At 64.8% G+C, this 55,544-nt stretch carries 56 protein-coding genes, 1 tRNA gene and 2 pseudogenes (1 of these 59 running past the window's edge); 30 read left to right on the forward strand and 29 right to left on the reverse strand.

Going from position 1 to position 55,544, the window contains the following annotated elements:
* Positions 1–122: 122 nt before the first annotated feature.
* Together recG and LU493_RS08430 are read right to left on the reverse strand one after the other, a co-directional pair.
* A complete protein-coding gene (gene recG, locus LU493_RS08425) occupies positions 123–2,204 on the reverse strand; it encodes an ATP-dependent DNA helicase RecG (protein WP_275287342.1) in 2,082 nt (693 codons plus the stop codon).
* The gene (locus LU493_RS08430; protein WP_275287343.1) at positions 2,201–3,118 is read right to left on the reverse strand and encodes a hydrogen peroxide-inducible genes activator; all 918 of its coding nucleotides are present in this window, start codon (positions 3,116–3,118) and stop codon (positions 2,201–2,203) included. Before LU493_RS08430 ends, recG begins: the two co-directional genes overlap by 4 nt.
* A 93-nt stretch (positions 3,119–3,211) precedes the next feature.
* Between LU493_RS08430 and LU493_RS08435 the strand changes: the two genes are divergently transcribed.
* Positions 3,212–4,090 carry an SDR family oxidoreductase gene (locus LU493_RS08435; protein WP_275287344.1) on the forward strand — a complete coding sequence of 293 codons (879 nt, stop codon included), beginning with the start codon at positions 3,212–3,214 and terminating at the stop codon, positions 4,088–4,090.
* 34 nt (positions 4,091–4,124) lie between these two features.
* Here the strand turns inward: LU493_RS08435 and thpR are convergent, their stop codons facing one another.
* The 16 genes and pseudogenes from thpR to LU493_RS08510 all read right to left on the reverse strand — a co-directional run bounded on the left by thpR (position 4,125) and on the right by LU493_RS08510 (position 17,754).
* Positions 4,125–4,634 (reverse strand): RNA 2',3'-cyclic phosphodiesterase, encoded by a 510-nt coding sequence (gene thpR, locus LU493_RS08440; protein WP_275287345.1) that lies wholly within the window; start codon positions 4,632–4,634, stop codon positions 4,125–4,127.
* A gap of 155 nt (positions 4,635–4,789) precedes the next feature.
* On the reverse strand, positions 4,790–5,179 hold the full coding sequence (locus LU493_RS08445) for a RidA family protein (RefSeq protein ID WP_064699970.1): 390 nt from the start codon (positions 5,177–5,179) through the stop codon (positions 4,790–4,792).
* Positions 5,180–5,289: 110 nt separating this feature from the next.
* Positions 5,290–7,422, reverse strand: a complete 2,133-nt coding sequence (locus LU493_RS08450; protein ID WP_275287346.1) for a RelA/SpoT family protein — start codon at positions 7,420–7,422, stop codon at positions 5,290–5,292.
* A gap of 66 nt (positions 7,423–7,488) precedes the next feature.
* The gene (gene rpoZ, locus LU493_RS08455) at positions 7,489–7,755 is read right to left on the reverse strand and encodes a DNA-directed RNA polymerase subunit omega (RefSeq protein WP_275287347.1); all 267 of its coding nucleotides are present in this window, start codon (positions 7,753–7,755) and stop codon (positions 7,489–7,491) included.
* Positions 7,756–7,837: 82 nt separating this feature from the next.
* Positions 7,838–8,470, reverse strand: a complete 633-nt coding sequence (gmk, locus tag LU493_RS08460; RefSeq protein WP_275287348.1) for a guanylate kinase — start codon at positions 8,468–8,470, stop codon at positions 7,838–7,840.
* Positions 8,471–8,647: 177 nt separating this feature from the next.
* Positions 8,648–9,421, reverse strand: coding sequence for an SDR family oxidoreductase (locus tag LU493_RS08465; RefSeq protein WP_275287349.1), 774 nt, complete (start codon positions 9,419–9,421; stop codon positions 8,648–8,650).
* 2 nt (positions 9,422–9,423) lie between these two features.
* A complete protein-coding gene (locus LU493_RS08470; protein ID WP_275287350.1) occupies positions 9,424–9,999 on the reverse strand; it encodes a hypothetical protein in 576 nt (191 codons plus the stop codon).
* A gap of 60 nt (positions 10,000–10,059) precedes the next feature.
* The gene (locus LU493_RS08475) at positions 10,060–10,665 is read right to left on the reverse strand and encodes a Crp/Fnr family transcriptional regulator (RefSeq protein ID WP_275287351.1); all 606 of its coding nucleotides are present in this window, start codon (positions 10,663–10,665) and stop codon (positions 10,060–10,062) included.
* Between the two features lie 33 nt (positions 10,666–10,698).
* A pseudogene (locus tag LU493_RS20045) lies at positions 10,699–10,841 on the reverse strand (endoribonuclease YicC domain-containing protein); the annotation flags it as partial.
* Positions 10,842–10,945: 104 nt separating this feature from the next.
* Entirely contained in the window at positions 10,946–12,136 is a 1,191-nt protein-coding gene (locus LU493_RS08480) for an MFS transporter (RefSeq protein WP_275287352.1), read from the reverse strand.
* A gap of 168 nt (positions 12,137–12,304) precedes the next feature.
* Positions 12,305–13,624 carry an arsenic transporter gene (locus LU493_RS08485; RefSeq protein ID WP_275287353.1) on the reverse strand — a complete coding sequence of 440 codons (1,320 nt, stop codon included), beginning with the start codon at positions 13,622–13,624 and terminating at the stop codon, positions 12,305–12,307.
* Between the two features lie 27 nt (positions 13,625–13,651).
* Positions 13,652–14,368 (reverse strand): arsenical resistance protein ArsH, encoded by a 717-nt coding sequence (arsH, locus tag LU493_RS08490; protein ID WP_275287354.1) that lies wholly within the window; start codon positions 14,366–14,368, stop codon positions 13,652–13,654.
* Positions 14,365–14,757, reverse strand: coding sequence for an ArsR/SmtB family transcription factor (locus LU493_RS08495; RefSeq protein ID WP_275287355.1), 393 nt, complete (start codon positions 14,755–14,757; stop codon positions 14,365–14,367). Before LU493_RS08495 ends, arsH begins: the two co-directional genes overlap by 4 nt.
* A gap of 214 nt (positions 14,758–14,971) precedes the next feature.
* On the reverse strand, positions 14,972–15,808 hold the full coding sequence (locus LU493_RS08500; RefSeq protein WP_275287356.1) for a DUF3883 domain-containing protein: 837 nt from the start codon (positions 15,806–15,808) through the stop codon (positions 14,972–14,974).
* Between the two features lie 5 nt (positions 15,809–15,813).
* Positions 15,814–16,677, reverse strand: coding sequence for a YicC/YloC family endoribonuclease (locus LU493_RS08505; protein ID WP_275287357.1), 864 nt, complete (start codon positions 16,675–16,677; stop codon positions 15,814–15,816).
* 63 nt (positions 16,678–16,740) lie between these two features.
* Positions 16,741–17,754: a substrate-binding domain-containing protein gene (locus LU493_RS08510; RefSeq protein ID WP_275287358.1), complete on the reverse strand. Its 1,014-nt coding sequence runs from the start codon at positions 17,752–17,754 to the stop codon at positions 16,741–16,743.
* Positions 17,755–17,960: 206 nt separating this feature from the next.
* On the opposite strand from LU493_RS08510, the gene LU493_RS08515 reads away from it, so the two are divergent.
* The 6 genes from LU493_RS08515 to rph all read left to right on the forward strand — a co-directional run bounded on the left by LU493_RS08515 (position 17,961) and on the right by rph (position 24,875).
* Positions 17,961–18,944: a substrate-binding domain-containing protein gene (locus LU493_RS08515; RefSeq protein WP_275287359.1), complete on the forward strand. Its 984-nt coding sequence runs from the start codon at positions 17,961–17,963 to the stop codon at positions 18,942–18,944.
* 93 nt (positions 18,945–19,037) lie between these two features.
* Positions 19,038–20,525, forward strand: coding sequence for a sugar ABC transporter ATP-binding protein (locus tag LU493_RS08520; protein WP_275287360.1), 1,488 nt, complete (start codon positions 19,038–19,040; stop codon positions 20,523–20,525).
* A complete protein-coding gene (locus LU493_RS08525) occupies positions 20,518–21,516 on the forward strand; it encodes an ABC transporter permease (protein WP_275287361.1) in 999 nt (332 codons plus the stop codon). Before LU493_RS08520 ends, LU493_RS08525 begins: the two co-directional genes overlap by 8 nt.
* Entirely contained in the window at positions 21,513–22,505 is a 993-nt protein-coding gene (locus LU493_RS08530) for an ABC transporter permease (protein WP_275287362.1), read from the forward strand. Before LU493_RS08525 ends, LU493_RS08530 begins: the two co-directional genes overlap by 4 nt.
* 6 nt (positions 22,506–22,511) lie before the next feature.
* Positions 22,512–24,068 (forward strand): FGGY-family carbohydrate kinase, encoded by a 1,557-nt coding sequence (locus tag LU493_RS08535; protein WP_275287363.1) that lies wholly within the window; start codon positions 22,512–22,514, stop codon positions 24,066–24,068.
* A gap of 69 nt (positions 24,069–24,137) precedes the next feature.
* Positions 24,138–24,875 carry a ribonuclease PH gene (gene rph / locus LU493_RS08540; protein WP_275287364.1) on the forward strand — a complete coding sequence of 246 codons (738 nt, stop codon included), beginning with the start codon at positions 24,138–24,140 and terminating at the stop codon, positions 24,873–24,875.
* A gap of 246 nt (positions 24,876–25,121) precedes the next feature.
* Here rph and LU493_RS08545 read toward each other — a convergent pair whose 3' ends face one another.
* Positions 25,122–25,889, reverse strand: coding sequence for an exodeoxyribonuclease III (locus LU493_RS08545; protein ID WP_275287365.1), 768 nt, complete (start codon positions 25,887–25,889; stop codon positions 25,122–25,124).
* Between the two features lie 70 nt (positions 25,890–25,959).
* On the opposite strand from LU493_RS08545, the gene pyrE reads away from it, so the two are divergent.
* The 3 genes from pyrE to rep are packed head-to-tail and all read left to right on the forward strand — an operon-like array spanning position 25,960 to position 29,261.
* Positions 25,960–26,673: an orotate phosphoribosyltransferase gene (pyrE, locus tag LU493_RS08550; RefSeq protein WP_275287366.1), complete on the forward strand. Its 714-nt coding sequence runs from the start codon at positions 25,960–25,962 to the stop codon at positions 26,671–26,673.
* 45 nt (positions 26,674–26,718) lie between these two features.
* Positions 26,719–27,207, forward strand: a complete 489-nt coding sequence (gene trmL / locus LU493_RS08555; protein WP_275287367.1) for a tRNA (uridine(34)/cytosine(34)/5-carboxymethylaminomethyluridine(34)-2'-O)-methyltransferase TrmL — start codon at positions 26,719–26,721, stop codon at positions 27,205–27,207.
* Complete coding sequence (gene rep, locus LU493_RS08560; RefSeq protein WP_275287368.1) at positions 27,204–29,261, forward strand: DNA helicase Rep; 2,058 nt, start codon at positions 27,204–27,206, stop codon at positions 29,259–29,261. Before trmL ends, rep begins: the two co-directional genes overlap by 4 nt.
* Positions 29,262–29,355: 94 nt before the next feature.
* Here the strand turns inward: rep and LU493_RS08565 are convergent, their stop codons facing one another.
* Positions 29,356–29,799: a c-type cytochrome gene (locus tag LU493_RS08565; RefSeq protein WP_275287369.1), complete on the reverse strand. Its 444-nt coding sequence runs from the start codon at positions 29,797–29,799 to the stop codon at positions 29,356–29,358.
* Between the two features lie 257 nt (positions 29,800–30,056).
* Between LU493_RS08565 and LU493_RS08570 the strand changes: the two genes are divergently transcribed.
* Positions 30,057–30,133, forward strand: a tRNA-Arg gene (locus tag LU493_RS08570).
* Positions 30,134–30,185: 52 nt separating this feature from the next.
* Here the strand turns inward: LU493_RS08570 and LU493_RS08575 are convergent.
* The 3 genes from LU493_RS08575 to LU493_RS08585 form a co-directional block, all read right to left on the reverse strand.
* Positions 30,186–31,625, reverse strand: coding sequence for a mannose-1-phosphate guanylyltransferase/mannose-6-phosphate isomerase (locus tag LU493_RS08575; RefSeq protein WP_275287370.1), 1,440 nt, complete (start codon positions 31,623–31,625; stop codon positions 30,186–30,188).
* Positions 31,626–31,749: 124 nt separating this feature from the next.
* The gene (locus LU493_RS08580) at positions 31,750–32,391 is read right to left on the reverse strand and encodes a YceI family protein (RefSeq protein ID WP_275287371.1); all 642 of its coding nucleotides are present in this window, start codon (positions 32,389–32,391) and stop codon (positions 31,750–31,752) included.
* Between the two features lie 22 nt (positions 32,392–32,413).
* A complete protein-coding gene (locus LU493_RS08585; RefSeq protein WP_275287472.1) occupies positions 32,414–33,205 on the reverse strand; it encodes a CDP-alcohol phosphatidyltransferase family protein in 792 nt (263 codons plus the stop codon).
* 181 nt (positions 33,206–33,386) lie between these two features.
* On the opposite strand from LU493_RS08585, the gene LU493_RS08590 reads away from it, so the two are divergent.
* The 5 genes and pseudogenes from LU493_RS08590 to LU493_RS20050 form a co-directional block, all read left to right on the forward strand.
* Entirely contained in the window at positions 33,387–34,403 is a 1,017-nt protein-coding gene (locus LU493_RS08590; RefSeq protein WP_275287372.1) for a zinc-dependent alcohol dehydrogenase, read from the forward strand.
* Positions 34,403–34,813 (forward strand): 6-pyruvoyl trahydropterin synthase family protein, encoded by a 411-nt coding sequence (locus tag LU493_RS08595; RefSeq protein ID WP_275287373.1) that lies wholly within the window; start codon positions 34,403–34,405, stop codon positions 34,811–34,813. Before LU493_RS08590 ends, LU493_RS08595 begins: the two co-directional genes overlap by 1 nt.
* Positions 34,810–35,910 (forward strand): glycosyltransferase family 4 protein, encoded by a 1,101-nt coding sequence (locus tag LU493_RS08600; protein WP_275287374.1) that lies wholly within the window; start codon positions 34,810–34,812, stop codon positions 35,908–35,910. The genes LU493_RS08595 and LU493_RS08600 overlap by 4 nt, the downstream gene beginning before the upstream one ends.
* Complete coding sequence (locus LU493_RS08605; RefSeq protein ID WP_275287375.1) at positions 35,900–36,787, forward strand: hypothetical protein; 888 nt, start codon at positions 35,900–35,902, stop codon at positions 36,785–36,787. Before LU493_RS08600 ends, LU493_RS08605 begins: the two co-directional genes overlap by 11 nt.
* Positions 36,784–37,695, forward strand: a pseudogene (locus LU493_RS20050) (lysylphosphatidylglycerol synthase transmembrane domain-containing protein); the annotation flags it as partial. The gene LU493_RS08605 and the pseudogene LU493_RS20050, both read left to right, overlap by 4 nt.
* A 90-nt stretch (positions 37,696–37,785) precedes the next feature.
* On the opposite strand, the gene LU493_RS20055 reads toward LU493_RS20050, so the two are convergent.
* Positions 37,786–38,721 (reverse strand): RibD family protein, encoded by a 936-nt coding sequence (locus LU493_RS20055; protein ID WP_428994550.1) that lies wholly within the window; start codon positions 38,719–38,721, stop codon positions 37,786–37,788.
* On the opposite strand from LU493_RS20055, the gene ribA reads away from it, so the two are divergent.
* Positions 38,720–39,808, forward strand: a complete 1,089-nt coding sequence (ribA, locus tag LU493_RS08615; RefSeq protein ID WP_275287377.1) for a GTP cyclohydrolase II RibA — start codon at positions 38,720–38,722, stop codon at positions 39,806–39,808. The two genes, LU493_RS20055 and ribA, sit on opposite strands and share 2 nt — an antisense overlap.
* Here ribA and LU493_RS08620 read toward each other — a convergent pair.
* The gene (locus tag LU493_RS08620; RefSeq protein WP_275287378.1) at positions 39,790–40,590 is read right to left on the reverse strand and encodes a creatininase family protein; all 801 of its coding nucleotides are present in this window, start codon (positions 40,588–40,590) and stop codon (positions 39,790–39,792) included. The two genes, ribA and LU493_RS08620, sit on opposite strands and share 19 nt — an antisense overlap.
* An 80-nt stretch (positions 40,591–40,670) precedes the next feature.
* Between LU493_RS08620 and LU493_RS08625 the strand changes: the two genes are divergently transcribed.
* On the forward strand, positions 40,671–42,338 hold the full coding sequence (locus LU493_RS08625) for an alkaline phosphatase (RefSeq protein ID WP_275287379.1): 1,668 nt from the start codon (positions 40,671–40,673) through the stop codon (positions 42,336–42,338).
* 442 nt (positions 42,339–42,780) lie between these two features.
* Here LU493_RS08625 and LU493_RS08630 read toward each other — a convergent pair whose 3' ends face one another.
* On the reverse strand, positions 42,781–43,890 hold the full coding sequence (locus LU493_RS08630; RefSeq protein ID WP_275287380.1) for a cobalamin-independent methionine synthase II family protein: 1,110 nt from the start codon (positions 43,888–43,890) through the stop codon (positions 42,781–42,783).
* Positions 43,891–44,130: 240 nt separating this feature from the next.
* Here LU493_RS08630 and LU493_RS08635 point away from each other — a divergent pair, with 240 nt between their 5' ends.
* The 6 genes from LU493_RS08635 (at position 44,131) to LU493_RS08660 (ending at position 49,096) form a co-directional block, all read left to right on the forward strand.
* Positions 44,131–44,820: a type 1 glutamine amidotransferase domain-containing protein gene (locus LU493_RS08635; protein WP_275287381.1), complete on the forward strand. Its 690-nt coding sequence runs from the start codon at positions 44,131–44,133 to the stop codon at positions 44,818–44,820.
* A gap of 123 nt (positions 44,821–44,943) precedes the next feature.
* On the forward strand, positions 44,944–45,087 hold the full coding sequence (locus LU493_RS08640; RefSeq protein WP_275287382.1) for a hypothetical protein: 144 nt from the start codon (positions 44,944–44,946) through the stop codon (positions 45,085–45,087).
* Positions 45,088–45,351: 264 nt separating this feature from the next.
* A complete protein-coding gene (locus LU493_RS08645; protein ID WP_275287383.1) occupies positions 45,352–45,951 on the forward strand; it encodes a sigma-70 family RNA polymerase sigma factor in 600 nt (199 codons plus the stop codon).
* Positions 45,948–46,679, forward strand: coding sequence for an anti-sigma factor (locus LU493_RS08650; RefSeq protein WP_275287384.1), 732 nt, complete (start codon positions 45,948–45,950; stop codon positions 46,677–46,679). Before LU493_RS08645 ends, LU493_RS08650 begins: the two co-directional genes overlap by 4 nt.
* A gap of 135 nt (positions 46,680–46,814) precedes the next feature.
* A complete protein-coding gene (locus LU493_RS08655; RefSeq protein WP_275287385.1) occupies positions 46,815–47,246 on the forward strand; it encodes a DUF7282 domain-containing protein in 432 nt (143 codons plus the stop codon).
* A gap of 110 nt (positions 47,247–47,356) precedes the next feature.
* Entirely contained in the window at positions 47,357–49,096 is a 1,740-nt protein-coding gene (locus tag LU493_RS08660) for a sensor domain-containing phosphodiesterase (protein WP_275287386.1), read from the forward strand.
* On the opposite strand, the gene LU493_RS08665 is transcribed toward LU493_RS08660, so the two are convergent.
* The 3 genes from LU493_RS08665 to flgA form a co-directional block, all read right to left on the reverse strand.
* Complete coding sequence (locus tag LU493_RS08665) at positions 49,097–49,546, reverse strand: flagella synthesis protein FlgN (RefSeq protein ID WP_275287387.1); 450 nt, start codon at positions 49,544–49,546, stop codon at positions 49,097–49,099.
* Positions 49,543–49,833, reverse strand: a complete 291-nt coding sequence (gene flgM / locus LU493_RS08670) for a flagellar biosynthesis anti-sigma factor FlgM (protein WP_275287388.1) — start codon at positions 49,831–49,833, stop codon at positions 49,543–49,545. Before flgM ends, LU493_RS08665 begins: the two co-directional genes overlap by 4 nt.
* A gap of 289 nt (positions 49,834–50,122) precedes the next feature.
* Positions 50,123–50,830: a flagellar basal body P-ring formation chaperone FlgA gene (flgA, locus tag LU493_RS08675; RefSeq protein WP_275287389.1), complete on the reverse strand. Its 708-nt coding sequence runs from the start codon at positions 50,828–50,830 to the stop codon at positions 50,123–50,125.
* Between the two features lie 163 nt (positions 50,831–50,993).
* Here flgA and flgB point away from each other — a divergent pair, with 163 nt between their 5' ends.
* The 6 genes from flgB to flgG all read left to right on the forward strand — a co-directional run.
* The gene (flgB, locus tag LU493_RS08680) at positions 50,994–51,407 is read left to right on the forward strand and encodes a flagellar basal body rod protein FlgB (RefSeq protein ID WP_275287391.1); all 414 of its coding nucleotides are present in this window, start codon (positions 50,994–50,996) and stop codon (positions 51,405–51,407) included.
* Between the two features lie 15 nt (positions 51,408–51,422).
* Positions 51,423–51,830 carry a flagellar basal body rod protein FlgC gene (gene flgC / locus LU493_RS08685; protein ID WP_275287392.1) on the forward strand — a complete coding sequence of 136 codons (408 nt, stop codon included), beginning with the start codon at positions 51,423–51,425 and terminating at the stop codon, positions 51,828–51,830.
* A gap of 4 nt (positions 51,831–51,834) precedes the next feature.
* Entirely contained in the window at positions 51,835–52,533 is a 699-nt protein-coding gene (gene flgD / locus LU493_RS08690; protein ID WP_275287393.1) for a flagellar hook assembly protein FlgD, read from the forward strand.
* A gap of 240 nt (positions 52,534–52,773) precedes the next feature.
* Positions 52,774–54,321 (forward strand): flagellar hook protein FlgE, encoded by a 1,548-nt coding sequence (locus LU493_RS08695; protein WP_275287394.1) that lies wholly within the window; start codon positions 52,774–52,776, stop codon positions 54,319–54,321.
* Between the two features lie 17 nt (positions 54,322–54,338).
* The gene (locus LU493_RS08700; RefSeq protein WP_275287395.1) at positions 54,339–55,100 is read left to right on the forward strand and encodes a flagellar basal body rod protein FlgF; all 762 of its coding nucleotides are present in this window, start codon (positions 54,339–54,341) and stop codon (positions 55,098–55,100) included.
* 26 nt (positions 55,101–55,126) lie between these two features.
* Positions 55,127–55,544, forward strand: partial view of a flagellar basal-body rod protein FlgG gene (flgG, locus tag LU493_RS08705; RefSeq protein ID WP_275287396.1) — the 5' portion only. Its footprint extends 365 nt past the window's final position; 418 of the gene's 783 nt are visible here — the first part of the coding sequence; it begins with the start codon at positions 55,127–55,129; the stop codon falls past the right edge of the window.

Consider the following 55,544-nt stretch of genomic DNA (forward strand, 5'->3'; position numbering starts at 1 on the left):
CGAGCTTCGAGCTTCGAGCTTCGAGCTTCGAGCTTCGAGCTTCGAGCTTCGAGCTTCGAGCTTCGAGCTTCGAGCTTCGAGCTTCGAGCCTTCCAGTCCGGGATGGGGTTCCTGGCGTGCTTCTACACCTGCCCGTAACGGTCTGCCGTCTCGCCGAGCCAGCGCCGGATCAGTGGCTGGCTGGCTTCCGGGTGGGTGGCCAGCAGGGCTTCTGCCAGGGGCGAGACGTGCGGCAGCAGGTCGGCGTCGCGTTCCAGGTCGGCGATCTTCATCTGTGCCAGGCCGGTCTGCCGGGTGCCGAGCACTTCGCCGGGCCCGCGAATCTCCAGGTCCCGCTCGGCGATGCGGAAGCCGTCGGTGGTCTCGCGCATCACCGTCAGGCGCTGTCGCGAGGTGTCGGAGAGCGGCGGATGATAGAGCAGCAGACAGTAGCTTTCGGTGGAACCGCGGCCGACCCGGCCGCGCAACTGGTGAAGCTGTGACAGGCCCAGTCGCTCGGGATTCTCGATGATCATCAGGCTGGCATTGGGCACGTCGACACCGACCTCGATCACGGTGGTGGCCACCAGCAGGTCCAGTTCGCCTTCCTTGAAGGCTTCCATTACCTCGGCCTTTTCGCCGGCCTTCATGCGGCCATGAACCAGGCCGATGTTCAGGCCCGGCAGTGCTTCCACCAGCTCGTCCCGGGTGGCCTCGGCGGCCTGGCATTGCAGTGCCTCGGATTCCTCGATCAGGGTGCAGACCCAGTAGGCCTGACGCCCTTCGGCGCAGGCGTGGCGAATGCGCTCGACCACGTCCGGGCGGCGTTCGTCCGGCACTACGGCGGTCTTCACCGGGGTGCGTCCAGGAGGCAGTTCGTCGATCACCGAGACATCCAGGTCGGCGTAGGCGCTCATCGCCAGGGTGCGCGGGATGGGGGTGGCGGTCATCACCAGCTGGTGCGGCGTGAGCCCGCCGGCCTCGCCCTTTTCGCGCAGCGCCAGGCGTTGGTGGACCCCGAAGCGGTGCTGTTCGTCGATGATCGCCAGCCCCAGGCGCTGAAAGTGCACATCGCCCTGGAAGAGCGCATGGGTACCGACCACCATCCGCGCCCGGCCGTCGTGAATCGCCGCCTTGGTGTCGAGTCGCGCCTTGCCCTTGAGCTTGCCGGACAGCCAGGCCACGTCGATGCCGAGGGGCTCGAACCAGGCCCGGAAGGCGCGGTAATGCTGTTCGGCGAGGAGCTCGGTCGGCGCCATGATGGCCGCCTGGCAGTCGCCGGCGATGGCCGACAGCGCCGCCATGGCAGCCACCACCGTCTTGCCCGACCCCACGTCACCCTGCACCAGGCGCAGCATGGGCATCTCGCCGGCCAGATCGGCCCGGATCTCGTCGAGGACGCGGCGCTGGGCGCCGGTCAGCGAGAAGGGCAGCTGGGTGAGGAAGCGTGCCTGGAGCCCGCGTCCATCGGGCAACGGCGGTGCGCCGTCGCGCTGGATCCGCAGGCGCACCTCGCGCAGGCTCAACTGATGGGCGAGCAGCTCTTCCAGGGCCAGGCGCCGGGAGGCGGGGTGCTGGCCCTCGGCCAATGCCTGGGGATCGGTGTCCGGCGCCGGGCGATGCAGAGTCCACAGGCATTCGTGCAGTGCAGGAAGCGCGAAACGCTGGCGCAGGGCATCCGGCAGCCATTCCGGCAGTTCGTCGGGCGCCGCCTCGAGGCGAGACAGTGCCTGGCCGATCAGGGCGCGCAGACGGGTCTGGTGGAGTCCTTCGGTGGTGGGGTAGATGGGCGTCAGGTGATCCTCCACCGGGGCGGTGGCATCGCTGAGCAGTCGATATTCCGGGTGATAGATCTCGAGGCCCGTGGCGCCGGCGCGAGCCTCGCCGAAGGCGCGCACCCGGGTGCCGGCACGGAATTGCTGCTGCTGGGCCGGCGAAAAGTGGAAGAAGCGCAGACTGAGAATGCCGGAGCCATCGCGCAGGCGGACCAGCAGGCTACGGCGACGGCCGCGAACGACCTCGGCGGCCGCCACTTCGCCTTCCACCACCGCCTCACTGCCGCCGCGCAGGGTGGCGATGGGGGTCACCCGGGTACGATCCTGATAGCGCAACGGCAAGTGAAACAGCAGGTCGGCCACGGAATCGATCCGCAAGCGGGCCAGTTTCAGTGCCAGCGCCTCGCCGACGCCCTTGAGATGCGTGACGGGGGCGTCGAGCTCGCTCATGGCAGCGCCGGTTCCTGCGCTCGACAGTGCGCGATGGCGTTGGTCACTGCGTCGATGGCCTGGGGCCTCGGGAAGCTGGCGCGCCAGGCGATGGCCACGGTGCGTCCGGGGGCCGGCGGCGTGAAGGGCCGGCTGGTCAGCAGGCCCCGCTCATAGTGGCTGCCGATGGCCGAGTTGGGCAGTACCGTGACACCGAGCCGCGAGGCGACCATATGGCGAATGGTCTCCAGGGAGCCCCCCTCGGCGGTGAGGGTGTTGTTGGGACTGTTGAGCTTGTGGCTGATGGCCGGGCAGGCCTCGAGGATCTGGTCGCGGAAGCAGTGGCCCTCGCCGAGCAGCAACAGGCGTTCCTGAAGCAGGTCTTCCTTGGCGATGCTGTCGCGGCTTGCCCAGGCATGATCGGCAGGCATCAGCACCTCGAAGGCTTCCTCGTAGAGCGGCTTGGTCACCACATCGGTCTCGGTGAAGGGCAGGGCCACGATGATGGCGTCCAGCTCACCGCTGCGCAGCTTGCGGCGCAGGTCACCCGTGAAGCCTTCTTCGATGTACAGTGGCATCTGCGGCGCTTGCTGGCTCAATTCCGGTACCAGGTGCGGGAACAGATAGGGGCCGATGGTATAGATGGCGCCGATGCGCAGCGGGCTGGCCAGTTGATCGCGACCGGCGGTCGCCAGCTCCTTGATCACGCTGCTCTGCTCGAGCACGCGCTGGGCCTGTTCGACGATACGCTCGCCCAGCGGCGTCACCTGGACGGTGGATTTCGAGCGCTCGAAAAGCGCTACACCGAGCTCTTCCTCGAGCTTCTTCACCGCGACCGACAGGGTCGGCTGGGAAACGAAGCAATGCTCGGCGGCGCGTCCGAAGTGGCGCTCCTGGGCCAAGGTTACGATGTAGCGGAGTTCTGTTAGAGTCATTGTGGTGCCGGGCATCCTCTCATATACGTCGTGGGCCCCGCCGTCAGGGTAGGCTCATATGATAGGGACTTTTTATCAGGGGGCGAAGCAAAGGTGAAGAAGACAACGCTTATTCTTGGTTGCGGTGATATCGGCACGGTCCTGGGAAAGGAGCTTCACGGGGTCGGTCATCGGGTTGTCGGCGTGCGTCGGGATGCTCGGGAACTGGCCGATACCGTCATCGAGGGAATCTCGGCGGATCTCGGGGATGCCGAGGCGCTGGCCGCGCTGCCGGATGCCGATATCCTGGTCTATGTGGTCAGCGCCGACCGCTTCGAGGAAGCGGCCTATCGTGCCGCTTACCCGGATGGCCTGAAGGCGGTACTCGCCGAGTTCGCCGAGCGTCGACGGGTACCTCGTCACATCTTCTTCGTCTCCTCCACCAGTGTCTATGCCCAGCAGGATGGCGAGGTCGTCGATGAAGGAAGTCCGACCGAGCCCAGGGGCTTTTCCGGCATGCTGATGCGCGAGGCCGAGCAGGCCCTGATCGACCATCGGCTGCCCGGCAGCGTGGTGCGCTTCTCGGGCATCTATGGGCCGGGGCGCGACCGCTTGATCCGGCAGGTCGGAGAGGGTCGCATCGCCGCCGCCACGCCGACCATGTATTCCAATCGCATCCACCGGGATGACTGCGCCGGCGTACTGGTGCACCTGATCGACCGCGCCCTGGCCGGCGAGACGCTGCACGAGCTGTATCTCGGCAGCGACTGCGAACCCGCGCCCATCCATGAGGTAATGACCTGGCTGGCCAGGCAGCTCAAGGTCGAATCCAGCGAAACCATCCAGTCGCCGCTGCGCCGGCGTGCCAGCAAGCGCTGTGACAATACCCGCCTGCTCGAGAGCGGCTATCGCTTCCGTTATCCCAGCTATCGGGAAGGCTATGCCCAGGTGCTGCGGGCGGGGGGCCACTTGCCTGATCCGGCCATGGGCTGATATCCGATCTGTCGCCGGGGTTGGTGCTCGGGGCTTATGCCCGGGACCAGGCGAGGGGGGTATAGCGACTTCCCTGGTGGGTGGGTTCCGAGAGAATCAGTGCTGCTCGTGAATACGACCAGTCCAGGGCGACCTCGGGCAATGATGCGCCGGACGGATGTTCGGCACGTCTCAGCAGGGTGATGTGCGGCGTGAAACGCCTGGGGCGGGCATCGATACCGAGACCCTCCAGGTCCTCCCGCAGCGAGTGCTGAAGGCGTGTCAGGCCGCTTTCCGGTGCGCCGCCGATCCAGACGATGCCCGGTTCGGCGAAGTGCCCCCAGCGATCAAGCCGCCATTGCCCCGGGGCAAGGCGCATGCCGCCCAGCCAGTCGGCGAGCTCCTCGGCCCGATGCTTGGGCTGCTCGCCGAGAAAGGCCAGGGTGAGGTGCAGGTTGTCATCGGCAACACGCCGCCCACCGCAATGGGAGTGAGCGGTGTCGGCGAGCTCGCCGAAACGCCGCCGAAGTTCCGGCGGTGGGATCAGGGCTAGAAAGAGTCGCATGGTGCTAGTGAGCGGGAGCCATCCAGGCTCGTTGCCATGTGCGCGAGGCGGCAAGCGTGAGCGAGGGTCCTTTGCCCATGGATGGCAAAGGTAGCGCCCAAGGAAGGGTTCACAGCGCCCTCGCGAATGCTTGCCGCCGCCCGGTCGAGCATCGCTCAGTCACCGATGACCAACACCGCTTCGGCCTCCACCTGGCTGCCCTTGGGCAGTGCCTTGACGCCGACGGCGGCACGCGCCGGATAAGGCGTGTCGAAGACCTCTTCCATGATCCGGTTGACGATGGCGAAGTTGTCCAGGTCCACCAGGTAGAGGTTGAGCTTGACCACATCCTTGAGGCCGCCGGCGGCTTCCTCGCAGACGGCCTTGAGGTTGGCGAAGACTTGGCGCGCCTGGGCCTCGAAGTCGTCGGAGACGATCTCCATGGTTGCCGGGTCCAGGGGAATCTGACCCGACAGATAGACAGTGTTGCCGGCCTTGATGGCCTGGGAATAGGGCCCGATGGCGGCGGGCGCCTGGTCGGTATTGATGACAGCCTTGTTGCTCATGGTGTTCTCCGTGTGGTGGCTGTGATGAAACGCGGCGAAGTGCGATGAACCAATAAAATAAAAAGGACTACCACGCCCGCCGCGGCCGCGACGGGCGTGGGCGAAACGGATCAATTGCTGAGTCGGGTGATCTTGCCGACGTGCGAGAGGTTGCGCAGTCGTTTGATGATACGCGCCAGGTGCACGCGGTTGCGCACGGCCAGGGTCAGGCTGACGATCGACAGGCGGGCATCGCGCTCTTCGATGTCGATACGCTCGATATTGGCATCCGCGTCGGTGATCAGGCCGGCGAGTTCCGCTACCAGGCCGCGTCGACTCTCCACCTCGAGGCGCAACGGGACCGGGAAGTCTTCATCGGTCTGGTCGGACCAGTTCAATGGAAAGAGCTTGTCCGGGTCGCTGCGGAGTTCGGCGAGATTGCGACACTCCACCCGGTGGACGACGATGCCCTTGCCCGCCGAGAGGTGGCCGATCACCGGGTCGCCGGGCAGCGGATGGCAGCAGCGCGCGAACTTGATGACCATGCCTTCGGCGCCGCTGATCATGATGGGCCCCTGGGCCTGACCCTCGACCTCGGGTGCCGCATGGTCGCCGTGCTGGAAATCGACGAGGCGACGCGCCACCACATGGGCGACCCGGGTGCCCAGCCCGATGGACGTCAGCAACGCCTCCTCGTTCGCCAGGTCATTCTCTGCCAACAGAGCCTCCAGGGGCCCGGGAGGCAGCTCCTCGAGGCTGGTCTCGAAGGTGGCCAGTGCCTTGTTGAGCAGGCGCCGCCCGAGCTGGACGGCCTCGGTGTGCTGCTGATGCTTGAGGGCGTGGCGAATCGCCGAGCGGGCCTTGGCGGTGACCACCACGTTGAGCCACGCCAGGTTGGGACGGGCACCCGGTGCGGTGATGATCTCCAGGGTCTGGCCGCTCTCCAGGCGCGTTGAAAGCGGTGCCAGGTGGCGATCGATGCGGCAGGCGATGCAGCTGTTGCCGATATCGGTATGCACGCTATAGGCGAAATCGATCACCGTGGCGCCCTGGGGCAGCTCCATGATGTCGCCCTTGGGGGTGAACACGTAGATGTCGTCGGGAAAGAGGTCGTTCTTGACGTGCTCGATGAATTCCAGTGAATCCCCGGCATGACGCTGCATCTCGAGCAGCCCCTTGACCCAGGCCCGGGCTCGGGCGTGGCTGCCCTCGGCGATGGGATGTTCGGTCTGGCCGGCCTTGTAGAGCCAGTGGGCGGCGATGCCGTTGTTGGCCATGGCCTCCATCTCGCGGGTGCGGATCTGCACCTCGATGGGCATGCCACCAGCCCCGAACAGGGTGGTATGCAGGCTCTGGTAGCCATTGGCCTTGGGAATGGCGATATAGTCCTTGAAGCGCCCCGGTACCGGCTTGTAGAGATTGTGCACCACACCGAGGATGCGATAGCAGGTATCCACATCCTGAGTGATGATGCGAAAGCCGAAGACATCCATGATCTCGGCGAACGATTTCCGCTGGTCGCGCATCTTGCGGTAGATCGACAGCAGGTGCTTCTGACGGCCGATCACCGAGCCCTTCAGGCCCTCGTCGTCGAGACTCTTCTGCAGACTGTTCTGTATCTGGCGAATCGAGGCGCGGCGCTGGCCCCGGGCGCTCGCCACGGCACGCTTGATGCGCTCGGAACGCATCGGGTGAAGGGCCTGGAAGGAGAGATCCTCGAGCTCGACACGGATGGTGTTGATGCCCAGCCGGCTGGCGACACGGGCGTAGATCTCCAGCGTCTCGCGGGCGATGCGACGCTTCTTCTCGGGGCGCAGCGCACCGAGGGTGCGCATGTTGTGCAGCCGGTCGGCGAGCTTGACGATGATCACCCGGATATCCCGGGACATCGCCAACACCATCTTCTGGAAATTCTCGGCCTGGGCGACCGCCTTGTCCTCGAAGGTGATCTGGGTCAGCTTCGAGACGCCATCGACGAGCTCGGCAACCGGTTTACCGAATTGCTCGCCGAGGGCCTCCTTGTCGACCCCGGTGTCTTCGATCACATCATGCAGCATGGCGGCCATCAGGCTTTGATGGTCCATGTGCATGTTGGCGAGGATGTTGGCTACCGCCAGGGGGTGGGTCACATAGGGCTCGCCGGAGCGGCGGCGCTGACCATCGTGTGCCTGCTCGGCATAGTAGAAGGCACGCTTGACCTGCTGGATCTCGTCCTGAGGTAGGTAGCCGCCGAGACGGTCGGCCAGGTCATCAATGGTGAACATGCGGCGCGCCCTGAATGCTTCGTGATGGCCCCGAGGAGGCGTCGGCGGAAAACCGAGGGACCGGGATTATTCCTCGATGGGGGCGCCCTGTTCGGTATTGTCGGGTCGCACCGGCGGTGTCGTGGCCTCCAGGGGTTCGTCCAGAACGCTGGCGTCCACCAGGCCCTCGGCGATCTCGCGCAGCGCCATCACGGTGGGCTTGTCGTTCTCCCACGGCAGCAGGGCGTCACGGGAGCCGCGGGACAGCTGACGCGCCCGTTGGGTGGAAATCATGACCAGCTTGAAGCGGTTTTCGACGTTTTCCAGACAATCTTCGACAGTGACTCGCGCCATGGATGCCTTCCTGAGAGCTGACGGGAAAAGCCCCGGCCGGCGTCTTGGCGCCCCGGGGATTCCAGTGGATAGACGGGATAGATTACTCGACCCCCGGCTCCTCTGACAAGAGTGTCTCCAGCAGAGGCGCCAGGCGTTCGCCGGCCCGTGCCTGACTCAGGCGGTGGGCGGTCACCAGCGACTGCAGTTCACGCAGGGCGGTGGTGAAGTCGTCGTTGATCACCAGATAATCGTATTCATGATGATGCGACATCTCGCTGATCGCCTCGTGCATGCGCGAGGCGATCACCGCGTGCTGGTCGGTGCCGCGGCCGGCCAGGCGGCGTTCCAGCTCCTCCCGAGAGGGGGGCAGGATGAACACCGAGACGGCATCGGGAAAGAGGGCTCGTACCTGACGAGCGCCCTGCCAGTCGATCTCGAGGATCACATCCTGCCCGGCGTTCAGCAAGTGCGCCACGGCGGCGCGGGAGGTGCCGTACAGGTTGTCGAAGACCCGAGCATACTCGAAGAATTCGCCACGCTCGATCATCGACTCGAAAGTCGCATGGTCGACGAAGTGATAGTTCACGCCATCGACCTCGCCCTCGCGGCGCGGACGCGTCGTATGCGAGACCGATACCTTGAGGCCGTCGAGGCTCTCGATCAGCTCACGCACCAGGCTGGTCTTGCCGGCGCCGGAGGGAGCGGAAACGATGAACAGCGTACCTTGGGGCATGGGCGGAGATCCTAAGCAATGGGCGGCTCGTGGAAAGGGGCGCAGTATCGCACATTCGCCCCTGCCGCCCTACCCCGTGATCAGGTCGCGTTGGGCGTGCCGGCTCAACGGGGCGCCGTGCGGTTGCCGCTACCGGGAGCCCGAGGCCCCAGACAGGTGGAACGCCCGGGTGGCGCGTCAGATGTGGCGGAACATTCGTCCTGTCCAGCCCGGTGCCAAGCGGTTCAGACATCGTAGCAGTCGCGCCTTGCCGACGAAGATGGACGATTGGCCGCGCTCCAAGCCACGGACAATGCTCGCGGCGGCGGTCTCGGGACGGAGCTTGCCGGTGCCACGCCCCTCGGTCATCGGCGTGTCCACCAGTGGCAGGACGACATCGACCGCCCGGACATCCGCCCCGCCTCGTTTGCGTTCGCTCTCGGCCTGGAAGCGGAATGCTTGGGTGAAGGTGCGCAGGCCGGCCTTGGCGGCGCAATAGACGGCGGCGCTCTGCTTGGGCGCTAGCGCCAGGCCGGTGCTGAGATTGACCACTGCACTGGGCATGCCACTGCGAGTCGATTGCTGACTCAGCAATGGCAGCAGGCTGGCGCACAGCTGGATGGGCGCAATCAAGTCGATTTGGGTCTCGAAGGCGATGTCTTGCAGCAGGCGGTCGCTATCCTCGGCTCCGGCGAAGCGGCCGTTCAGCTGGACGCCGGCATTGTTAATCAGTACCGAGACTTCGGGATGGTCCTGTGCTACCCGCCGACATAGTGTGGCGACCGCGTCTGGTCGTGCCAGATCAGTGACAATGGCGTTGCCGGACACAGCCTCGGCGACCGTCGCCAGTCGCTGCTCGTGACGTCCCACCAGAATCAAGCGACACCCGCGCTTGGCGAGCAGCAGGGCCAGTTGTCGGCCGATGCCTGACGAGGCTCCGGTGATCAGCACGGTACGGTTGCGCAATTGCATCGCTAGTCGTCCTCCATCAGGTGAGTCTGGGAGCGGAAGGGTCGGCACCGCTGCAGCCAGGAACCCAGCCATGGCGCCCGAACGACCAGCCTGGGCGTCGTCACCATCAGCCAGGCCAGGCCGGGGTAGGCGACCAGGCGCCCCGCCAGGACGATCATCGCGATCGACAGGGCTCCGTAGCCGGATGCTGCCAGGATGGCGACCACCAGTCGCACCGGCGCCGGCGTCACGGCCAGTATCGCCAGTACCCCCAGGCCATACCGGGTGACCAGTACATCAAACCGGGCCCAGAGTTCGGCTGCCTCGGTGCGCAGCACCCAGGCAGTGAAGGTCGACTCGTACCAGCCGATCAAGGCGGCGAGACCGAAGGCTCCGGCGGCGCAGCCGAGGGCGAAGAGGACACTCAACCTGCGCCACTGGCGCGGACGGGGCACAAGTGAGGCGACGAAAATAGCATTGGTCGGGGCGCCGGGCAGGAAGTAGTCCACGGCGCCCACCGCGGAGACGATGGCCGGATAGTAGGGGCGATCGGCGAATCGAAGGCAGCGGCTTTTCACTTGGGAGGCGATCTTGGGCATGACAGGGCGGCTCCGGTGGTGATTACTGGCCACCCTAGCCCGAAGCTGGCCCCGTCTTCCTTAACCTTTGTTAATTGCGCGCAGCTTGCGTCGGATCCGGGACAGGGACACGTCGGTCACCCCCAGGTAGGAGGCGATGTGATAATTTGCCAACTGGTCCTCCAGTAACGGGTGGGCCCGCACGAAGGCTTGGTAGCGGCCGGTCGCGTCCAGCTCCAGGAAGGCGCGCTCCCTCTCCAGTTTCCTGGCCAGCAGCCATTCAGCGAAGCGGCGCCCCAGGCGTTCCAGGCTGGGGTGGCGATCATAGGCGACTTCTAGGTCACGCCAGTGCGCGACCAGCACACGACTCGGCTGCAATGCCTGGACATTGAAGGGCGATGGCAGGTTGGCGGCGTAGGCTGACATTGCCCCGGCGAAGCCACCGGTCTCGGTGAAGGCCTTGTTATGCTCGCGGCCCTCCCGGTCGAGATAGTACAGGCGCAACAGCCCCTCGGTGACGAAGAAGAAGCGACCCGTGCACTCCCCGGAGGTCACCAACTGCTCGGTGGCCTCGACTGCCCGGGCTGAGAACAGGGCGGCCAGGTCCGTCCAGGCGGTATCCGGCAGCGGCTGCCAGCGCTCCAGTGCCTGGCGCAAGGCGTGCAGTTGTGACGGCTCCGGGGACATCTCGCTGGCTCCTTTCGGGACGCGATCCGGCCCTCACCCGATGTTCTGGATCTGGTCACGCATCTGCTCGATCAGTACCTTGAGCCCCACGCCGCAACAAATGGGGTCGGGGACCACCGCTTCGGGTGACAGGATGCTGGCCTCGTAATTGAGTCCTGCATCAGGAAACCCAGACGCTAGGGAGAGCGGAAACGATGAACAGCGTACCCTCTTGCACAATGGGCGGCTCGTGGAAAGGGGCGCAGTATCGCACATTCGCCCCTGCCGCCCTACCCCGTGATCAGGTCGCGTTGGGCGTGCCGTATCGGCGGCGCTCCTGCCAGAGCCCGATGGCGAAGACCACCAGGCCGCCGCAGGCGAGACCGGCGCCCACCAGGCCGGAGGACGACCAGGTGGCGCCGGCCTTGATGACCACGGCGGCCAGCCAGGCGCCCAGAGCGTTGGCGCAGTTGAAGGCCGCATGATTCATCGAGGCCGCCATGGTCTGGGCATCGCCGGCGACATCCATCAGGCGGGTCTGCAGCGCCGGCCCCAGCGCCATGCTGGTGCCCACCAGGCCGACGAAGATCAGCCCGGTGACGAGATGGTTGGCGGCGAAGAAGAAGCCGCCCTGCACCAGCAGACACCAGACCAGGATGCAGGGAATCGCCTTGATCAGGTTCTTGTCGGCCGCGCGGGCACCGACCAGGTTGCCGATGATGGTCCCGACGCCAAAGACCGTCAGCACCCAGGGGCCCACCGTCTCGGACATGCCGGCCTGATTCGACAGGGTGGGCACCACATAGCTGAATACCGAGAACATGCCGCCGAAGCCGATGCTGGCCACGCCCAGGGTGAACAGCACGCGTTGCTTGACCAGCGCCGAGAGCTCGCGCCTGGGGCTGGCGTTGGGGTCGTGCGGCTGGCTCGGCACCCAGAGGCGAATCATCACGGCGGTGGCTAGAGCGATGATGCCTACCCCCAGGAAGGCGCTGTGCCAGCCGAGCCACTGACCGGTCCAGGTCGCCAGGGGAGCACCGATCACGATGGCCGTGGTCAGGCCCAGCATGACACGACTGACCGCTCGAGCGCGCTGTTCGACGGGGACGGCGGCGGCCGCCACCAGCGCGGCAACGCCGAAATAGGCGCCATGCGGCAGGCCGGCCAGGAAACGCAGGCCGACGAAGGGCCAGAAGGACGTGGCCAGGGCACTGGCGATGTTGCCGACGGCGAACACCAGCATCAGGGCGATCAATAGCAGGCGACGCGGAACGCGAGCCGCCAGCGCCGAGATCAGCGGGGCGCCGACCACCACGCCCAGGGCGTAGCTGGAGATGGCATAGCCCACCTCGGCGGTGGCGACCTGCAGGTCGACGGCGACCCGCTCGAGCAAGCCCATGATCACGAACTCGCTGGTGCCGATACCGAAACCGCCCAGGGCCAGCGCAAGCTCGGCCAGGCGGGGGTTGTGCGCCTTGGTGTCGGTCGACATGGCGATCCTCCGAAAAAACGAAAGCGATCCTGCCCGAAGGCCAGAATCGCGGAAAATTACTACGAAAGTATAAAGGGAGGTGGCCCGGGATGCGAGTGTGATCGGTTACATGGGGAGCTTTCCGACGCAGCCCCCGCCAATAATGGTGTTTTTCCGAGGTTGCCGTGTTCATCCGCTCCCGGGCGTCGGCAGCATGGGCAGCCAGAAGGCCAGGGCGAGCAGCGTGGCCAGCAGCACCGGCGGGGTGATGATCAGCCCGACCTTCATGTACTGCCCCCAGCCGATGCGATATCCCTTCCCGGCCAGCACATGCAGCCAGAGCAACGTGGCGAGGCTGCCGATGGGCGTGAACTTGGGCCCCAGGTCGTTGCCGATGACGTTGGCGTAGACCATCAGTTGCTGGGTCGTCGCCGATACCTGGGCCTGGTCGATGGCCAGCGCGCCCACCAGGGTCGAGGGCATGTTGTTCATCAGCGAGGCCAGGATCGCCGAGGCGAATCCGGTTCCCACGGTGGCCACGAAGGCGCCCTGACCGCCGAGCCACTCCAGCACCCGGGAGGCCTCGGCGGTGAGCCAGGCATTGCCCAGGCCATAGACCACCAGGTACATGCCCAGCGAGAACAGCACGATCTGCCAGGGAGCATTGCCGATGACCTTCTTGAGCGAGACGACATGCACGTGCCCGGGCGTCAGCCATCGGCCGGCGATAGCCATCAGCATCAGGGCCGCCGTGCCCATGATGGCGGCGAACGGGATCGGCCAGCGGGTCGTCAGGAACAGGGCGATCAGCAGTACGAGCAGCAGGGGAAAGGCAGCGCGGAAGACCTGGTGATCGCGGATCGCCGAGGCCGGCGTCTCGAGTCGTTCGACGTCGTAGCGAGCGGGGATGTCGCGGCGAAAGTACAGGCCGAGTACCGCCAGTGTGGCCACCAGCGATACCAGATCGACCGGCACCATGACCTGGGCATAGCGCGTGAAGCCGATCTCGAAGTAGTTGGCACTGACGATATTGACCAGGTTCGAGATGATCAGCGGCAAGCTGGTCGAATCGGCGACGAAGCCGGTGGCGATGATGAAAGCCAGGGCCGCTCCCGGGCTGAACTCGAGCCGTGCCAGGATGGCGACGACGATGGGCGTCAGCAGCAGGGCCGCCCCGTCGTTGGCGAACACCGCCGCGATCATCGCCCCGAGCATCACGATCAGCGGGAACAGCAGTCGCCCCCGCCCGTTGCCCCAACGGGCGATATGCAGGGCGGCCCAGGCGAAGAAGCCCGCCTCGTCGAGAATCAGCGAGATGATGATCAGGGCCACGAAGGTGAAAGTGGCATCCCAGACGATGTGCCAGACGGTGCCCACATCGGCCCAATCGACGACACCGGTGGCCAGCGCCACCGCCGCGCCGCCCAGGGCGCTCCAGCCGATACCCAACCCTTTCGGCTGCCAGATGACCAGCACCAGCGTGGCCACGAAGATGGCGAAAGCCAGCATGAAGGACTCCTTTCCCGGTGGTTCGGCTCAGTGCGTCGCCTGATTGACCCGGCGTGACACAGCCTCGGCGCTTTCGATCCGCTCCGAGTAGCGATCGGTCAAGTAGGCGGAACGTCCTCGGGTCATCCAGGTGAACTTCGCCAGCTCCTCGCAGACATCGACCACACGCAGGTAGAGCGGCGACAGGCGCATCCGCCCGGCATCGTCGAATTCGTTGAAGGCCTTGGGCACGGACGACTGGTTGGGGAGGGTCAGCATGCGCATCCAGCGCCCCAGAATGCGCAGCTGGTTGACGGCATTGAAGCTCTGGCTACCGCCGGAGACTTCCATCACGGCCAGCGTCTTGCCCTGTGTGGGCCGCACCCCGCCCAGCGCCAGGGGAATCCAGTCGATCTGCGCCTTCATGATCCCGGTCATGGCGCCGTGGCGCTCGGGGCTGACCCACAGCATGCCCTCGCTCCACTCGGCCAGCTCGCGCAGTTCCTGCACCTTGGGGTGATCGGCGTCGGCATCGTCGGGCAACGGCAGGCCGGAGGGGTTGAAGGTTCGCACCTCGCAGCCGTACCAGCGCAGCAGGCGTCCGGCTTCTTCGGACAACAGTCGCGAATACGAACGTTCACGGAGCGAGCCGTACAGCACCAGCAGGCGTGGCGGATGGCGAGGCTGATCCGGGCCCACCAGGGCGTCGATGTCGATGGGGTGCAAGTACTCGGGGTCGATATTGGGGAGCGGATCAAGGCTCATGAGGCGTCCTCATCGTTGCGTAGGGTCTTGCCAGCCCTCTGGCTGCATGCGGCCCCGGTCTCGGGATACTGCAACTCCTGAAGGAGCGGATCACACAGTTCGGGCCGGCTCGCGCAGCAGTCGCGCACCAGGAAGCTGAGCGCTTTTCGCATGTGGTCCAGGTCGGCGCGATAGATGATCGACCGGCTCTGTCGGCGCGAACTCACCAGGCCTGCCCGCGCCAGTACGCCCAGGTGGGTCGACATGGTGTTGTGCGGTACGCCCAGCAACCGCGAGATCTCACCGGCCGGCAGCCCCTCCGGCTCATGGCGCACCAGGAGCCGGAAGGTATCCAGGCGGGTCGATTGGGCGAGGGCACCGAAGGCGTCGATAATGTCTGAGTTGTCCATATGTCGAGATTTACAGACATAATATAAAAAAGCAAGCAGTCCATGCCGGTCGACCTCGGGATCGCGTGTCGAGACCTGGGAGATGTCGTCACTTCCGGAGCCCGTCGAGACTCATTGCCTGGCGAGCAGGTACCGGCCTGACAGGTGGTGAATATCAGCAATGCCTAGTGTTTGATGGGCCCGTGTTAGTGCTCGCTGGAAAAGGCCTGAGACTTCAGCGCACGCTGGCACGATAGTTATCCGGCTCGAGCCAGAGATGGTCGCGGAGGTTCCCTTGAAGGCAGAACATTTGCGGCCGTTTCCGGAAGTCAAACAGTCGGTACAGGTGGTAATTCGCTGCGTTGTCGCGCGAACAATTGAGCTCGTTGGGCGAAATGAAAAAGGCGCACTCCTTGGCGAAGGCGGTGGTTTTGACCTCTATTAGCCGCTCACTGCCATCGGCGGAAAACGACCGAATATCGAAACCGGCGCCGTCGCCCTGGGTCTCGGCTACATGTTCCACTAACGCGGCGAGCTGGCGCTCTCCTTCAGCGATTAGGCGTTGGCGTTCGTAGGCGAGCACGAAGCTCTCCCCAGCATGGTCCAAGTCACGGTTGCGGGCCTCACGAGCGAGATAGTCCCGCTTGACGACGTAGTTGCCGGGCACTTCTTGAACCTGAGGTGATGTCGAGGGCGGCTCGACGATTATGTCGTCTAGCGTTTCGGGCGAGGTGTCGATGACGGGCCTTTCTGTCGCCAATAGGGCGGCACGATCGAAAATCTCGCTGCACAGTAGGCGTTGTTCGACGCTCTTGACCAATGTCGACTGATAGTTACTGCGTGGTTTGTAGCCCGCCACATAAGGGCAGTCGGCATCGCGCAGTACCGCGCTAATATTGCAGTGCTTGAATTCGATAGAACCAGGCGTGCGTTTGGGTAGGCGTTCCGCCAACTGACGGTTGAGCGCCGCCTTGTTGTAGTGTTGTTGGCTCAATTCGGCGATCAGCATCTTGTGATACGTATCGACGATGGCCTCGATCTCTTCGACGGACCACGAATCCTCTCGGGGCATGGCATTCACTCGATATTCTGGATCTGCTCACGCATCTGTTCGATCAACACCTTGAGTTCCACGGCGCAGCGGGAGGTGTCGGCGACGACGGATTTGGACGACAGGGTGTTGGCCTCGCGGTTGAGTTCCTGCATCAGGAAGTCCAGGCGGCGGCCAACGGGACCCTGGCTGGCCAGTTGGCGCCTGACCTCGGCGACATGGGTGTCCAGGCGGTCGAGTTCTTCGGCGACGTCGGCCTTCTGGGCCACGAGGACCATCTCGGCCTCGAGTCGCTGCGGGTCGAGCTCGGTTCTGGCGCTTTCCAGCCGTTCGAGGAGCTGGTCGCGTTGACGCGCCAGGATGTCGGGCAGCAGGCGGCGGACTTCGACGATCTGTTCGAGGATGCCGTCGAGGCGCGCGTCGATCAAGGCGGCGAGCTTGTCGCCTTCGCGGGCTCGGCCGGCCTCCAGGTCGTCCAGGGCGGTCCGAAAGAGGGTACGCGCTTCCGCCTTGACGAGGTCCATGTCGGGGCCGGGGATGTCCAGCACGCCGGGGTGGTTGAGCAGCGCCAGGGCGTCGGGCATGGCGGCCTGGGGCACGCTGTCGCGCACGTCGCCCAGGGCATTGGCCAGCGTCTCGAGGCGTGTGCGGTTGACGCTCAGCCGAGCGTCGGCGTCGGCGGGCGTGAAGCGCAGATGACACTCGACCTTGCCGCGAGCCAGGCGACCGCGCAGGGCCTCTCGAAAGTCGGGCTCGAGGTCGCGCAACGTCTCGGGCAGTCGGAAATGCGGTTCGAGATAGCGCTGGTTGACCGAGCGCAGCTCGACCTGCAGGGTGCCAAAAGTGTCGGTCTGTTCGGTGCGAGCGAAGGCGGTCATGCTGTGTGGCATGGGGTAGACTCTTGGACGGTAAGCGTCGGACAAGTGTAGCGCAGCGTATGGGCCGTCGGGTGCCTAGACGCCAATGATCTCTGGTGATACCTCGATGCACCGGTTCGTCTCGACCGTTGGCGCGTCGATGATTTCGAAGACCCGCTCGATCATAACCTCGACGTCCTGGCGCACCATCAACAGGCTCGGATGGAAAGCGGCGGCCAGCGGATCCCAGTCGAAGCAGCCCATCACCATGTCGTCTAGCTGGTAGCCACCCAGCTGCAGCCAGCGTACAACGCCCTCCAGCGAGATAGTTGAGTTGACGAACATCGCGCTGGGCAGGCGAGTGCGTTGGTACATGTACGCTTCCAGGGCGTTCTGGGTCCTGTTGGCGGCATAGTCACAGGTAATGATATCTGCCTTCGAAGTGGCTAGTCCTCGCTGGGTACGGGCCTGGGTGAACCCGGCGATACGTTCGCGGGTGTTGTGATCCTCGCGGCGCCCGCCGATGAATAGAATATCGTTTTCGCTCGTGTCCTGCCCGGCCAGACGATCCAGGATGGCGTCGGTGAGTCGTCGCGCGCCTTCGCGGTTATCGGAAATCACTGACGGTGCCTTATAGCCGGGAAGGTCCATGTGGATGCTGGTTGCGCCGCGTTCATCGCACATCTCGGAAATGGTATCTGGATCGGTAGCACCGGTACTGACCAAGCACTCGACCCGGTAGGCGAGCATCATGCGCGCGGCTTCTCGCTCCTGTTCAGGGTTGCGGTTGGTACAGGCGACGGTGGCGAACAGACCGCGTTGCCTAGCCTGGGCTTCGAAGTGTTGGGCGATGGAGCTGAAGTAGCGATTATCGTAAAGCGGCAAGATCATGCCGATGATACCGGAGCGTTCGCGGCGCAGCGCGCGGGCCTGCAAGTTCGCGGAGTAGCCCTCGGCCTTGGCGAGGGAGAGGATCTTGTCGGCCAGCTTCTGGCTGATGCGCCGACGCTGCCACGAGCCGTTGAGCACGGCGCTGACGGTGCTCGGTGAGGTGTCGGCGAGTCTTGCCAGATCGTAGATGGTCAGCCGTTTAGGGGGCTCGCTTAGCACGTGACCGCTCCTTGTAGTAGATAAAAGTCGCATTGACGTGAAGGCGCCATCGAACAATGCTGCACTTTGCACAACCGATTGTGCAGTCGAATATTAGGTGCCGTCATCATGGCCTGCACGTTTTTGCACGCACGTCCGCACCGATCACCATCGACTCACATGCTTCATATCACTGGCTCTGTTCGTCACAAGCAAAGGATAAGACAATGAAATATAAAGAACTTCTTACCGCCGCAACGCTTACTGGCGCGCTGGCCAGCACCAGCGTCATGGCACAGGAGTCTCCCACCATTGCCGTCGTGGCGAAAGTGGGTGGTATCCCCTGGTTCAATGCTATGGAAATGGGCATTGAGGAGATGGGCAACGAGTTGGGCGCCGAGGCCTACATGGTTGGCCCGACCAGCGCCGATCCAGCCCTCCAGGTGCGCGCTGTCGAGGACCTGATCAGCCGCGGCGTCGACGTCATCGGGGTGGTGCCCAACGACCGCGAAGTGCTGGAGCCGGTGCTCGAACGCGCTCGTGAACAGGGCATCATCGTGCTCACTCACGAGAGCCCCGAGTCGGTCAACATCGATTATGACTTCGAGATGATTTCCTCGCAGGCGCTCGGTGAAGAGCATGCCAAGCTAATGGCCGACACCACCGGTTGCGAAGGCTCCTATGCCGTTTACGTCGGGGGCTTGAGTGTCCCGGCACATAACGCCTGGGCGGACGCCGCGGTGCGTTGGTTGGAGGAAAACTGTGCGGGGTTGAGCCCTGCGGCGGAACGCTTTGGTGTGGCGGAAAGCGTCGATGACAGCCGTAGCACCACCTTGGACCTGCTACGCGCCCACGAAGACTTGGCTGGGATCATGTCGTTTGGAAGCCAGGGCACCATTGGTGCTGCCCGTGCGGTGAAAGAGCGCGGACTTGCCGGCGATGTTGCCGTGATGGGGCTGTTCTCGCCGGGGCAAGGTCGGCGCCTGGTGCACGAAGGGGTGATTACTGGCGGCTTTCAGTGGAGCCCGCTGGAGGCGGGCAAGGCGTTCGTCGCCTTGGGCAACATGCTCTACAACGGCGAAGAGATCAACGCGGGTGACGAGCTGCCTGTACTCGGTGACGTCACACTGGATGGCCATACCATCTATGCTTCGAAGCCCCTGGAACTGAGCGAAGAGACCGTGGACGAGCTCGCCGAGCTCGGCCTTTGAGGCCACTCCTTAGCCCATCGTGTCAACGCTGCCGCGCTAGATGAGCGCGGCAGTCATGTTCAGAGAGGCGTCATGTCTAGAGAGGAGCCGCCGATGAGCGACATTGCGATTCGTGCGCGCCATGTCAGCAAGGTGTTCGGGCAAAGCCGGGTTCTCGACAGTGTCGAGTTCGAGCTTCTCCGCGGAGAGGTTATGTGCCTGGCGGGCGAGAATGGTTGCGGTAAAAGCACGCTCATCAAGATCATTAACGGGGTTTACAAGCCTGAGCCTGGAGTCCAGTTCACATTGGGCGACGAGTCCCTCACGTCGATCAGCCCCCTGGAGGCGCGCAATCGAGGAATCCATGTGATCTGGCAGGATCTGGCGCTCTTCCCGCACCTGACCGTGGCGGAAAACATTGTCTTCGATGACTATGTGGCCAAGCCTTGGAAGCCTATCGCCTATCGGGAGGCGCTCCGCCAGTCCTTCGAGATTATCCAGCAGTTCGGCTTCAACCTGGACCCTGCTGCCCGCGTGGAGGAGCTCACCGTTGCCCACCGTCAGTTGGTGGCAATCTGCCGGGTGCTGCGTGCCGGTGCCAACATCATCTTCATGGACGAGCCTACCGCCTCACTCACCTATAAGGAGGTGCAGTCTCTACTGGCGATCACTCGAACCCTGGCCGACCAGGGCATATCCATCGTGCTGGTTAGCCACCGTCTTGCAGAGGTGTTGGAGGTCTGCCAGCGAGTCACCGTACTGCGCAACGGCCAGTTGGTGGGCACATATCCCACTGAGGGTATGACCCAGGCACGACTCTCCACGCTGATGACCGGCCTGGAGCTTGAGCACACCCCGCGAGTGAATGCCCGGAAAGGAGCGCCAGTGCTGGAGCTTGACGGTTTAAGTCGCGATGGCGAATTCGAGGATATCTCCTTCACCCTGAATCGCGGCGAGATCCTGGGCCTGACTGGGCTGCTGGGCGCTGGGCGGACCGAGATCGCTCATACTCTCTTCGGCATGACCCGCCCTACCTCGGGCGTGATGCGCAAGGATGGCAGACCGCTCAAGCTGCGCTCCAACCGTGACGCAGTGCGCCACAAGATTGCCTACCTTTCGGAAGACCGATTTCACCTGGGGCTGGTGCAGAATCAGTCGATCAACATGAACAGTGCCGTGACCGTGTTGCCTTTTCTGGAGAAACCGCGCGGCTTTCTCTCTCCCGGGCGCATCAAGGCGCTGACCGCGCGCTGGGTCGAACAGTTGAAGATCAAGGTGAGCGATGCCGAATTGGCGGTGTCGTCGCTCTCCGGCGGTAATCAGCAGCGCGTGGCGCTAGCCAAATGGCTGGCAACCGAGCCCGACGTGCTGATCCTTGACTGCCCTACTATCGGTGTGGACGTCGGCGCGAAGGCCGGCATTTTCGACATCATCCGTGGGCTGGCGGATCAGGGTATGGCGATCATCCTGATCTCCGACGAGGCCGGCGAGATCTGGATGAATACCGACCGCGCGTTGGTGCTGCGCGAAGGGCGCATCGCCACCGAAGTCACCCCCGCAGACACCACCGAAGAAGCGCTGGAGGCAGTGATCAATGCGTAAGCTTTTACGACGCAAAAAGCTCGGTACCGAGGGTGTGCTGCTTGGCATCATCGTCGCACTCTGCGTGGTGTTGACACTGAGTACAGATAGCTTCCTGAGTGTGCAGAACCTGTTTGATCTCCTGAACAATCAGTCGGTCAATATCATCTTCGCCGTGGGACTGGTGGTAGTGCTGATCGCCGGTGGCATCGATATCTCCTTCGCGGTGGCCGCCTCGGTGGTGCAGTACGTGGCGATGACCTTGCTGATGGAATACCTGGGCGGCGGAGGCTGGGTCGTGGGGATCTTGCTGTCCGCTGTGGTGGGCACGGTGCTGGGGCTGTTCAACGCTCTGCTGATCCATCGTTTCCACATCGTGTCGATCATCGTCACCATCGGCACCTTCAACCTCTTTTTCGGGCTGCTGATGTACTTCACTGGCGGGGTATCGATCTATGACATCCCGGACTGGCTCTATTACTCGATTCCTCTGCTGGACCTGCCTGCTGAACGAGGTTCGGCCACGCTCTACTTCCCCGCTGCCGTCATGGCGGTCATGGTGTTGTTCACCTGGTTTATTCTTGCCCGCACGGGCTTTGGACGGGCGATCTACGGCTATGGCTCCAGTCCCGAGGCGGCGCGCCGCTCCGGCGTCAGCGTGTGGAAGATCCACGCCTTCGCCTACGGGTGGCTGGGGCTCTGCGCCGGTGTGGCGGGACTGATGCAGGCGCATATCGTGCAGGAGGTGGTGCCCAACGCTCTGATCGGCCAGGAGCTCCCCATTCTGGCCGCGGTGGTGCTGGGTGGCGCTACCCTTGGCGGCGGGCGCGGCACGGTGCTTGGCGCGGTGCTCGGTGTGCTGTTGCTTGCCGTGGTGCAAAACGGCTTGAACCTGCTGGGCGTCACGCCCTACGCCTTTCGCATGATCGTGGGGCTGATCATCTTAACCGCCATCACGACCAGTAACCTGGGCAACTTGTTGCCCCATTCCTTTAGGGCGAAAACCGTATGAACAAGTCACCGAACGCGCCCGCCAAGGCCAGTATTCGACTGGGCGCCGATACCCTCGAGGTGCTGGTGATGACGGCGTTTCTGGTCATCAGTATCGCGTTCTTCTCGCTGCTGGCCCCTGGCTTTCTTAGCACGACCAACTTCGGTTCGATGTCGATGCAGCTGCCGGAGCTCGGTCTACTCTCGTTGGCGATGTTGGTGCCGATCATCTCCGGCGGGCTTAACCTGTCAGTCACCTTCACTGCTAATCTCGCCGGGCTCACCACGGCATGGTTTGTGCAGGGTGCCTTGGCGGACATGGGCGGCATTGGTGTGCCTCTCGCCATTGTGACTGGATTGGCCGTGGGCGCGGCGTCGGGCTGTCTGATCGGCGTCATTGTCGCCTACGTCGGAGCACATCCAATTCTGGTATCGCTGGGGGCGATGATCTTTTTCCAGGGGATGGGCGAGTTCCTGACCCGTGGCGGCGGTATCTCGGGAATGCCCGAGACGTTCCAGACCCTCGGTAGCGGCCATTGGCTAGGCGTGCCAATTCCGATGTGGATCTTCCTCGCCGCCGCCGCCGGGCTGATGTACATCATGCACTTCACCCGGATTGGCTTCTCGACCCATATGCTCGGCTCCAACCCCCGCGCGACGGAATATTCGGGCATTGACGTCAAGCGCGTGTTGATCATTGTCTACACCCTGTCCGGCCTGCTGGCGGGGCTGGCCGGTATGGTCATGCTGGCTCGCTTCAACTCGGTGCGTGTTGGCCACGGCGAGAGCTACCTACTGATTACCGTCTTGGCGTGTTTTCTGGCTGGCGCCAACCCCTTTGGCGGCTTTGGCCGTGTGCTGCCGCTGATGCTGGGGCTGATGAGCCTGCAGGTGATCGCTTCGGGCATGAATCTGATGGGTGCCAGTCAGCACCTGGCTACTGCCGTCTGGGGCGGATTCCTGATCATCGTGATGGCACTGCGGATGCCGTTCATCAAAAGTCGTGAGTAAGCCTCTATGAGTTATCAAGAGCACGTTCTGGGCATCGACATCGGTACCGGCAGTGCACGCGCGGGTATTTTCAACCAGGACGGTGTGATGCTGGCTGAGGCGAAGGCGCCCATCGGCATGCACCGCCCCGCCGAGCACCATGTGGAGCAGAGCTCCACCAACATCTGGCGCGCGGTATGCCGCGCCACCCACCAGGCAAGAGAAGCCGCCGGTGTGGCCTCCAGGAGCGTGACGCGCATGTCGGTCAGCGCGACCTGTTCGCTGGTGTTGCTGGATAAAGCCTACCGGCCCCTGGCGCTCTCGCCGGGTGATGAGCCCTGGGACATCATCGTGTGGATGGACCACCGTGCCACACGTGAGGCCGCGGAGTGCTCGGCTACCGGGTCGGCGGTGCTTGCCAGTCTTGGCGGGTCGATGTCGCCGGAAATGCAGGTGCCCAAGCTCAAGTGGCTCAAGCGCCATCGTCCCGAGCTTTACGCGCAGATCGGTTATGCAGGCGATCTTGGTGACTGGCTGGGCTTTCATTGTACGGGCTCTTTCGAGCGCTCGGTATGCATGCTCGCCTGCAAGTGGACCTTCGACCCGCGCCCCGGCCAAGGCTGGGATTACGACTTCCTTGCTCAGATCGACATGCAGGACGTGATCGAGCGCGCGAAGCTTCCCGACAATGCCCTGCCGGTGGGCGAGGATCTTGGTCCACTCACTGAGGCCGCGGCGCGGGATCTTGGCCTGACCACCGAGTGCCGCTTCTCGGTCGGTATGATCGACGCCTATGCTGGCGCCCTGGGAACCTTAGGCCGCAGCCTGACGCAGGACCCCGAGACGCGGCTGGCGGTGATCGGCGGAACCTCGACCTGCCACATCGGCGCTCAACCCAAGCGCTGTGAAGTGCCCGGCATCTGGGGGCCCTATCCTAGCGCGCTGTGTGACGGGTTCGTCGCTAACGAAGGCGGCCAAAGCATTACCGGCGCGCTACTCGACCACCTGGTGGCGATGTTCTCCGCCGGCAGCGAGTTCGGTGACGATGTGCACGGCGCGCTCTCGGGCATGCTGCTTGAACGCCTGGAGAACGGCGACCCCGCCCCGGACACCCATGTCTGCCCGGACTTCATTGGTAACCGTTCGCCACTGGCTGACCCGGACATTCGCGGGGTGATCAGCGGGCTCACGCTGGATACCCCGCGGGAGAGCTTCATCAAGGTGTACTGGGCCGCCGCGACGGCGCTGGTCTACGGCACCCGGGCGATCATTGAGCGGCTCAACGCCCACGGCTACTCTATCGATACGCTGCATCTGAGCGGCGGTCACGGCCGTTCGGCGTTGCTACGCAAGCTCTACGCCGACGGTACCGGTTGCCGGGTGGTGCTTTCTGGGGCTCCCGAACCGGTGCTTATGGGGGCCGCTGTTGCGGCGCTGGGCGCCAGGGGAGGCGGCAGTGTGCTGGGGGTGGCCAAGGGGCTCGCCCCGGGTGAGCAGGTGCTGGAGCCCGATCCCTCCATGCAAGCGATGCATGCTACGCGCTACCAGGCGTTCAAGGCGCTCTATGCCGGGCGCCTGGACTGAACACGTTCAGGCGCTGCTGTGCTCGAGGGTGTACAATCGGCGCTTTAGTCAAAATTGATGAGAGGTGCCATGTCCTCGGACATCCAGCGTCCCAGTGGACGCGCGATCAATCAGACCCGCGACATTCGCCTGACCCGCGACTACACCCGCCATGCCGAGGGATCGGTGTTGGTGGAGTTCGGTGATACGCGTGTGTTGTGCAATGCCAGCGTCGAGGCCGGTGTGCCGCGCTGGCTGCGTGGCAAGAAGCAGGGCTGGGTGACCGCCGAGTACGGCATGCTGCCGCGGGCCACGCATACCCGGGGTGGTCGCGAGGCCAGCCGCGGCAAGCAGGGCGGACGCACGGTGGAGATTCAGCGCTTGATCGGCCGCTCGCTGCGGGCCTCGATCAACCTCAAAAAACTCGGTGAGTACACCATCACCGTGGACTGCGATGTCATCCAGGCCGACGGCGGCACCCGCACCGCGGCCATCACCGGCGGCTGTGTGGCGCTGGTGGACGCCGTTCGCTATCTGCAGCGCGAGAAGCTGATCAAGGGCGATCCCTTCCACCAGCTGATCAGTTCGGTGTCGGTGGGCATCTACCAGGGGACGCCGGTGGTCGACCTGGATTATCCGGAGGACAGCCGTGCCGGTACCGACATGAACGTGGTGATGGCGGAGAACGGTGAGTTGATCGAGGTGCAGGGCACTGCCGAATCGGGCACCTACAGCCGTGCCGAACTCAATGCCATGCTCGATCTCGCCGAGAAGGCCGGCGGTGAGCTGTTCGACCATCAGCGTGAGGCGCTGGGCATCCGCGACTGAGTATTCGAGATGGGGTGATCCCCGCACTTGGTGGGAATGCTGATTTATGTCGCGAGCGAAGATAGGCTGGCTGCCGCCGGAGCACAGCAACCGGAGGTGACAGTTTGCTCAATGAGGATTGCGCGCACCGCCGGCGGTCAGGATATCGAGCGCAGCAATAAATCAGTGTTCCCTTGGCGCAACACGCCGGCCCATGGCCGGCGTGTTGCATCGCGCCGAAGCGCGATGGCGACGTAGGGAGGCGCGTCAGAGGGTCAGGTCGTACTCGATGATCAGCGGCGCGTACTCGGAGAAGGTGGCGTCGTAGTCGATCCAGGCATCCACCACATGGCGGCGGAAGTTGGGGCCGACGATCTGATAGTCGATGCGCCAGCCCTCCTGGCGCTCCCGCGGCTGATCCTGGTCCAGCGCCGGCCACCAGGTGTATTCACCGGCATCGCGGTTGATCTCGCGGAAGGTGTCGATGAAACCTGTCGGGCCGAAGACCTGATCCATCCAGGCGCGTTCCTCGGGCTTGAAGCCCGGTGTGGTCTGGTTGTCCGCCCAGTTCTCCAGGTCGATGGTCTTGTGGGCGATGTGCCAGGTACCGCAGATGATGTACTCGCGGCGCTTGCGAGCCATCTTGGTCAGGTACTCCTGATACTGTGCCATGAAGTTCTGCTTGGCGGCGGGGTCGCTGCCGTCGGGCATCAGGAAGGAGGCGATGCTGAAGCGGTCGTAGTCGGCCTGCAAGAAGCGCGCTTCATGGTCGCACTGGGGAAAGCCCAGGCCGTACATGATCGCCTTGGGAATCTTGCGGCAGTAAAGGCCGACACCGGAGAAACCGTCCTGCTCGGCGTCGAGGAAATAGCCCTCGTAGCCTTCCGGAAAGAGGATGCTGTCGTCGAGCTCGAAACTCTTGGCCTTGAGGTTCTGCACGCAGACGACGTCGGCGTCCTGGTTGGCCAGCCAGTCGAGAAAGCCTCGACCGACCGCCTCGCGAATGCCGTTGACATTGATGGTGGCGATTTTCATACATGGTCCCTTTTGCGTCGCGCGTGTATGATACCCGACGTTTCGACGTTTGGGTAAATGGCATCGGTCCATGAACGTGATAGGAGGCCCCGTGGCGGATCATCGAGTCGCATCGTCCCTGCAACCGTATCAACAGGCGTTCATCGCGTTCGCCATCGAGCAGGGCGTGCTGCGCTTCGGCGAGTTCACCCTCAAGTCCGGTCGGGTCAGCCCCTATTTCTTCAACGCCGGTCTGTTCAAGTCCGGTGCCGCCCTGGCCCAACTGGGCCGTTTCTACGCCCAGGCCATCGCCGACAGTGGGCTGGAGGCCGATGTCCTGTTCGGCCCTGCCTACAAGGGTATCCCATTGGCGGCGACTACCGCCGTGGCGCTGGCCGATCATCATGACCGCGACTTGCCCTATGCGTTCAATCGAAAGGAAGCGAAGGCGCATGGCGAGGGCGGTAATATCGTCGGCGCCGAGCTCGCCGGCCGCATCCTGATCGTCGACGATGTCATCACCGCCGGCACCGCCATCCGCGAGGTGATGGGCCTGATCGAGAACGCCGGTGCCGAGGCGGCCGGTGTCGTGGTGGCGCTGGATCGCCAGGAGCGCGGCGGTGATGACGGCGATGCCCGCAGCGCCATCCAGCAGGTCGAAGCGGCCTACGATATGCCGGTGGTCAGTATCGTCAACCTGGACATGGTGCTCGAATATCTCGAAGTCCACGCCGGCGAGGCGCTGCGGGGCCATGCCGAGGCCATCCGCGATTACCGTGATCGCTACGGCGTGACCGCCAGCTGAACGAGGTTGCCTTGCCTCGTCGGTGTTCGACCCAGGTAGCCGACTATGCTCGATGTGGTGCTCTTCCAGCCCGAGATTCCGCCCAATACGGGCAACCTGATCAGGCTGTGCGCCAACACCGGATTCCGCTTGCACCTGATCGAGCCGCTCGGCTTCGAACTCGATGACAAGCGCCTGCGTCGCGCCGGGCTCGATTATCACGAGTGGGCCAGGGTCCGTGTGCATTCTGACTGGGAAGCCTTCATCGAATCGGTCTCGCCCCGGCGGGTCTTCGCCGTCTCCACACGCGGTCGCACCGGCTATCATGAGCCGGCCTATGGTCCGGGTGATGCCCTGGTGTTCGGCCCCGAAACCCGCGGCCTGCCCCAGGCGATGCTCGATGCCCTCCCCGAGGCACAGCGGCTGCGCATCCCCATGCTCTCCGAGAGCCGCAGCCTGAACCTCTCCAACGCCTGCGCCATCCTGGTCTATGAGGCGTGGCGACAGCTCGATTTCGAGGGCGCCCTGGCGCCCTCGACCGGGGGCGCACCATGACGACCAGCATTGCCAGCCGCATCGCCAAGCTCAACCCCAGCCAGCGCGAGGCCGTGAAGGCCATCGACGGGCCCTGCCTGGTGCTGGCGGGCGCCGGTTCCGGCAAGACCAGCGTGATCACCACCAAGATCGCCTACCTGGTGCAGGAGTGCGGCATGAGTGCTCGGCGCATCGCGGCGGTGACCTTCACCAACAAGGCGGCCCGGGAGATGAAGGAGCGGGTGGGGCAGATGCTCAAGGGCAAGGAAGCCCACGGGCTGCGTGTCTCCACTTTCCACACCCTGGGGCTCAACATCATCCGCGGCGAACTCAAGGCACTGGGGTATAAGCCAGGGTTCTCGCTGTTCGACCCCGAAGACGCCAAGGCCTTGCTGCGCGACCTGATGAACAAGGACGCCCAGGTCGATGCCGATCAGATCAATCGGGTCCAGTCGGTGATCTCGAACTGGAAGAACGATCTGGTGCTGCCCGGGCAGGCGTTGTCCCATGCCGCCGATGAGGACGAGCTGTTCGCGGCACGGGTCTACGAGGCCTACGTTCGCCATCTCAAGGCCTATAACGCCGTCGATTTCGACGATCTGATCCTGCTGCCGGTGACCCTGCTGCGTGACGATCCCGAGGCACTGGCGCGCTGGCGGCGCAAGATCCACTACATGCTGGTGGACGAGTACCAGGACACCAACGTCAGCCAGTACCAGCTGGTGCGCATGCTGATGGGGGAGCGGCAAACCTTCACCGTGGTCGGCGACGACGACCAGTCGATCTATGCCTGGCGCGGGGCGCGGCCCGAAAATCTGGTGACCCTGGGCGAGGACTTCCCGCGTCTCAATGTCATCAAGCTCGAGCAGAACTACCGCTCCACCGGGACCATCCTGCGTGCCGCCAACACCCTGATCAGCAACAACCCCCACGTCTACGAGAAGACCCTGTGGTCGAACATGGGGCAGGGAGAGCCGATCCGTGTGGTGGTCAACCGTCACGAGGAAGCGGAAGCCGAGCGGGTGGCCAGCGAGATCCTCACCCGGCGCATCAAGGAGCGTGCCGAATGGCGCGACTTCGCGGTGCTCTATCGCGGCAACTTCCAGGCGCGGCTGCTGGAGCTCAAGCTGCAGCACTACCAGATTCCCTACAAGCTCTCCGGCGGGACGTCCTTCTTCTCGCGCAACGAGATCAAGGACGCCATGGCCTACCTGAGGCTGTTGATCAACCCGGCCGACGACAACGCCTTCCTGCGTATCGTCAATGTGCCGCGTCGGGAGATCGGCCCTGGCACCCTGGAAAAGCTGGCCAACTACGCCACCGACCGAGGCGCATCGCTGTTCGCCGCCTGCCATGAGATGGGGCTGGCCGAGCAGTTGCCGGCGCGGGCGGTCGAGCGCCTGGGGCGTTTCACGCACTTCATCGACGGCGTTCGACGTCGCATGGATGGTGGCGATGCCATCGCCGCCATTCGCGGGATGCTGCACGAGATGGACTACGAGGCCTGGCTCTACCAGAACGCCAGCGCGCCGACCATCGCCGAGCGACGCATGGCCAACGTCTGGACCCTGGTCGACCAGCTTGAGAAATCGATGCGGGCCGATCCCGACGAGGAAAGTCCCAGCACCGATACCGAAACCGACGATGTGGAAGCGGCGATCTCGCGGCTGGTGCTGCGCGATATTCTCGAGCAACAGGCCGAGGAGGACGACTCCGACCGCGTTCAGCTGCTCACCATGCACGCCTCCAAGGGGCTCGAGTTCCCGCATGTCTACCTGATGGGGCTCGAGGAGGAACTGCTGCCGCACCGCAATGCCATCGAAGTGGGCACCGTGGAGGAGGAGCGCCGCCTGGCGTATGTGGGCATCACCCGAGCGCGACGCACCTTGACGCTGACGCTGGCCCGACAGCGCAAGGCGTATGGTGAGCTGATGGACTGCACGCCCAGTCGTTTCCTCGACGAGTTGCCCGAGGATGCGCTGGAATGGGAAGGTCGGGCCGGCCGGGAAGACCCGGAGAAAAAACAGGCCCGCGGCCAGGATGCCCTGGCGGGGATTCGCTCGCTGTTGGGTTGAGGGCGACTGACAGAACGCTCAGCGAGGGCCTGCCCTCGGACAAGCCCTCTCCACTGTGCAGTGCCCAGGGCACTTCTCGTGACGATGTGCTCGGCTATTGCGACTCTTCGAGCAGATAGTCGACGGCCGCCTTGACCTCGGCGTCGGAGAGGCTGGGGTCGCCCCCCTTGGGCGGCATGGCATTGAAGCCGTCGATGACATGGGTATAGAGCGTATCGGTCCCCTTCTCCAGGCGGGTCGACCAGGCTTCGGTATCGCCTATCTTCGGGGCATTGGCCACGCCCGTATTGTGGCAGGCCATGCAAACGGCGTCATAGATGGCCTGGCCATCGGCGTCTCCGCCCCCGTTCGATGAGCCCGCTGCACCGCCTCCGGCGGATGCTGTGCTGGTACCGCAATCCTGTCCCTGGAGGCAAAGTTCCCCCACCGGTGCCAGGCGCTTGGCGATGGCTTCGTGACTCGAGTCTTCCTGGGCGAAGGTCAGGCCCGTCAGGCCGAGGGTGGCCAGGCACCCCACGATCAACTTGCTGGAATTCACTGTGCCACCTCTCTTGTTATTGGACGGCATTGCCGGACGGCGTCACGGTTGGCATTCAGGTCGCGCGAAGCGAGCCCGAACCGCCATGCGATGGTGGTCAGTATAACCAGCATCGGCAAAAGCGGAAAAACGCGTCGATACCGAGACGCATAGCGCCCGCCCGGGTGGACAGCCGACAGGCGGCAAGGTAGGATAATGCCCGCCTCAGCGCAATCGCTGACTGACATCAAGCAGTGTCGGCGAGAGTTGGAAAATTCGCGCCCTTAGCTCAGCTGGATAGAGCGTCGCCCTCCGGAGGCGAAGGTCAAAGGTTCGAATCCTTTAGGGCGCGCCAGAATTGCAGTAAAAACGGTCACCTGGCTCTTGTCAGCGGTGGCCGTTTTTCGTTACGGCCCACAGCGCCCGTAATCGTCCTCGAAGCGCAGGATGTCGTCCTCGCCCAGGTAGTCACCGCTCTGTACCTCGATCATCACCAGGGGGACGAGGCCCGGGTTCTCGAGGCGGTGCCGGTGACCCGCGGGAATGTAAGTGGATTCGTTGGTGCGCAACAGCGCGTCCTCGTTCTCATTGATCACCCTGGCGGTACCGCTGACCACGATCCAGTGCTCATTGCGGTGGTAGTGCATCTGCAGGGATAGTGAGGCGCCGGGTTTGACTTCGATGCGCTTGATCTTGAAGCGGTTCCCTTCTTCCAGCACCGTATAGGTGCCCCAGGGACGATGCACCTTGCCATGGTGCCGTTGCCACCCCTTGTCCCTTGCCTCGAGGCGCTCGGTGATTGTCTTCACGTCCTGGCAGCGGTCCTTGTGGGCGACCAGCAACGCATCGGGCGTATCCACGATCACCAGGTCCCGCACGCCGAGAGTGGCGGTCAGGCCATGCCGGCTGTGGATATAACAGTTTCGTGTATCCTCCAGTTCTGCATCGCCCAGTACGCTGTTGCCTTGCTCATCGGGTTCCACGAGATCGGCCATGGCCTGCCAGGAACCGATATCGCGCCAGCCCGGTTCGCAAGGCACCACGGCCACCCGGGAGGATTTCTCCATGAGGGCGCGATCGATCGATTCCCCCACCACGGCGTCAAAATACCCGGCATCCAGATGCGCCAGGCTGTGAGCCTCACCCTCGCTGCGGCGTGCCGACTCCAGAGCCGCTTGCGTTGCCTGGAGCAGCGCCGGGGCATGCGTGCCCAGTTCCCCCAGCAGGCTGTCGACCCGAAAGCAGAACATGCCCGAATTCCACAAGTGTCGGCCGCCGGCCAGGTAGTGTTCGGCCGTTGCGCGATCGGGTTTCTCGATGAAGCGCACGACCTCGAGGGCCGTGTCAGCGGTCGAGGGCAGGGGTTCTCCCTTCTCGATGTAACCGAAGCCGGTTTCCGCCCGTGTCGGCTGGATACCGAAGGTCACCAGACGACCCTGCGCAGCGGCCTCCATGGCATTGTCGACCGCGCGACGGAAGGCGGCCTCGTCCTGCACCAGGTGGTCGGCCGGCAGCACCAGCATCCGGGCGTCGTCGCCGTAGCGGTATTGCAGTTCCAGTGCCGCGCTGCAAATGGCGGGAGCGGTATTGCGGCCGAAGGGCTCCAGCAGATAGTGCAGGGGCTGGCGAGGCGATAGCGCCCGGTACTCCTCGTCGGTACGAAAGAACAACTCGCGATGGGTAACCGTGGTGACGCTCTCCACCGGACCGGCGGACTGCCCCCTGAGGAAGGTTTTCTGCAGCAGCGAAGCATCGCCGTCCACCTTGAGAAAGGGCTTGGGATAGGCCTCTCGGGAGAGAGGCCATAGGCGCGAGCCGGTTCCCCCGGCGATGATGACGATATGCATGTAGGGACCCTTTGGCGGACGCCTGACTCCAAGCGGCACTGTATCGCCCTGTCGGCAAGCGGGCCAGCCGGGCATCATTCGGCGTGTCTCGATCCATCGAGGCCCGGGCCTCGGGGTGTGTCCATCACTCCGGTTGCCGTATGGCCTCGAACTCCAGTCTCACCGCCACCGTATCGCCCACCAGGCCGTTGTCCACTGCGTAGTCCATGCCCCATTCGCTGCGGTTCAGCTCGGTGGTGGCCGAGATGCCCAGGGTGTGCTTTTCATGCCCGAAGGGGTAGCGATCCGCCTTGTTGAGCCGCACGTCGAGCGTCACCGGGCGCGTCTCGCCGAGCAGCGTCAGGTTTCCGGTCAGGGTGCCGCGATTGTCCTCGACCCCGGTGAGCTCGTCGGCCACGAATTCGATGGTGGGGTAGCGGTCGACGTCCAGGAAATCATCGTCCTTGACGTGCTCGTCGCGGCGTTGGTGGTTGGTAAAGAGGCTGTCGGCCTGGATGGTGGCCGAGCCCGACGCCAGCGTCTGGCGCTGCTCGTCATAGACGAACTCGCCCTCGGCCTCGAGAAACAGGCCGATCACGTCGGCATAGTCGACGTGATCCACGGAAAAACTCACCGAGAAATGTGCTGGATCGATGTGGTAGGTCCGTGGTTCCGCCGCGCCGAGGGTAGGCAGAGCGAGCATCGTGGGGACCAGCAGCCAGAGCAGGGCCCTCTTGAAGGGAGTGACGATCGTGGCAGGGGACGGTGTTCGTATGGAAATTCGCATGGGAGGCCTCCTCATGGATGTATCAAGGGCAGCGCTGCCGTTGCCATAGCCAGTGAATGTCGCGCAGAAAAGAGGCACTCAGCAGGGTCAGGGCAAGGGCCAGCAGGAACGGGGTCATCAGGGGACTGGCGAAAGGGCTGCAGGCGACGAGCAGGGCGCCGACCTGTATCACGCAGATCGCCTTGCGTCGCCGGCTCTCCGGCAGGGGAGCGGCCAGCCAGGGCCACAGCCTGCCCGAGACGACAAAGACGTAGCGCATGCCGCCGAGCATCAGTACCCAGGGCCCCGCCTTGTCGTGGGTGATCAAGGCGATGCACAGCAGCAGGATCAGAAAGGCATCCAGCTCCATGTCGAAGCGTGCACCGAAGTGCGTCAGGGTGTGCGTGCGACGGGCCACCCAGCCGTCCAGCCCATCGAGCAGGAGGGCGAGCAGGGCGAGAGCGCTCAGCGGCCATAGCGTCTCGGCCTCGGCGCCGGGCCGGAACAGGGGGGCCAGGGCCATGCCGGCCAGGGCGGTAATGAGGGCGCCGCGCAGCAGCGTGACGCGATTGGCCCAGCCGAAGCCGCGCAGCTCGCGTGTCCAGGCGGCGATGACGAGCGCGCTGAGCGCGAGATGCGCCACGAGTGCCGCTCCCAGCGCACCGGGTGCCTCGTGGCTCGGCCAGAGCGCCAGGCTGATGCCCACCGCCAGCGCCAGGCCCATGGCGAGATCCGGCCAGATTCGCCGCGTGTCGGCTCCCTGTTCGATGCGCATGCCGCGACTCTCCTTGCACCAGTCTTGTACGTCGCGGCCATCATCTGCGGTGTGTCTCATCACGCTATGCGGCTCCTGAGCGTTGAACGCCTACCCTGTTGAGTGTGGCAATGAATGAGCCGATGCGCTATTCCTGTGCGTAGATCTTGTACATGATCTGTATAGTTTTGGTCCAAGCCTGTGAGAGGATGGAAATCAGCAGGCCGAATCGGTCGAATCGAGCAGAGAGGCGAGGGAATCCATGGCAGTGATGCAGGCCAGGGCATTCTGGCGAGTCCCGGGGCCGCGAGGCGAACTGCGGCAGGAATCACTGGCCGAGCCCGGTGAGGGCGAGGTGCTGGTCGAGTCGCGATTCAGCGCGATCAGCCGCGGGACGGAATCGCTGGTGTTCCATGGCCGGATACCCGATTCCGAATATCAGCGGATGCGCGCGCCTTTCCAGCAAGGCGAGTTCAATGACACGCTCAAGTACGGCTATGCGAACGTGGGACGGGTATTGAAGGGGCCGTCGTCTCTGCTGGGGCGCGATGTGTTCTGCCTCTTTCCTCATCAGGATCGCTATGTGGTCCCCGAAGCGGCGGTCCTGCCCTTGCCCGACGGGGTGCCGGCGCGTCGGGGCGTGCTCGGCGCCAACATGGAGACGGCCGTCAATGCGCTCTGGGATGCGGCGCCGGTCGTCGGTGATCGCATCGGCGTGATCGGTGCCGGGGTGGTGGGGGTCCTGGTTGCTGCCCTGGCGGCCGATATTCCGGGCGCCGACGTCACCCTGGTGGACATCAACCCGGCGCGTGCGCGGCTGGCCCGGCGGCTCGGGGTGAGGTTCCGCCTGCCGGACGACGCACCGGAAAACTGCGACCTGGTCTTTCACACCAGCGGCAGCGCCGCGGGCCTGCGTCAGGCCCTGGTCCTGGCCGGCAATGAGGCGCGGGTCATCGAGATGAGCTGGTACGGCACGCGCGATGTCGAACTCCCGCTGGGCCAGGCCTTTCACTCCCGGCGGCTCTCGCTGCTGGCCTCCCAGGTCGGCCACCCGCGCGCCGACCGTGCCGCCAGGTGGGGAGGCCAGCGTCGCCTGGCACTGGCCCTGGGGCTGCTCGCCGATCCGCGCTTCGAGGCGTTGCTGGAACCTTCCTGTGCGTTCGAGGATCTGCCATGGGTAATGGCGAGCGTCACTTCACCGCAAAGCGAGACCCTCTGCCAGGTCGTGCGCTACGGCACCCAAGATGAAGACGATGGCCATTCCGAAAGGAGCGCTTGATGTTCAGCCTGACCGTACGCGATCACATGATGATCGCTCACAGCTTTCATGGCGACGTATTCGGGCCGGCACGAAAGCTTCATGGCGCCACCTATGTGGTGGATGTCAGCTTTTTTCGACCGACGCTCGACGAGCACGACCTGGTGGTGGATATCGGGCTCGCCAGCGAGACGCTGAGCACCGTGTTGAAGGAGTTCACCCTGTCCAATCTGGACGATCATGAGGCGTTTCAAGGGCGCAATACCACGACCGAGTTCATGGCGCAGGCGGTCTTTCAGCGCATGGCATGGGCCATCACGGACGGGCGCCTGGGCGAGGGGGCCAAGGGGTTGAGTGCCATGAAGGTGACGCTCCATGAATCGCATATCGCCTGGGCCAGCTACGAGGGATCCCTCGAGTGGGAGGCGTGAGCCTTTCCAGCGCGCCTCGGCTGGCCGTCATCGTGCCCGGGCCGCTGCGCCAGGCGACGGGCGGCTATCGTTATGATGCCCGTATCGTCGACGGGCTGCGGGCAATCGGCTGGGACGTTGCCGTCGACGAGCTCGAGGGGACCTTTCCCGAGGGTGACCGACCGGCCCGGGAGGCCCTGCAGACGGCCCTCGATGCGCGGCAGGATGGCGACGAGGTCGTGATCGACGGCCTCGCCCTGGGCAATCTGGGGGACGTGGTGACACCGCATCTCGGGCGACTGCGTATCACGGCCCTGGTGCATCATCCGCTCGGCGACGAAGCCGGCCTCGACGAGGCGGCGCGTCGGCGCCTGCATGTGCGCGAGATCGACGTGCTGGAGCGAGTGCACCGCCTTGTCGTGACGAGCCGTTTCACCGCGCGTCGCCTCGTCGAGCTGGGCGTCACCCGTACGCCCATCGAGGTGGTGGAGCCCGGTGTGGCGCCGGCTCCCCTGGCTCGAGGCGCCTGGCCGTCGAGGGCCGCCGAGGCCCCGAGGTTGCTGTGCGTGGCAACGCTGACCCCGCGCAAGGGCCATCGGGTCATGCTGGAAGCGTTGGCGATGCTGCGCCATCGCCCCTGGCGGCTCGAATGCGTCGGCGATGATCGTCGCGCGCCCGAGGAAAGCCAGGCAATCCGGCGGGACATCATGGCGCTCGGCCTGCAGAACAGAGTGAGCGTGGCAGGGTGCGTGAACGAGACGGCGCTGGCGCGATGTTACCACGAGGCAGACCTGGTGCTGGTGCCGTCGTTCTACGAAGGCTATGGCATGGTCGTGACGGAGGCGCTGGCCCGGGGGCTGCCGCTGGTCTCGACCCTCGGCGGGGCATTGCGCGATACGGTTCCCCCGGAGGCCGCCTGGCGTGTCGAGCCCGGCCGCAGCGAGGCCTTTGCTGCGGCCATCGCGCAATGGTGGTCGAGCGAGGAGCGAGACGCCAAGCGGCGCGGTGCGGCCCACGGCCGGCTGGCGCTGGCTGGCTGGGAGCGGACGGTGGAACGCTTTGCCGACAGCCTTGCCGGCTCGCCCGGGGTGCCGGCGGGAGTCGTCGATGAGCGATGATGCCCTCTTTGCCGCGTCATGGCTGGCGCTTCGCGAGCCCGTCGATGCACGTTCCCGTGCCGAGCGACTCAACGGGATGGCGGCGGCCTGGCTGGCGGAGCGCCGGGCCGCGACTCGGCGGCCGCTGAAGGTGCTCGACCTCGGGGCGGGGAGCGGCAGCAACCTGCGCTATCTCGGCTCCCGCCTGGCGATGCCTCAACACTGGACGCTGATCGACCAGGATGCGGCGCTGCTGGATATCGCGATGGCGGAGGCCGCGCCATGCGAGGCGGAGGCACGCTGCGTCGACATGGGCCGTTGGCGGCGCCGCCCCGACGAGCTGGCGGCATGGCTCGACGGAACGGATCTGCTGACCGCGTCGGCATTGCTCGACCTGATGTCGCATCCCTGGGTCACGATGCTGGCGGAGGCCGCGAGCCGGCACCGGGTCGCGGTGCTGTTGGCATTGAGCGTGAACGGGGACTGGCGGCTGGACACCCAAAGCCCCGCCTCCCGGGAATGGACGCGCGAGGATCAATGGGTTCGCCATGTCTATCGCGACCATCAGGCCACCGACAAGGGCGTGGGGCAGGCACTGGGCGGACAGGCGCCGGCCGTGATGGCGTCGGCGCTGGAGGCATGCGGCTATCGGCTGTACCTGGCCGACAGCCCCTGGGTACTGCAGGGGCTCGATGATCGGGCTCTCGGCGAAGCACTGCTCGACGGCTGGCGCTCGGCCGCATGCGAGCAGGCGCCCGAGGCCGCCGATGCCATCCGGGACTGGCATGCGGCGCGGCTGTCGTGCTGGCGTCGGGGAGAACTGACGATACGGGTCGGGCATCGGGATCTGTTGGCCCTGCCGGGATCCACCATGCCCACCGGGACGGCGCGCCGATGATCCGGGGCCTGTCATGGGCGGCGCTCGGGGCGCGCTGGGCCATCGTGCTGGCGGCGGTCGCGCTGGTCTATCACCTCGTCGATGGTGACCGGGTCGGCGTGCGGTTCGATGATGTCCAGTTCGTCTGGGTCGCGGCGGGACTGGCGATCTCCGTGCCCCAGGTGGCCATGTCCGCCTGGCGCTGGTGGTACACCTTGCGTTGCCTGGGGCTGCGCATGGGCGGTTGGCAGGCCCTTCAGGAGTACTATCTGGCGACCTTTCTCAACCAGGTCCTTCCGGGTGGCATGGCAGGCGATGCGACCCGTGCCTGGCGTCACGCCCGACAGGCGGGGCCGGCCTGGGGCGATCGGCGCCGTCAGCAGGCGCTTCGGGCGGTGTTCATCGAACGGATCTCGGGGCAGGTCGCGCTGGCCATGCTGGTGGTGGCGAGTCTGGGGCTGCTGCCGTCATGGCAACCCTGGCGAAGCCAGCTGGCGATCTCTGCCGGTGGCCTCGGCTGGGCCGTCGTCGTGGTGTGCGTCGTCGTCGGTGGTGGCCTGCTGGTCTGGCGCTCCGGCGCCGGGCTGCCGTGGGAGCGGCCATGGCCCGCCATCGTTGCCGGGGCGTGGCAGGATCTTCGGCGCAGCTTGCTGGCTCCCCGGCCATTGAGCCTCCACCTCCTGGTCTCGAGCGCCACGGTACTCAGCTATGGCCTGGTGATGGTCTGCGCCGCGCGTGCCATCGGGATAGCGACACCGACGAGCACCCTGCTGGCGTTGGCCCCCTTGCTGTTGCTGGCCATGGCAATGCCGCTGAGTCTCGCCGGCTGGGGGTGGCGGGAAGGCGCCGCGGCCCTGGTCTGGCCGTTGGTCGGCCTGTCCAGCTCCGATGGCGTGGCAGTGTCGCTGGCGTACGGGTTGCTGGTGCTGCTGTCGAGCCTGCCCGGTGCCCTGGTGCTGCTGGTCGTGGTCATGATGCCGCGGACCGATCGACCTCCAGGTGCCGACTCTCCGGCCTTCTCATCGTTCCCCGCGAAGCGCGAGGTCGAAGAGGGTGTCGGTTCCCAGCGAAAAGCGGCGGCAGGTTGGGCGTCGCGCGTCGTCCAGGGTATCGATGGGCGGCAGGTTCAGGCCGGCCCTGCCCGAGCCGATCAACAATGGGGCGACGAGCAGGTGCAGGCGGTCCAGGGCATCCGCCGCCAGAAAGTGCGACAGGGTGGTACTGCCGCCCTCGACCAGGACGCGTCGATATCCCGCCTCGCGCAACCGGACGATGACCGCCCGGGCCAGGGCGTCATCGGGAGCGACGGCCAGTTCCTCTCGTTGCAGGTGCGTCGCACCGCCATCGGAGAGAGCGCCGGGCGCCACCAGATGAAGGGTTCGGGCCTCGCCATCGGTGAACAGACGATGATGCTCGGCGAGTCGCCCCTTGGGGTCGATCACCACGCGCAGCGGATGGGGGCCCGGGACATGCCGCACGGTCAACGCCGGGTCGTCCGCGGCGACGGTTCCGGCGCCGACCACCACGGCGTCGGCCAGGGCCCGCAAGCGATGCAGATGCGTGCGCGCTGCGATGCCGTTGATGTAGTGGGAATGCCCGGTCCGAGTCGCGATGCGTCCATCCAGGCTCTGCCCCAGTTGGCCGATGATGCAGCCCTCCGGGGCACACAGGATGGGCAGCAGGGCATCGAGCAGGTCGGCACTGTCGGCATCGAGTTCGGGGTCGGCGCGCCAGGTCGCGTCGCCCGTCATCGTCAGGCGGCCCGGGGCGAGATCCACGGCCAGGGGACCCGACGACCAGTCGTGATCGCGCGCGCTCAGCAGGGCCTGCCAGCAGGCGTCGATACGAGGCGTGGAACAGGGCATGGGGGCTCCTTCCGAGGGGACCGAATCATCATGCGGGGATCGCCCGCCAAGGACAACCGGGCCAGTACGACAGCGAGAGGATAGCGTCATGTATCAGCTGGAAAGAGCCATCTTCGATCTACGGCGAGGCGTGCCCGTGCTGCTGACCGCCGCCGAGGGTGACCGTCTGGTGCGCCCCGTCGAGGGCCATCATGAGGGTGAGCTGTCGACCCTGCTCGAGCGCTGTGGCGAGGGACCGAGGCTGGTGGTCACGCGCCATCGCCTGGAAGCATCGGGGCTCGAGGCCCCGAGCGATACGGTATCGCTGGTACTGACCGAGTCCGGCGAGCGCCTGGATCCTGGGCGTGATGAGCTGCCAGCCCATGACGCAGCGGTACCCGCGACATCGGCGGAATGCGTCGCCCTGGACATGATGCGCCGGGGCCTGCTGGTGCCGGCGGCCGTGGTCGCCGCTCCTCGCCACGGGCGCCGTGATGAGATCGCCCGGTTGGTGGCATCCGGCACGCTGCTGACGCTCGATGCCACCGAAGCGCAGCGGACGCTGGGCCGGCTGAGTCATGAGGTGGTACGGGTCAGCGACGCGTCGGTGCCTCTGGCCGATGCCGAGGTCACCCGGTTCATCCTGTTCCGCGAGGCGGATGGCATGCGTGAGCACCTGGCGATCGTCATCGGCCAACCCGACGACTGGCCCGAGGCGGTGCCGATCCGCCTGCACTCGGCGTGCCTGACCGGGGACCTGTTCGCCAGCCTGCTCTGTGATTGCGGCGAGCAGCTGCGCAATGCGGTGACCGGCATTCGCGAGCTGGGCGGTGGGGTGTTGCTGTACCTGGACCAGGAGGGACGGGGCATCGGACTGGCCAACAAGCTGCGTGCCATCGGGTTGCAGGACACCGGACTGGATACCCTGGATGCGGATGGCTGCCTGGGCTTCGGTCATGACGAACGTCGTTACGGGGCGGCCGTGGCCATGCTTCAGGACCTGGGGATCGGGCGTGTCCAGTTGCTGACCAACAACCCGCGCAAGATGGCGGCGTTGATGGAGGCCGGCATCGAGGTGACGAAGCGCCAGGGCATCTATGGGCGGGTCACCCCGCAGAATCGGGCCTATCTCGCCGCCAAGGCCGGTCGTGCCGGACATTGGCTCGAACATATCCTCGATCAGGACGATTCGGCGTGAAAGCCCGTGATATCGAGCCGTGCCGTGTCATCGAGGACCTCCGCCAGGGCTCGGCCGAAGTGAGACACCAGCTGTTGCCCGAGCGCGTCGGTGGCCAGGGCGGCATTGCCCACCACGCCACCGGGATGGAGGTCCTGTGCCAGCCAGGCGAAGGAGGCGTCGCCTTCGGGCCCGAGACGCGCCTGGCGGGCGGCCAATCGTTCGCCCACGGAAGGCGGGTGACCGAGGGCGTCTCGTCGCACCCGATCGGGGTGGAGGTGCAGCATCATCGCCGTTTCCAGTGCCCCGCCGTGCAACCCGTGGATCAGCTCCTCCCGGGGCAGACAGCCATCCGGCGGGGCGAGCGTCATGTAGGGGGCCTTGACCACCAGCATGCCGTGACGTCGACGCAGCGTCAGGGCGGCCTGCTGCATGATGGCCTGGTTGCCGCCATGGCTGTTGATCAGCATCAGGCGCCGAATGCCGCTCCGTGCGAGGCTGTCGCCCACCGCCTCGAGGGTGGCCTGGGCCACCGGCGCGGGCAGCGACAGCGTGCCCGGGAAGTCGCGGTGCTCCTCGCTGGCGCCCACGCTCAGGGGCGGCAGGACGAACACCGAACGGTCGGGCGCGACGTGACGCAGCGTCTCGTCGAGCAGCCCCTCGCCGATATCCAGGTCCGTCGACAGCGGCAGGTGAGCGCCGTGCTGTTCGATGGCACCGAGTACCATCACGGCAACACTGTCGGTTCTCGTCAGGGAGGGCACATCGGGGGCATGGAGCGATGTCCAGTGATGGATGGCCATGGCGGTCGCAACTCCCTTGGCGGTGGTCGTGAATGCCGACTTTACGCGCCGGGAGTGGGCCGTGGCGAGGTGCATCAGGCATGAAATGGCTGGGTGTCGTGGTGATGCTGTGGCTGCTGGCGCGTCTTGGCGGCCTGCTGATGCTGGTGGTCATGGCCGGCGGGGATGGCGTTGGGCCGGGCGTCGAGTGGTTGCTGCGCGTACCCCTGGATGTGGTCCTGCTGGCGGTGCTGCTGCTCTGGTTGCCGCCGCGGCGAGTCGTGCTGGTCAGCATTGCGGCCATGCTGATGCTGGCGGTGACCCTGAGTCTTGCCGAAGGAGCCACATTCGCCATCTTCGGACGTGAGCTGAATGTCTGGCTGGACGCCTCCCTGTTGTCGGCGGGCTATCAGCTGTTGACCTCCAACCTGGGCAATCTGCCGGCACTGTTGGTCGTGGCCGTGATGGTGTCGGGGTTGGCGGGGCTCGTCTGGGTCGTGTCACGGGGGCTGGGTGGGGCTTGTGCCGCGAGTGCGCGGACTCCCCGCTTGCGCCGACTCTGGCTCTCCGTCGGCATGATGGGCCTGGCGGGTGTCTCGCTGGGCGCGGGCTACCTGCGCGACGCTCCTCGCCCGGGAATCGATTTTCCCCTGGCATCCGTCGTGGTCGAGCAGGCCGAGCAACTGCCTCGAACCCTCGCGGCGCGACGGCGCTTCGAGCAGCGCCAGCGCCGTCAGCAGCCGGAGGTAACGCCCCTGCCGGGGTTGCAGGGGCGAGACGTGGTGCTGATCTTCATCGAGTCCTACGGCATGTCGTTGCTCGAGGAGGACGCGGCCTCGTTGCGGGATACCCTGAAACAGGCATCGTACTCGCTGGCCGACCAGGGCATCGCCAGCGTTTCCGGACGCTTGCGTTCGCCCGTGCGGGGCGGGCAGTCCTGGCTGGCCCATGCCAGCGTGCTCAGCGGGCTGACCATCGATGATGGCCTGGACTACCGGCTGTTGTTGAAGAGTCGGCGAGGCTCCATGGTGCAGGATTTCGCCGCGACGGGGCACCATACCCTGGCGCTGATGCCGGCGATTACCCAGGCCTGGCCGGAAGGCCGGGCCTATGGTTTCGATACTCTGGTCGATGCCGGGGGCATGGGCTATGCGGGGCCTTCGCTGCACTGGGTCACCATGCCCGATCAGTACAGTCTGAAGACGCTGGCGACACGCTGGCTCGACAGTCAGGATGCGCCCGTCTTCGCCCAGGTGGCGCTGATCAGTAGCCATGCTCCCTGGACGCCGATCCTGCCCGTGCGCGACTGGGCGGCCATCGGCGATGGCAGTGGCTTTCGGCGCTGGGCGGACGCGGGGCCCGAGCCCGAGGTCCTGTGGCGGGATATGGACGAGGTGCGGCGTCATTACGCCGAAGCGGTCCGTTATTCCCTCCGGGTGACGCTGGCGTGGGTCGAACGCTACCTCGACGATGACGGCCTGGTCATGGTGATGGGCGACCATCCCGCGGCGCCGGTGGTGACGGGCCCTGGCGCCAGCCCGGACGTCCCCGTGCACCTGTTCAGCCGTGATGCCGAGCTTGTCGCTCCCTTTCTGGAGCACGGGTTTCGCGACGGCCTGATCCCTGCCGCGACGCCCGCCTCCTCGACCATGGCCTGCTGGCGGCACTGGCTTCAGCGGTACTTCGCCGATGGTGAGGATGAAACAGAGAGCGCCGTTATACCTCGTCATGGCGCCCTGCCGGCATGCCAGTGGCAGCCAGGTGAATGACCATGGCTGGCAATCTACCAGTAATCAGGTTTGTCGGCTGGTTTCTTTCGCGTGTGTACGCGCTCAGGTAACTGGTGAGCTTCGAGTTCTTCGCTGGATATGTGGCGACGCATCCAGTCAGCGTTGTTCCGTAGAGAACCTGGTCGAGTCGATGACGCCCCCAGTGAACCGTGACGCCACGGGCCTTGAGGGCCCGGATACAGGTATCCTGGGCTTGCTTGGACTGAAGGCCGCGTGTGGCCCGAGTTGGCTGCACGGGATCGAATCCCTGGAAACGAAGAAACCGGCACGATGGCCGGTGTCTTCACCCCGACTGCCAGTGAACTGAATCGCTGCGTACAGGGCTGAGTCGTTGGGCGCGTCAGTTGGGTCGTTGACAGAAATGAGGACCATGCAGCGCGCCATGTTGGACTGGCCCTGATACCGAGCCTGGAGTCTGGCCTCAGTCGCCCCAGACCTCCCGGGCGATCCGGGTCACGAGTTCCAGCTTGGCCTGCTGTTGCGCCTCGCTCAGGGTATTGCCTTCCTCGGTGGAGGCGAAACCGCACTGGGTGCTCAGGCAGAGCTGATCGAGGTCGACGAAGCGGGCGGCTTCATGGATACGTGCCTTGACGTCCTCGGCGCTCTCCAGTTCTCCGGTCTTGCTGGTGACCAGCCCCAGCACCACCTTCTGGTGGCCCGGCTTGATGAAGCGCAACGGCTCGAAACCGCCGGCCCGGTCGGTGTCGTATTCGAGGAAGAAGGCATCGACATTCACCGATCCGAACAGGGTCTCGGCGACGGGCTCGTAGCCGCCTTCGGAGATCCAGGTGGAACGGAAGTTACCTCGGCACACATGCATGCTGACGATCAGGTCGTCCGGCTTGTCTTCCAGCGCCTTGTTGATCACCCGGGCATAGGTTCGCTGCAGCTGTTGCGGGTCTTCTCCGCGTTCGATAATCCTGGCCGTCTGTTCTTCCGAGCAGAGATAGGCCCAGACGGTGTCGTCCAGCTGCAGGTAGCGGCAACCCGCCTCATAAAAGGCCTGCAGGGCCTGCTTGTAGACGCGGGCGAGGTCATCGAAGAAATCATCGAGGTTCGGGTAGGCCTCGACGCTGACCACGTTGCGGCCCCCACGGAAATGCAGGACGCTCGGGCTCGGGATGGTCATCTTCGGCATGACACCATCCGCCACCTCCCTGAGGAACGTGAAGTGCTCCAGCATGGGATGCTCGCCAAACCCCAGCTTGCCGGTCACGCGAACATTGCGCGACCGGGTCTGCACACCGGTGAACTGGATGCCTTGATCGGCCTCGTAGCCTTCCACCCCTTGCAGGCCTTCGAAGAAATCGAAGTGCCACCATGCGCGACGGAACTCACCATCTGTCACCACCTGCAGCCCTGCCTGGCATTGGCATGCCACGGCGTGTCGAATCGCCTCGTCCTCGACGGTATGCAGCCGTTCGTCATCCAGGTGTCCCGCCTGCCGTTGCTGGCGGGCCTCCTTGACCGGCGACGGGCGCAGCAGGCTACCGACGACATCGGCGCGGAACGGGGGACGGGAAAATGCCATCTCGGACTCCAGGGAGCGAATTGAAAATTATTTAACAGGCTAAATTTATTCGCCTCGACGGCAGGCGTGAAGCGAGACTTTTTCAGGGGTAACGTGAATTTCATTCATGAAGAGAGCTCGAATCCCCGGGCAAACTGTCGTGACTGACTGGTGAGGCATTGGTTTGCGGGAGACATGCCCGCATCTACCCGGGACATCTCAATGCAGGCGTGCGTATCGCCTGACCGGAGGAATTGACTCATGAGCAATGCGATCCAACCGATTCTCATCGTGATGACCAGTCATGGCACCAAGGGCGAGGGCGGTGATCCGACCGGGTTTTTCCTGTCCGAGGTCACGCATCCGCTGGCGGTGTTCGAAGCAGCTGGCATCCCGGTGGAGTTCGCTTCCATTCAGGGCGGGGAACCGCCCGTGGATGGCTTCGATCTCGATGACGAGACGAATGCCCGTTACTGGAACGATGCCGACTTCCGCGAGCGGCTCCGCAGCACCCGGGCGCTTGCCGAGATCGACCCTGCCGATTATTCGGCGATCTTCTTCGCCGGTGGGCATGGTGCCATGTGGGACTTCCCCGACAGTGCCGCCGTGAACGACAAGACGCGTGCGATCTGGGAGCAAGGCGGTATGGTGGGCGCGGTCTGCCACGGCCCCGCTGCCCTGGTGAACGTGACGCTGTCGGATGGCGCCCGCCTGGTCGCCGGCCGGGACGTCGCGGCCTTCACCGATGCCGAGGAAGAGGCGGTCGGGCTCACCGAGGTCGTACCCTTCCTGCTGGCGTCGAGGCTGGCCGAGCGTGGCGCCAAGCTGCACCCTGCCGCCGACTGGACGACCCAGGTGGTCACCGATGACCGGCTGGTGACGGGCCAGAATCCGCAGTCGGCTACCGGGGTGGGGGAAGCCTTGCGTGATGGGCTCTTGTCTCGGGACTGAGAGGCGTTTCAGGTAGCTGGCCGGGGCACGGGTCCGGCGATGGGTGTGCAAGGAAGTTAGACTAAAGTTCATAGACCAAGGTATAATCCATGGCACACCCATCGACGCACAGGTTCGAATGCCATGACAACCACCACCGTTGTTGAACGTACCGACCGTCTGCCCCTGTTCAAGCGTTTCGGCAAGATGGCCTACCGTGTGCTGGAAGCCATGACCGAGAGCGCCTATCGTGGCTTCCAGTCTCGCATGCCCTACTCCTATATCTGATCCGTCCGGCCCGACTCACCGCGCTCTCCGGTGAGCATCGGTCCGCTGCTTCGCACTGCCCGGTGATCCTTTCAGGCACTGCCGGGCGGCGTGCACACCTCCTTTTCTTCCCTTTCTTCCTCTTCTTCCCTTTCTTCCCCTCGATGCCGTGTGCTCACGCACGATATCGTTATCCGCGATAATCCTGATGGACGCTTGACCGGCTTGCCCCGAGGCGACAGGCTTTGCTGACTGCCGTTTCAGACAACAACCAGAGACCCCTGCATGTCTGATGCCTTTCGTTCGTCCACGGCTCGTGACGACGCCTCGAGTTCCGACTCGTCGCCCACCGACCGGCTCAATGGCCTGCTGCAGCGCGTGGCATTCAAGGATCGCGAGGCCTTTGCGCAGCTCTATGCAGCCACCTCCTCGAAACTCTACGGCACGGTGCTGTGTATCCTCCGACACAGGGGGTGGACCGACGATGTGGTGCAGGAAGCCTACGTCAGTATCTGGCAGAAGGCAGGGCAGTTCGATGCCGCGAAGGCATCATCGATCACCTGGATGGTGACCATCGCCCGTAACGGCGCCATTGACGAATTGCGCCGGCACCCGGCCCGGCGAGTGGAACGAGAGGACGCACTCGACGATGTGGCCTCCGTCGAGCCGACGGCTCAGGCCCGGCTGGAGACCGAGCAGGACGCCCGGCGCCTCTACGCATGCCTGGACGAACTGGAGAAGGGGCGTCGCGACATGGTCAGGCTTGCCTACCTGGATGGCTGGTCGCGGGCCGACCTGGCGACGCATTTTGACCAGCCGGTGAATACCGTCAAGACCTGGCTGCATCGTGCCCTCAAGCAACTCAAGGGGTGTCTGTCACCATGACCGACCACGACGATCTCGACATGCTGGCCGCGGAGTTCGTCCTGGGGACGCTGGACGCCCATGAGCGCGAATCCGTGGCGCATCGTCGACAGCACGACACCGAACTGGATGCGCTGATTCGTGCCTGGGAGTCGCGTCTGGCTCCCCTGGGCGATGAGGTGAAGGCCATCACGCCCGGCCCGGATTTGCTGGCCAGGATCGAGCGTCGAATCGAGCAGATGGAGGCCGATACCGGCGAGGCAAGGGTGATCAGGCTCCGCAAGCGCCTCCGCTACTGGCAGTGGGGCACCGGGCTGGCGACCGCCGCGGCGCTGGTGATGGCGATTCTGCTGGTGACACCCTTCGGTCGGGAGGCGGCAGAGCCGCCGTTCGTCGCCGTCTTCCAGCAGAATGATCAACAGCCTGCCTTCATGCTGACCGTCGATCTCGCCAGTCAGCGACTGAATGTCCAGCCGGTGACGGCCGAACCTCTGCCGGACAAGTCCTATCAACTCTGGATCAAGGCGGACCCGCTCGGCCCCGATCCTCGATCCGTGGGCGTGTTGAATGATGATCTCAGCCTGGATCCCACCGCCTTGAGCCACTATGACTCCGAGCTTCTCAAGAACGCGACCTTTGGCATCAGTGTCGAGCCTGCCGGCGGCTCTCCCACCGGGCAGCCCACGGGACCGGCGATCCACGGGTATCTTTATCCCACGGAGAAGGAAGCGGGGCAGCATCGCCTTTAGGCATTCGTCGGGGTGTCGGCGAGACGATTTTTCGCATCGGGCTGAAACCTTCTGCCTCGTCTCTCGTAGCTAGGGGCACGACCATCACACGCAATGCATGCTTGATGGGTCGTGTCCGATAGCAAGGAGAGAATGATGATGAAACAACTCGTGGCAAGCGCATTCGTATCCGTCTCGCTGTTCGCGGTCGCCTCCGCGGTTCAGGCCGATATGCACGGCGACATGCATCCGGGCGTCTGGGCCGATGATCAATCGGTCTCCGGCGGTACGGTATCGGCGGAAAAGATCGTGGCGGACAGCAACGGCTGGTTGGTCGTTCATCGCACCGATGATAGCCAGAAGCCGGGTCGTGTGGTCGGCCATGCCCCTCTCAAGGAAGGCGAGAACATGGATATCACCGCGATCCTGACCGAAGAGGTCAAGGCCGGAGAGCAGTTGATGCTGATGCTTCATGGCGAAGCGGGCGGTATGCAGACGGGCGTTTTCGAGTACACCCTCGGTGCCAAGGAAGACGGCCCGATCAAACAGGATGGCGATCTGGTGACGGCCATCATCACCGTTCAGTAAGGCAGTGGGCGGGGGCGTCGCCATACGTCCTCGCCTCAAGATGCGGCGTATTCGGCCGAAAGATCTTACAGTGAGGGTGGTGACAGGGACTGTGGGACGGATGGGATGCCATGGCGGACAAAAGGGATGATGCGGCGCAGGATGGTGCCGTGGACAAGGACATCGGTGCCGAGGTGATCCACCACCCGGCCGTTCGATGGCCGATGCTGGCGGCTTCCGGCACGGCGGCGGGCATCGTCCTGCTGGACGAGCGATATCGCGTGCTGTGGGCCAACGCAGGCTTTTGCGCTTTGTCGGGCTGGTCGCTCGACGAGGTGTCGGGCCATGTCGGCACGGAACTCGTGCGTCGCCAGGCGTTGCAGCCTTCATGGTTCACCGCCGAGTCCCGGGCCGGGGCCTGGCAACGCGTCCAGGTCGGCGATGGTGCGACCGGAGGCATGCGTGGCGTCTTGATGTCCGAGACACGCCTGCCGTCGCGCCGGGATGGGGCGTCGATCCTGTGGACCTTCATCGACCCGCGTGATGAGGCACCGCACTCCTCGTCCGGGACGGCGCACCGCTTTCATGACCCCCTCGACGGGATGGCCAGCGTCTGGCTGTTCGAGGACCGACTTCAACATGCGCTGGAGCGTGCCGATCGACTCGACCAGAGAGTCGGGCTATTGCTCTCCAGGCTCGATGATCGCGAGGCGCTGCGCGCGCGTTTCGGCGAGGCCGGCTTCGATGCGCTGCAGCAGCAGGTCGGTCGACGCCTGGTACAGACCCTGCGCGGCGAAGACAGCCTGACTCGCCTGGGCCAGGGCCACTGGGGCATCCTGGTCGAGCAGCCGGTGTCTCCCGAGGGCTTGCAGATGGTCGCGCTGCGTTGTCAGGAGGCCATGGAGGCGCCCTTCCGGGTCGAGCATGAGGTGCCCTTGCTGACGCTCTCCTTCGGCATCGCCATCTATCCCCAGGATGGCGACATGATCGAGCGGTTGCTGGAAAGTGCCGAGGCCGCGCTGCTGCGTGCGGTGCCGGCGACGCACACCTTCTTCGATCCCTCCCTCAGAGCGGTCCTGGCACGACGCCTGGCGTTTCGGGAATTCGTGCAGGATGCCCTGCTCCAGCCGACGCAGTATTTCCGGATCGTCTATCAGCCTCGATTGGCCCCCCATGACGGGCGTTGCCGGGATGTCGAGGCACAGTTGCGCCTCCTGCATCCCGAGTGGGGCGAGCTGCTGCCGAGCGAGTTCCTGCCGGTCGTGGCGGAAATGGGGCAGGCGGTATGGCTGGATCGCTGGACCATCGATCACTTGGCGGCGCAGCGCACGGCCTGGCAAGAAAAGGGGGGCGAGCTGGCGACCCTCGGCCTGTCGCTCGATGTCGATGCGGCCACACTGGATCAATCGGTGACCGATCATCGCCCGCTGGATGTCGCCCTGCGCGCGTTATCCACAGACGTGAGCTGGCTGAGTCTAGAGCTGGAGGAGCGGGCCTTCATCGACCAGGCTGCCGAACACGCGCACCTTTTCCGGCGCCTGTCGGCCCTGGGCGTGCGTCTGGCCGTGAGTCATGCCGGCCAGGGGGCTGTGGATATCATGCGGCTCGCCGGGTTGCCGGTGTCCCGCGTGACGTTCGGGCCGAGCGTCGCTGCCGCCCTCCGTCGGCATGATACCCCGGCCGCTCGCGGCCTCGAGGCGCTGGCACGCGGCCTGGAAACGCTGCAACTCGAAGGCGTGGTGACTGGCGTCTCGACCGAGACGCAATGGGAGGTCGCCGGTTGTCTGGTGGCCGGTCTGGTTCAGGGCGATGGGGTGTGTGAAGCGCTGGAGGCCGAGGCACTGGAGGCCTGGCTGGACGCGCGAACCTGATCAGGCCTGCGCGTTCAGGCGGCGTGTCTGCAAGCCGGCGCGGCCGTCGGCGGCATAGACGTCGGGGTCGGCGAGGCGGTGGATGTAGTCCAGCGTGTGCTGGTTGTGCGTCATGCGCACCGACAGCAGGTGGCCATTACCGGTGTTGAGACGTGAGACCCGCCTCGCCGCGTCGAGCGTCGCCTCCCACTGCGGCAGGCAGCCGGCATCCTCGGCGGCCTGCCGAGCCCCCGCGGGACCCGCCACATAACCCAGCCGCTGCTGTACCTCGGCGCGCCTGGCTTCCGTCGATTCGAGGGTGTCATGCAGACGCGCCTTGTCGTCGGCCAGGCGCTGCAGGGCGCGGCCATCGGGCTGACCGTCCAGCAACAGCGTGCGTTCCTCTTCCAGCAGGCTGGCGAGCGTATCGAGCCGCGCTCGCTGATCGTCGAGCAGGCGGGTCAGGCTCATGCCTCCGAATCTCCATCGACCAGCAGATCCTGCACACTGGCGATCAGGCCATCGGCGATGCGCTCGGGGCGAATCTCGAGGCGGCCCTCGCGGATGGCATCGCGCAATTCGTCCACGCGGGCGGCATCGATGTCCTGACTCGTATCGGTGCCGGCATGGCGCAAGTGCGTCATGGTGGCCGGATCGTCGCTGGCGTGCTGGGCGGGCGGCGTATCCTGTGCCTTGCGAGCCGGTTCGCCCTGCGTCGTCTGATCGGGGCGCAGTGGCTGGTGGTTGTCGACTTTCACTCTGGTTGCCTCGTGACCGGTGCTGATAGGGAGGCTATCGGCGCGTGAGTCATGAACTTTAGGGAAACACTGCTTAAATGCCTGCGCATGCAAATCGCTCTGTTGCGCGGTGCTCGAAAGCTCGCCTAACTACTAGTTATGTCTCGCTTTCTGCGCTCCGTGCGCCTTGCGCTTCACTATGCTCGGCGATTTATTCAGCGTTTCCATAAGATTGGCCTGAAAACGGTCTGCGCTCGCCGATGTGTTCGGCGCATCCTCGATGGTGCCGTTCAGTCTGGGCAAGACGGTATCAGTTGTCCACGACCAGGCGGCGCTTGCCGATCACCCGAGCATTGATGACGTCGCGGTTGTCGAGGCGCACGCGAATGCGGTCGCCGCGTCCGCCCGGCGCCAGTGCTTCGGCCGATCGGGTCACGCGGAAGCCGCTGCCGCGGGCCTCGAGCGTGACTTCCTCCCCTCGATTCACCAGTCGTGGCTTGCGGAGCTGATAGCCCTGCAGCACCTGCCCCTCGGAAAGCGGTCGCATGGCGACGCGTCCGATGGCCTGTTCGGCATCCCGCAGGGCCTGGCGTGGCAGGCGCGCCAGGTCGCCATGACGAATGACCAGGTGGTCGCGCGTGATGGTTTCGCCGGCGGCGATGTCCAGGGCTGTCTCGAGGTGCGCGCCGATCACCGAGACTTCGGCCTGCAGGAAGCGGGTGCGCCGCCCCTGCTCGCCGCACTTGACGCCTACCGAGACCCGGCCGATCGGTGGCTGGGAAGCCCTGGGCAGGAAGGGGCTGGGCGCGGGGCAGGCCGGAAACTTGGCCGCGGGGGGATACAGCGTCACCTCGACGTCATCGCCCAGGGAGCGGGCCTGGGCCTCGAGGAATTGCCGGACGCTGTCCAGCGTCGCCTTATCGGCGGCCCGAGCCTGGGGCGCGACGAGGCTCGCGACCGTCAGGGTGACGACCAGGGCCATCGAGACACGCGTTGTCGCCGGAATCGTTCGGGTCATCTCTCGCATCGGGATTGGTGAGCCTGGCCGTCGAGTCTAGCGCCGGGCGCGCTGGGGGAATCGCGGAAATGGCCCCGGTAACGTCGGTTGTTCACGCCTTTGGGGGGACAAGGGAGTCGCTATTCTCCAACGTCGACGAATTCCTTTTTCCGGAGAGTGCCGGATGATCGATCAGCTCGATGCCGCCTTCAACTTCCATCAACAGGCCTTGTCGCTGCGCCATGAGCGCCAGCAGGTCCTGGCCAGCAATATCGCCAACGCCGACACGCCGGGTTACAAGGCGCGCGACATGGATTTCACCAGCGCGCTCGAGCGAGCCATGCAACAGGGGAGCGGAAGCGGCGAAGGGCTCGCCCTGGAGCAGACCTCGGTGCGGCACCTGGCCGGGCAGGGCTCGGCACTGCCCGGCGGGGAGCTGCAGTATCGCGTGCCCGATCAACCCAGCCTCGATGGCAATACCGTGGACATGGATCGTGAGCGCGCCCAGTTCGCCGACAACTCCGTGCGCTACCAGGCGGCACTGACCTTTATCGGACGCCGAATCCAGGGCCTGAAATCGGCCATGCAGCCCGAATGACCAGGAGCGGCCATTATGTCGATGTTTTCCGTATTTGATATTTCCGGCTCGGCGATGAGCGCCCAGTCGCAACGCATGAACGTGACGGCCAGCAACCTGGCCAATGCCGACAGCGTGGCCGGCCCCGACGGTGAGGCGTACCACGCCAAGCAGGTGCTGTTCGAGACGCGCGCCCAGTCGCGCTCCGGTGTCGGCGGCGTCGGCGTGCGGGAGGTGGTCGAGGACCCGTCGCCGCTGCGTCGGGAATATCGTCCCGAGCACCCGCTGGCGGATGGTCAGGGCTATGTGGACATGCCCAACGTCGACCCGGCGGCGGAGATGGTCAACATGATTTCCGCATCGCGCTCCTACCAGGCCAACGTCGAGGTCATGGATACCAACAAGCAACTGCTGCTCAAGACACTGAGCATGGGCGAGGGCTGACGGCATGGCCAATACCATAGACTCGGGCGTGATCAATACGCTCAATAGTGGCGGCTCCGGCGTCGGGGGCTTGAGCGACAGCCAGTCCGGTGAACTGCGCGAGAATTTCATGACGCTGCTGGTGACGCAGTTGCAGAACCAGGACCCGCTCAACCCGATGGAAAACCACCAGACCACCTCGCAACTGGCCCAGATCAACACCGTCAGCGGGGTCGAGAAGCTCAATGACTCCCTCTCCGAGATCAATGGCCAGATCGATGCCGGCCAGTCCCTGCAGGCCTCCGGCCTGATCGGCAAGGGCGTGCTGGTGCCGGGAGACCGTGTCCTGCTGAGTGAGGGCGAGGAAGGTGAGTTAAACACCACGCCCTTTGGTGTCGAGCTGGAGAGCCCCGCCGACAATGTCACCGTCACCATCACCAATGGCGATGGCCAGGTCATCAATCGCTATGACGTCGGCGCGGTGGATAGCGGTGTGGATTCCTTCAGCTGGAACGGCAAGACCAGCGATGGCGAGGCCGCTGTCGAGGGAGCTTACAACGTCTCGGTCGAGGCCAGCCGCGAGGGCGAGTCGGTGCCGGTCGAGACCCTCAATTATGCCGTGGTCAACAGTGTCACGCCGTCCGGTGATAACGGCGACATCCAGCTCGACCTGGGGGCCGTCTACGGTCGGGTCGGCCTGTCCGATATCAAGCAGATCCTGTAACGAACCGCTAAGGAAGCGCTGAACAAATCGACGAGCGGTGCGAAGGCTAGGCCCGTTCCCGACGGGCCATCGCATTTCCCACATCCATGTGGGTCACACAAGGGGCATGGAGCACAGGAACCGGAGCCTATGGAATATAGGTGAGGATTCCGAGCACCACGCAACGAAGTGATTTGCCATTTTCCCGCGCAGGCATTTGTTCAGTGTTTCCTTGAAGATTCAAGACAAGGGGAACCATACATGGGCTTTTCACAAGCACTCAGCGGCCTCAACGCGGCCTCTTCCAGCCTTGACGTGCTGGGCAACAACATCTCCAACTCCCAGACCGTAGGCTTCAAGGGCAGCGATACCCTGTTCTCGGATGTCTATGCCAACTCCCGGGTCGGGCTCGGCACCAAGGTGTCTCGAGTGCTCCAGGACTTCGGCGAGGGCAATCTGGAATCCACCGGCCGTAATCTGGATCTGGGGATCAGCGGCGAGGGTTTTCTGCGCATGCAGCAGAATGGCGAGGTGGTCTACTCGCGCAACGGCCAGCTGTCCATGACCGCGGATGGGTACCTGCAGAATGCCCAGGGCGCGCGCCTGATGGGCTTCGGCGTCAATGACGCGGGCCAGGTGCAGACCGGCGGCCAGCCCGAGGTGCTGCAGGTTTCGGCCGAGGAAATGGCGGCCAGTGCCACCACGGACGTCGCCACCACCCTCAACCTGGATTCCCGTGAAGCGGCCGGTGAGGAGCTCGACCAGGTCGACGTGACCACCAATATGGCGAATCCGGCCAACAATCAGCAGACCCTGAACTACCACTACGCCAACAACTTCACGGCCTACGATTCCCTCGGCAACCCGCGCAACGCCACCGTCTACTACGAGAAAGTCGATACCAATACCTGGCGTGGTCGGACGGTCATGGACGGCAACTACTCGGAAGATAACGATTTCTTCTTACGTTTCGACAACAATGGCCAACTCCAGGATGAGGGCGTAGCCACGGTAGATGACAACTTCCTGCAGGCGGAGGGCACACTGGAGCAGAGCGAAGCCGAACTGGTGACGGCGACCAATTCCCGTGATGCTGCCCAGGTGGAATATGAGGAGGCCGAGGCTGCTGTTGCTGCTGCACAAGCGGCCGTGGATGACGATAACTCTCAGGAGAATCAGGATGCGTTGGCGGCCGCAAAGACGACTCGCAATACGGCCGAGACGACTCTGAATGACGCGAAAACAGCATATACAGCGACACTGGAGCAACGTAATGCTGCCGAGGCGGCGTATACCACTGCCTACAATAGCTTGGATACCGGTGTCGAGACAGCCATGGCCTTCAATGTTGGAGGGGGGGCCGCTGAGTTGGCCTTCAACCTCGATATCGCCGGCTCCACCCAGTTCGGCAATACCTCCCGGGCCAGCGATCTGACCCAGGACGGCTACACCTCCGGTTCCCTGGTGGGGATCAGCATCGAGGACGACGGCACCATCGTGCGCAACTACACCAACGAGCAGTCGCGCTCGGCGGGCCAGATCTCCCTGGCCAGCTTCCGCAACCCCGAAGGCCTCGATCCGGTGGGCGACAACGCCTGGAGCGCCACCGCCGCGTCCGGTCAGGAACTGATCGGCGCACCGGGCACCGGCCAGTTGGGCGGCATTCAGTCCGGTGCCGTGGAGAGTTCCAACGTGGACATGGCCCAGGAACTGGTGGACATGATCGTCACTCAGCGCTCGTATCAGGCCAACTCCCAGACCATCAAGACCCAGGACGAAGTCCTGCAGACCGCCATCAACCTGCGCTGATCGCGCCGGAGTGACACATGGATCGCATGCTCTACACCGCCATGAGCGGGGCCCGGCAAAGCATGGAGCAACAGGGTGTGGTCAGCCACAACCTGTCGAATGTCTCCACCACCGGCTTTCGCGCCCAGCTGCACGCCATGCGCGCGGTACCGGTCCAGGGCGATGGCGAACTGGACACCCGAGTCTCGGTGGCGGCTTCCACCCCCGGCTCGGACTTCTCGCCGGGGCCGATGAACCGCACCGGACGCACCCTGGATGTCGCCATGCAGGATGATGCCTGGCTGGCCGTCCAGGCATCGGACGGCGGCGAGGCCTACACGCGGCGCGGCGACCTGCAGGTGGATGGTGACGGCTTGCTGCGCAGCGCCGGTCGCCCGGTGCTCGGCGAGAACGGCGGCCCGATCCAGGTGCCTCTCGGCGCCGAGCTCTCCATGGGCAGCGACGGCACGATCAGTGCCATCGCGCCCGGGCAACAAGCCGATGCCCTGGCGGCGGTGGGACGCCTCAAGCTGGTCACGCCCGGTGAGGATGGATTGACGCGTGGCGTCGATGGCCTGTTCCGAGCGCCGCCCGGCGAGGGCGGGGCGGTGGCGGCCCTGCCCGCCGACGAGGACGCCCGCGTGGCCAGCGGTGCCCTGGAAGGCAGCAATGTCAGTGCCGTGGACGCCATGGTGTCGATGATCGACGTGGCGCGCCGCTACGAGCTGCAGACCAAGGCCATCGAAACCGCCGACGAGAACGCCCAACGCGCCAATAGTCTGCTCGCCCTGCAGGGCTGACGCGACCGGATCACGAGGAACCCGAGATGATCAACTCATTGTGGACGGCCAAGACCGGCCTGGAATCCCAGCAGGTCAAGCTGGATGTCATTTCCAACAACCTGGCCAACGTCAACACCAACGGCTTCAAGCGCTCGAGAGCGGTGTTCGAGGACCTGCTCTACCAGAACCTGCGCCAGCCGGGGGCCCAGAACGATGTGCAGAATCGCCTGCCCTCCGGCATGCAGGTCGGCACCGGGGTGCGCCCGGTAGCCACCGAGCGGTTGCACACTCAGGGGGGGCTCGAGAACACCGAGAACTCCCGTGACCTGGCCATCAACGGCAAGGGCTTCTTTCAGGTCCGCATGCCGGATGGCACCACGGCCTATACCCGTGACGGCAGCTTTCAGATGGACGAGAACGGCCAGATGGTCACCGCCAATGGCTATCCGCTGGAGCCGGCGA

The sequence above is a fragment of the Halomonas elongata genome, from assembly GCF_029081005.1.
Taxonomy (GTDB): Bacteria; Pseudomonadota; Gammaproteobacteria; order Pseudomonadales; family Halomonadaceae; genus Halomonas; species Halomonas elongata_B.

Coding starts and splice junctions, on each gene's coding strand:
- recG (WP_275287342.1), bottom strand. CDS start 2,204: ATGAGCGAGCTCGACGCCCCCGTCACGCATCTCAAGGGCGTCGGCGAG.
- LU493_RS08430 (WP_275287343.1), bottom strand. CDS start 3,118: ATGACTCTAACAGAACTCCGCTACATCGTAACCTTGGCCCAGGAGCGC.
- thpR (WP_275287345.1), bottom strand. CDS start 4,634: ATGCGACTCTTTCTAGCCCTGATCCCACCGCCGGAACTTCGGCGGCGT.
- LU493_RS08445 (WP_064699970.1), bottom strand. CDS start 5,179: ATGAGCAACAAGGCTGTCATCAATACCGACCAGGCGCCCGCCGCCATC.
- LU493_RS08450 (WP_275287346.1), bottom strand. CDS start 7,422: ATGTTCACCATTGATGACCTGGCCGACCGTCTCGGCGGCTACCTACCT.
- rpoZ (WP_275287347.1), bottom strand. CDS start 7,755: ATGGCGCGAGTCACTGTCGAAGATTGTCTGGAAAACGTCGAAAACCGC.
- gmk (WP_275287348.1), bottom strand. CDS start 8,470: ATGCCCCAAGGTACGCTGTTCATCGTTTCCGCTCCCTCCGGCGCCGGC.
- LU493_RS08465 (WP_275287349.1), bottom strand. CDS start 9,421: ATGCAATTGCGCAACCGTACCGTGCTGATCACCGGAGCCTCGTCAGGC.
- LU493_RS08470 (WP_275287350.1), bottom strand. CDS start 9,999: ATGCCCAAGATCGCCTCCCAAGTGAAAAGCCGCTGCCTTCGATTCGCC.
- LU493_RS08475 (WP_275287351.1), bottom strand. CDS start 10,665: ATGTCCCCGGAGCCGTCACAACTGCACGCCTTGCGCCAGGCACTGGAG.
- LU493_RS08480 (WP_275287352.1), bottom strand. CDS start 12,136: ATGTCGACCGACACCAAGGCGCACAACCCCCGCCTGGCCGAGCTTGCG.
- LU493_RS08485 (WP_275287353.1), bottom strand. CDS start 13,624: ATGCTGGCTTTCGCCATCTTCGTGGCCACGCTGGTGCTGGTCATCTGG.
- arsH (WP_275287354.1), bottom strand. CDS start 14,368: ATGAGCCTTGATCCGCTCCCCAATATCGACCCCGAGTACTTGCACCCC.
- LU493_RS08495 (WP_275287355.1), bottom strand. CDS start 14,757: ATGGACAACTCAGACATTATCGACGCCTTCGGTGCCCTCGCCCAATCG.
- LU493_RS08500 (WP_275287356.1), bottom strand. CDS start 15,808: ATGCCCCGAGAGGATTCGTGGTCCGTCGAAGAGATCGAGGCCATCGTC.
- LU493_RS08505 (WP_275287357.1), bottom strand. CDS start 16,677: ATGCCACACAGCATGACCGCCTTCGCTCGCACCGAACAGACCGACACT.
- LU493_RS08515 (WP_275287359.1), top strand. CDS start 17,961: ATGAAATATAAAGAACTTCTTACCGCCGCAACGCTTACTGGCGCGCTG.
- LU493_RS08520 (WP_275287360.1), top strand. CDS start 19,038: ATGAGCGACATTGCGATTCGTGCGCGCCATGTCAGCAAGGTGTTCGGG.
- LU493_RS08525 (WP_275287361.1), top strand. CDS start 20,518: ATGCGTAAGCTTTTACGACGCAAAAAGCTCGGTACCGAGGGTGTGCTG.
- LU493_RS08530 (WP_275287362.1), top strand. CDS start 21,513: ATGAACAAGTCACCGAACGCGCCCGCCAAGGCCAGTATTCGACTGGGC.
- LU493_RS08535 (WP_275287363.1), top strand. CDS start 22,512: ATGAGTTATCAAGAGCACGTTCTGGGCATCGACATCGGTACCGGCAGT.
- rph (WP_275287364.1), top strand. CDS start 24,138: ATGTCCTCGGACATCCAGCGTCCCAGTGGACGCGCGATCAATCAGACC.
- LU493_RS08545 (WP_275287365.1), bottom strand. CDS start 25,889: ATGAAAATCGCCACCATCAATGTCAACGGCATTCGCGAGGCGGTCGGT.
- pyrE (WP_275287366.1), top strand. CDS start 25,960: ATGAACGTGATAGGAGGCCCCGTGGCGGATCATCGAGTCGCATCGTCC.
- trmL (WP_275287367.1), top strand. CDS start 26,719: ATGCTCGATGTGGTGCTCTTCCAGCCCGAGATTCCGCCCAATACGGGC.
- rep (WP_275287368.1), top strand. CDS start 27,204: ATGACGACCAGCATTGCCAGCCGCATCGCCAAGCTCAACCCCAGCCAG.
- LU493_RS08575 (WP_275287370.1), bottom strand. CDS start 31,625: ATGCATATCGTCATCATCGCCGGGGGAACCGGCTCGCGCCTATGGCCT.
- LU493_RS08580 (WP_275287371.1), bottom strand. CDS start 32,391: ATGCGAATTTCCATACGAACACCGTCCCCTGCCACGATCGTCACTCCC.
- LU493_RS08585 (WP_275287472.1), bottom strand. CDS start 33,205: ATGAGACACACCGCAGATGATGGCCGCGACGTACAAGACTGGTGCAAG.
- LU493_RS08590 (WP_275287372.1), top strand. CDS start 33,387: ATGGCAGTGATGCAGGCCAGGGCATTCTGGCGAGTCCCGGGGCCGCGA.
- LU493_RS08595 (WP_275287373.1), top strand. CDS start 34,403: ATGTTCAGCCTGACCGTACGCGATCACATGATGATCGCTCACAGCTTT.
- LU493_RS08605 (WP_275287375.1), top strand. CDS start 35,900: ATGAGCGATGATGCCCTCTTTGCCGCGTCATGGCTGGCGCTTCGCGAG.
- ribA (WP_275287377.1), top strand. CDS start 38,720: ATGTATCAGCTGGAAAGAGCCATCTTCGATCTACGGCGAGGCGTGCCC.
- LU493_RS20055 (WP_428994550.1), bottom strand. CDS start 38,721: ATGACGCTATCCTCTCGCTGTCGTACTGGCCCGGTTGTCCTTGGCGGG.
- LU493_RS08620 (WP_275287378.1), bottom strand. CDS start 40,590: ATGGCCATCCATCACTGGACATCGCTCCATGCCCCCGATGTGCCCTCC.
- LU493_RS08625 (WP_275287379.1), top strand. CDS start 40,671: ATGAAATGGCTGGGTGTCGTGGTGATGCTGTGGCTGCTGGCGCGTCTT.
- LU493_RS08630 (WP_275287380.1), bottom strand. CDS start 43,890: ATGGCATTTTCCCGTCCCCCGTTCCGCGCCGATGTCGTCGGTAGCCTG.
- LU493_RS08635 (WP_275287381.1), top strand. CDS start 44,131: ATGAGCAATGCGATCCAACCGATTCTCATCGTGATGACCAGTCATGGC.
- LU493_RS08640 (WP_275287382.1), top strand. CDS start 44,944: ATGACAACCACCACCGTTGTTGAACGTACCGACCGTCTGCCCCTGTTC.
- LU493_RS08645 (WP_275287383.1), top strand. CDS start 45,352: ATGTCTGATGCCTTTCGTTCGTCCACGGCTCGTGACGACGCCTCGAGT.
- LU493_RS08650 (WP_275287384.1), top strand. CDS start 45,948: ATGACCGACCACGACGATCTCGACATGCTGGCCGCGGAGTTCGTCCTG.
- LU493_RS08655 (WP_275287385.1), top strand. CDS start 46,815: ATGATGAAACAACTCGTGGCAAGCGCATTCGTATCCGTCTCGCTGTTC.
- LU493_RS08660 (WP_275287386.1), top strand. CDS start 47,357: ATGGCGGACAAAAGGGATGATGCGGCGCAGGATGGTGCCGTGGACAAG.
- LU493_RS08665 (WP_275287387.1), bottom strand. CDS start 49,546: ATGAGCCTGACCCGCCTGCTCGACGATCAGCGAGCGCGGCTCGATACG.
- flgA (WP_275287389.1), bottom strand. CDS start 50,830: ATGACCCGAACGATTCCGGCGACAACGCGTGTCTCGATGGCCCTGGTC.
- flgB (WP_275287391.1), top strand. CDS start 50,994: ATGATCGATCAGCTCGATGCCGCCTTCAACTTCCATCAACAGGCCTTG.
- flgC (WP_275287392.1), top strand. CDS start 51,423: ATGTCGATGTTTTCCGTATTTGATATTTCCGGCTCGGCGATGAGCGCC.
- flgD (WP_275287393.1), top strand. CDS start 51,835: ATGGCCAATACCATAGACTCGGGCGTGATCAATACGCTCAATAGTGGC.
- LU493_RS08695 (WP_275287394.1), top strand. CDS start 52,774: ATGGGCTTTTCACAAGCACTCAGCGGCCTCAACGCGGCCTCTTCCAGC.
- LU493_RS08700 (WP_275287395.1), top strand. CDS start 54,339: ATGGATCGCATGCTCTACACCGCCATGAGCGGGGCCCGGCAAAGCATG.